55 protein-coding genes and 1 pseudogene (1 of these 56 running past the window's edge) are annotated in these 57,671 nt (G+C 34.3%); 13 read left to right on the top strand and 43 right to left on the bottom strand.

The window, feature by feature from the left end:
- Nucleotides 1-57 precede the first annotated feature (57 nt).
- Nucleotides 58-294 (bottom strand): helix-turn-helix domain-containing protein, encoded by a 237-nt coding sequence (locus tag AC4BC7_RS08000; protein ID WP_490504353.1) that lies wholly within the window; start codon nt 292-294, stop codon nt 58-60.
- Complete coding sequence (locus AC4BC7_RS07995; protein ID WP_490504352.1) at nt 284-712, bottom strand: sigma-70 family RNA polymerase sigma factor; 429 nt, start codon at nt 710-712, stop codon at nt 284-286. Before AC4BC7_RS07995 ends, AC4BC7_RS08000 begins: the two co-directional genes overlap by 11 nt.
- A gap of 465 nt (nt 713-1,177) precedes the next feature.
- Here AC4BC7_RS07995 and AC4BC7_RS07990 point away from each other — a divergent pair, with 465 nt between their 5' ends.
- Nucleotides 1,178-1,516 carry a helix-turn-helix domain-containing protein gene (locus tag AC4BC7_RS07990; protein ID WP_490504350.1) on the top strand — a complete coding sequence of 113 codons (339 nt, stop codon included), beginning with the start codon at nt 1,178-1,180 and terminating at the stop codon, nt 1,514-1,516.
- 154 nt (nt 1,517-1,670) lie between these two features.
- On the opposite strand, the gene AC4BC7_RS07985 is transcribed toward AC4BC7_RS07990, so the two are convergent.
- The 5 genes from AC4BC7_RS07985 to AC4BC7_RS07965 all read right to left on the bottom strand — a co-directional run bounded on the left by AC4BC7_RS07985 (nt 1,671) and on the right by AC4BC7_RS07965 (nt 7,887).
- On the bottom strand, nt 1,671-2,471 hold the full coding sequence (locus AC4BC7_RS07985) for an alpha/beta hydrolase (RefSeq protein ID WP_490504348.1): 801 nt from the start codon (nt 2,469-2,471) through the stop codon (nt 1,671-1,673).
- On the bottom strand, nt 2,472-3,833 hold the full coding sequence (locus tag AC4BC7_RS07980; RefSeq protein ID WP_490504347.1) for a PTS transporter subunit EIIC: 1,362 nt from the start codon (nt 3,831-3,833) through the stop codon (nt 2,472-2,474).
- Nucleotides 3,826-4,926 (bottom strand): GDSL-type esterase/lipase family protein, encoded by a 1,101-nt coding sequence (locus tag AC4BC7_RS07975; protein WP_490504346.1) that lies wholly within the window; start codon nt 4,924-4,926, stop codon nt 3,826-3,828. Before AC4BC7_RS07975 ends, AC4BC7_RS07980 begins: the two co-directional genes overlap by 8 nt.
- A gap of 88 nt (nt 4,927-5,014) precedes the next feature.
- Complete coding sequence (locus AC4BC7_RS07970) at nt 5,015-6,424, bottom strand: PTS transporter subunit EIIC (protein WP_490504345.1); 1,410 nt, start codon at nt 6,422-6,424, stop codon at nt 5,015-5,017.
- A gap of 59 nt (nt 6,425-6,483) precedes the next feature.
- Nucleotides 6,484-7,887 (bottom strand): PTS transporter subunit EIIC, encoded by a 1,404-nt coding sequence (locus tag AC4BC7_RS07965; RefSeq protein WP_490504344.1) that lies wholly within the window; start codon nt 7,885-7,887, stop codon nt 6,484-6,486.
- A gap of 254 nt (nt 7,888-8,141) precedes the next feature.
- Between AC4BC7_RS07965 and AC4BC7_RS07960 the strand changes: the two genes are divergently transcribed.
- Together AC4BC7_RS07960 and AC4BC7_RS07955 are read left to right on the top strand one after the other, a co-directional pair.
- Complete coding sequence (locus tag AC4BC7_RS07960) at nt 8,142-8,906, top strand: GntR family transcriptional regulator (RefSeq protein WP_490504343.1); 765 nt, start codon at nt 8,142-8,144, stop codon at nt 8,904-8,906.
- A complete protein-coding gene (locus AC4BC7_RS07955) occupies nt 8,878-9,693 on the top strand; it encodes a polysaccharide deacetylase family protein (RefSeq protein WP_490504342.1) in 816 nt (271 codons plus the stop codon). The genes AC4BC7_RS07960 and AC4BC7_RS07955 overlap by 29 nt, the downstream gene beginning before the upstream one ends.
- A 178-nt stretch (nt 9,694-9,871) precedes the next feature.
- On the opposite strand, the gene AC4BC7_RS07950 is transcribed toward AC4BC7_RS07955, so the two are convergent.
- From AC4BC7_RS07950 to AC4BC7_RS07835, 24 genes are all read right to left on the bottom strand, one after another.
- Nucleotides 9,872-10,786 (bottom strand): conjugal transfer protein, encoded by a 915-nt coding sequence (locus AC4BC7_RS07950; RefSeq protein ID WP_490504341.1) that lies wholly within the window; start codon nt 10,784-10,786, stop codon nt 9,872-9,874.
- A 16-nt stretch (nt 10,787-10,802) separates the two neighbouring features.
- Nucleotides 10,803-11,831: a bifunctional lytic transglycosylase/C40 family peptidase gene (locus tag AC4BC7_RS07945; protein ID WP_490504340.1), complete on the bottom strand. Its 1,029-nt coding sequence runs from the start codon at nt 11,829-11,831 to the stop codon at nt 10,803-10,805.
- Nucleotides 11,832-11,841: 10 nt separating this feature from the next.
- Nucleotides 11,842-14,016 (bottom strand): CD3337/EF1877 family mobilome membrane protein, encoded by a 2,175-nt coding sequence (locus tag AC4BC7_RS07940; RefSeq protein ID WP_490504339.1) that lies wholly within the window; start codon nt 14,014-14,016, stop codon nt 11,842-11,844.
- An 11-nt stretch (nt 14,017-14,027) separates the two neighbouring features.
- Nucleotides 14,028-16,475 (bottom strand): conjugal transfer ATPase TcpF, encoded by a 2,448-nt coding sequence (tcpF, locus tag AC4BC7_RS07935; RefSeq protein ID WP_490504338.1) that lies wholly within the window; start codon nt 16,473-16,475, stop codon nt 14,028-14,030.
- Complete coding sequence (locus tag AC4BC7_RS07930; protein WP_490504337.1) at nt 16,459-16,851, bottom strand: conjugal transfer protein; 393 nt, start codon at nt 16,849-16,851, stop codon at nt 16,459-16,461. Before AC4BC7_RS07930 ends, tcpF begins: the two co-directional genes overlap by 17 nt.
- A gap of 124 nt (nt 16,852-16,975) precedes the next feature.
- Nucleotides 16,976-19,879, bottom strand: a complete 2,904-nt coding sequence (locus AC4BC7_RS07925; RefSeq protein ID WP_490504336.1) for an SIR2 family protein — start codon at nt 19,877-19,879, stop codon at nt 16,976-16,978.
- 92 nt (nt 19,880-19,971) lie between these two features.
- On the bottom strand, nt 19,972-20,472 hold the full coding sequence (locus AC4BC7_RS07920; protein WP_490504335.1) for an antirestriction protein ArdA: 501 nt from the start codon (nt 20,470-20,472) through the stop codon (nt 19,972-19,974).
- A 16-nt stretch (nt 20,473-20,488) separates the two neighbouring features.
- A complete protein-coding gene (locus AC4BC7_RS07915; protein WP_005881294.1) occupies nt 20,489-20,710 on the bottom strand; it encodes a hypothetical protein in 222 nt (73 codons plus the stop codon).
- A gap of 13 nt (nt 20,711-20,723) precedes the next feature.
- Complete coding sequence (mobT, locus tag AC4BC7_RS07910; protein WP_490504420.1) at nt 20,724-21,914, bottom strand: MobT family relaxase; 1,191 nt, start codon at nt 21,912-21,914, stop codon at nt 20,724-20,726.
- A 422-nt stretch (nt 21,915-22,336) separates the two neighbouring features.
- Entirely contained in the window at nt 22,337-22,687 is a 351-nt protein-coding gene (locus tag AC4BC7_RS07905) for a hypothetical protein (RefSeq protein WP_490504334.1), read from the bottom strand.
- 81 nt (nt 22,688-22,768) lie between these two features.
- Nucleotides 22,769-23,053, bottom strand: a complete 285-nt coding sequence (locus tag AC4BC7_RS07900) for a hypothetical protein (RefSeq protein WP_490504333.1) — start codon at nt 23,051-23,053, stop codon at nt 22,769-22,771.
- Nucleotides 23,043-24,419: an FtsK/SpoIIIE domain-containing protein gene (locus AC4BC7_RS07895; protein ID WP_490504332.1), complete on the bottom strand. Its 1,377-nt coding sequence runs from the start codon at nt 24,417-24,419 to the stop codon at nt 23,043-23,045. The genes AC4BC7_RS07900 and AC4BC7_RS07895 overlap by 11 nt, the downstream gene beginning before the upstream one ends.
- A 3-nt stretch (nt 24,420-24,422) precedes the next feature.
- On the bottom strand, nt 24,423-24,794 hold the full coding sequence (locus tag AC4BC7_RS07890) for a YdcP family protein (RefSeq protein WP_490504331.1): 372 nt from the start codon (nt 24,792-24,794) through the stop codon (nt 24,423-24,425).
- Between the two features lie 12 nt (nt 24,795-24,806).
- Nucleotides 24,807-25,121, bottom strand: a complete 315-nt coding sequence (locus AC4BC7_RS07885) for a YdcP family protein (RefSeq protein WP_325820500.1) — start codon at nt 25,119-25,121, stop codon at nt 24,807-24,809.
- A gap of 159 nt (nt 25,122-25,280) precedes the next feature.
- Nucleotides 25,281-25,691 carry an arsenate reductase (thioredoxin) gene (gene arsC, locus AC4BC7_RS07880; RefSeq protein WP_490504330.1) on the bottom strand — a complete coding sequence of 137 codons (411 nt, stop codon included), beginning with the start codon at nt 25,689-25,691 and terminating at the stop codon, nt 25,281-25,283.
- Nucleotides 25,692-25,698: 7 nt separating this feature from the next.
- Nucleotides 25,699-26,757 (bottom strand): ACR3 family arsenite efflux transporter, encoded by a 1,059-nt coding sequence (gene arsB / locus AC4BC7_RS07875; RefSeq protein ID WP_490504329.1) that lies wholly within the window; start codon nt 26,755-26,757, stop codon nt 25,699-25,701.
- On the bottom strand, nt 26,750-27,094 hold the full coding sequence (locus AC4BC7_RS07870) for an ArsR/SmtB family transcription factor (RefSeq protein ID WP_490504328.1): 345 nt from the start codon (nt 27,092-27,094) through the stop codon (nt 26,750-26,752). Before AC4BC7_RS07870 ends, arsB begins: the two co-directional genes overlap by 8 nt.
- Nucleotides 27,095-27,184: 90 nt before the next feature.
- Complete coding sequence (locus AC4BC7_RS07865; RefSeq protein ID WP_490504327.1) at nt 27,185-27,313, bottom strand: hypothetical protein; 129 nt, start codon at nt 27,311-27,313, stop codon at nt 27,185-27,187.
- Complete coding sequence (locus AC4BC7_RS07860; RefSeq protein ID WP_490504326.1) at nt 27,298-27,606, bottom strand: hypothetical protein; 309 nt, start codon at nt 27,604-27,606, stop codon at nt 27,298-27,300. Before AC4BC7_RS07860 ends, AC4BC7_RS07865 begins: the two co-directional genes overlap by 16 nt.
- The gene (locus AC4BC7_RS07855; protein WP_490504325.1) at nt 27,599-28,678 is read right to left on the bottom strand and encodes a DNA cytosine methyltransferase; all 1,080 of its coding nucleotides are present in this window, start codon (nt 28,676-28,678) and stop codon (nt 27,599-27,601) included. The genes AC4BC7_RS07860 and AC4BC7_RS07855 overlap by 8 nt, the downstream gene beginning before the upstream one ends.
- 99 nt (nt 28,679-28,777) lie before the next feature.
- Nucleotides 28,778-31,090 (bottom strand): YecA family protein, encoded by a 2,313-nt coding sequence (locus tag AC4BC7_RS07850; protein ID WP_490504324.1) that lies wholly within the window; start codon nt 31,088-31,090, stop codon nt 28,778-28,780.
- A gap of 581 nt (nt 31,091-31,671) precedes the next feature.
- Nucleotides 31,672-32,892 carry a hypothetical protein gene (locus AC4BC7_RS07845; protein ID WP_490504323.1) on the bottom strand — a complete coding sequence of 407 codons (1,221 nt, stop codon included), beginning with the start codon at nt 32,890-32,892 and terminating at the stop codon, nt 31,672-31,674.
- Nucleotides 32,893-33,470: 578 nt separating this feature from the next.
- Nucleotides 33,471-34,970, bottom strand: coding sequence for a PTS transporter subunit EIIC (locus AC4BC7_RS07840; protein WP_490504322.1), 1,500 nt, complete (start codon nt 34,968-34,970; stop codon nt 33,471-33,473).
- An 18-nt stretch (nt 34,971-34,988) separates the two neighbouring features.
- A complete protein-coding gene (locus tag AC4BC7_RS07835; RefSeq protein WP_490504321.1) occupies nt 34,989-35,681 on the bottom strand; it encodes an N-acetylmannosamine-6-phosphate 2-epimerase in 693 nt (230 codons plus the stop codon).
- Between the two features lie 150 nt (nt 35,682-35,831).
- Here AC4BC7_RS07835 and AC4BC7_RS07830 point away from each other — a divergent pair, with 150 nt between their 5' ends.
- Nucleotides 35,832-36,647 (top strand): MurR/RpiR family transcriptional regulator, encoded by an 816-nt coding sequence (locus AC4BC7_RS07830; protein ID WP_490504320.1) that lies wholly within the window; start codon nt 35,832-35,834, stop codon nt 36,645-36,647.
- An 88-nt stretch (nt 36,648-36,735) separates the two neighbouring features.
- Here the strand turns inward: AC4BC7_RS07830 and catA are convergent, their stop codons facing one another.
- Nucleotides 36,736-37,383: a type A chloramphenicol O-acetyltransferase gene (gene catA, locus AC4BC7_RS07825; protein WP_490504319.1), complete on the bottom strand. Its 648-nt coding sequence runs from the start codon at nt 37,381-37,383 to the stop codon at nt 36,736-36,738.
- Nucleotides 37,384-37,518: 135 nt separating this feature from the next.
- Nucleotides 37,519-37,776 (bottom strand): CD3324 family protein, encoded by a 258-nt coding sequence (locus tag AC4BC7_RS07820; protein WP_490504317.1) that lies wholly within the window; start codon nt 37,774-37,776, stop codon nt 37,519-37,521.
- Nucleotides 37,777-38,084: 308 nt separating this feature from the next.
- On the opposite strand from AC4BC7_RS07820, the gene AC4BC7_RS07815 reads away from it, so the two are divergent.
- On the top strand, nt 38,085-38,687 hold the full coding sequence (locus AC4BC7_RS07815; protein WP_490504316.1) for a YdhK family protein: 603 nt from the start codon (nt 38,085-38,087) through the stop codon (nt 38,685-38,687).
- An 86-nt stretch (nt 38,688-38,773) separates the two neighbouring features.
- Here the strand turns inward: AC4BC7_RS07815 and allD are convergent, their stop codons facing one another.
- Nucleotides 38,774-39,841: an ureidoglycolate dehydrogenase gene (gene allD, locus AC4BC7_RS07810; protein ID WP_207941378.1), complete on the bottom strand. Its 1,068-nt coding sequence runs from the start codon at nt 39,839-39,841 to the stop codon at nt 38,774-38,776.
- Nucleotides 39,842-40,089: 248 nt separating this feature from the next.
- Between allD and AC4BC7_RS07805 the strand changes: the two are divergent.
- Both AC4BC7_RS07805 and AC4BC7_RS07800 read left to right on the top strand, forming a co-directional pair.
- A pseudogene (locus AC4BC7_RS07805) lies at nt 40,090-41,397 on the top strand (hypothetical protein).
- A 66-nt stretch (nt 41,398-41,463) separates the two neighbouring features.
- The gene (locus AC4BC7_RS07800) at nt 41,464-42,435 is read left to right on the top strand and encodes a Gfo/Idh/MocA family protein (protein ID WP_490504315.1); all 972 of its coding nucleotides are present in this window, start codon (nt 41,464-41,466) and stop codon (nt 42,433-42,435) included.
- Here the strand turns inward: AC4BC7_RS07800 and AC4BC7_RS07795 are convergent.
- A complete protein-coding gene (locus AC4BC7_RS07795) occupies nt 42,432-43,304 on the bottom strand; it encodes a LysR substrate-binding domain-containing protein (RefSeq protein ID WP_490504314.1) in 873 nt (290 codons plus the stop codon). The genes AC4BC7_RS07800 and AC4BC7_RS07795 overlap by 4 nt on opposite strands.
- Before the next feature lie 111 nt (nt 43,305-43,415).
- Here AC4BC7_RS07795 and AC4BC7_RS07790 point away from each other — a divergent pair, with 111 nt between their 5' ends.
- Entirely contained in the window at nt 43,416-44,414 is a 999-nt protein-coding gene (locus tag AC4BC7_RS07790) for a YeiH family protein (RefSeq protein ID WP_207941372.1), read from the top strand.
- 377 nt (nt 44,415-44,791) lie between these two features.
- Here the strand turns inward: AC4BC7_RS07790 and AC4BC7_RS07785 are convergent, their stop codons facing one another.
- Nucleotides 44,792-45,175 carry a MerR family transcriptional regulator gene (locus AC4BC7_RS07785; protein ID WP_207941370.1) on the bottom strand — a complete coding sequence of 128 codons (384 nt, stop codon included), beginning with the start codon at nt 45,173-45,175 and terminating at the stop codon, nt 44,792-44,794.
- Between the two features lie 130 nt (nt 45,176-45,305).
- Between AC4BC7_RS07785 and AC4BC7_RS07780 the strand changes: the two genes are divergently transcribed.
- Nucleotides 45,306-46,061 carry an SDR family NAD(P)-dependent oxidoreductase gene (locus AC4BC7_RS07780; protein ID WP_207941369.1) on the top strand — a complete coding sequence of 252 codons (756 nt, stop codon included), beginning with the start codon at nt 45,306-45,308 and terminating at the stop codon, nt 46,059-46,061.
- Nucleotides 46,062-46,130: 69 nt separating this feature from the next.
- Here AC4BC7_RS07780 and AC4BC7_RS07775 read toward each other — a convergent pair whose 3' ends face one another.
- The 5 genes from AC4BC7_RS07775 to AC4BC7_RS07755 form a co-directional block, all read right to left on the bottom strand.
- A complete protein-coding gene (locus AC4BC7_RS07775) occupies nt 46,131-46,742 on the bottom strand; it encodes a hypothetical protein (RefSeq protein WP_490504313.1) in 612 nt (203 codons plus the stop codon).
- A gap of 103 nt (nt 46,743-46,845) precedes the next feature.
- A complete protein-coding gene (locus AC4BC7_RS07770; protein WP_490504312.1) occupies nt 46,846-47,808 on the bottom strand; it encodes an ATP-dependent 6-phosphofructokinase in 963 nt (320 codons plus the stop codon).
- A 171-nt stretch (nt 47,809-47,979) separates the two neighbouring features.
- Complete coding sequence (locus tag AC4BC7_RS07765) at nt 47,980-48,525, bottom strand: TIGR01440 family protein (RefSeq protein WP_490504311.1); 546 nt, start codon at nt 48,523-48,525, stop codon at nt 47,980-47,982.
- On the bottom strand, nt 48,525-49,028 hold the full coding sequence (locus AC4BC7_RS07760; RefSeq protein ID WP_207941365.1) for an ECF transporter S component: 504 nt from the start codon (nt 49,026-49,028) through the stop codon (nt 48,525-48,527). The genes AC4BC7_RS07765 and AC4BC7_RS07760 overlap by 1 nt, the downstream gene beginning before the upstream one ends.
- Nucleotides 49,028-49,825 (bottom strand): hydroxymethylpyrimidine/phosphomethylpyrimidine kinase, encoded by a 798-nt coding sequence (locus AC4BC7_RS07755; RefSeq protein WP_490504309.1) that lies wholly within the window; start codon nt 49,823-49,825, stop codon nt 49,028-49,030. Before AC4BC7_RS07755 ends, AC4BC7_RS07760 begins: the two co-directional genes overlap by 1 nt.
- 214 nt (nt 49,826-50,039) lie before the next feature.
- Here AC4BC7_RS07755 and AC4BC7_RS07750 point away from each other — a divergent pair, with 214 nt between their 5' ends.
- Nucleotides 50,040-51,062 (top strand): DUF1002 domain-containing protein, encoded by a 1,023-nt coding sequence (locus tag AC4BC7_RS07750; RefSeq protein ID WP_207941362.1) that lies wholly within the window; start codon nt 50,040-50,042, stop codon nt 51,060-51,062.
- A 95-nt stretch (nt 51,063-51,157) separates the two neighbouring features.
- Nucleotides 51,158-51,772 (top strand): histidine phosphatase family protein, encoded by a 615-nt coding sequence (locus AC4BC7_RS07745; protein WP_207941361.1) that lies wholly within the window; start codon nt 51,158-51,160, stop codon nt 51,770-51,772.
- A 69-nt stretch (nt 51,773-51,841) separates the two neighbouring features.
- On the opposite strand, the gene AC4BC7_RS07740 is transcribed toward AC4BC7_RS07745, so the two are convergent.
- The gene (locus tag AC4BC7_RS07740; protein ID WP_207941360.1) at nt 51,842-52,516 is read right to left on the bottom strand and encodes a WxL domain-containing protein; all 675 of its coding nucleotides are present in this window, start codon (nt 52,514-52,516) and stop codon (nt 51,842-51,844) included.
- Nucleotides 52,506-53,516 carry a WxL protein host-binding domain-containing protein gene (locus AC4BC7_RS07735; protein WP_207941359.1) on the bottom strand — a complete coding sequence of 337 codons (1,011 nt, stop codon included), beginning with the start codon at nt 53,514-53,516 and terminating at the stop codon, nt 52,506-52,508. Before AC4BC7_RS07735 ends, AC4BC7_RS07740 begins: the two co-directional genes overlap by 11 nt.
- Before the next feature lie 268 nt (nt 53,517-53,784).
- Here AC4BC7_RS07735 and AC4BC7_RS07730 point away from each other — a divergent pair, with 268 nt between their 5' ends.
- Nucleotides 53,785-56,592 carry a pectate lyase-like adhesive domain-containing protein gene (locus tag AC4BC7_RS07730; protein WP_490504308.1) on the top strand — a complete coding sequence of 936 codons (2,808 nt, stop codon included), beginning with the start codon at nt 53,785-53,787 and terminating at the stop codon, nt 56,590-56,592.
- Nucleotides 56,593-56,701: 109 nt separating this feature from the next.
- Nucleotides 56,702-57,671, top strand: partial view of an AcpB/EbpR/MafR family transcriptional regulator gene (locus AC4BC7_RS07725; protein WP_490504307.1) — the 5' portion only. 494 nt of this gene lie beyond the right edge of the window; the window shows 970 of its 1,464 coding nt (coding positions 1-970); the start codon lies at nt 56,702-56,704; its stop codon lies off the right edge, out of view.

Genomic DNA, 57,671 nt, shown 5'->3' with positions numbered 1-57,671 from the left:
TTAACAAACAAGGGAGTGTGGAAGGTCTCTTTTGACACTCCCTACAAATATTCTTATTTATTCCTGTGCTTCAAAGTTTAAAATCATCATTAACAATCTGCTTTCCAATTGACCACGTAACACCTCATCAACAACCATATGAGTCATTCCATATTCATCTTGCATTAGGCGGAGAGACAATTTAGAAAAATAAGGGCGATAGTGTTCTCTGATTTGATTAATAGCTTCAATATCTCCATCGATAGCCTGTTTAATCAAGCGATAAGGGATACTTGGATAAGAGTTAGTCTTCATTATTCTTTTCCTCCAAATATTCTTTGATTAAAGATAAACTTTTGTTACGTTGACGATTGACTGTTGAACGTTTTAAATTTAAAATGTTCGCAATTTCTAAATCTGTCAAATCTAAAAAATAGTACAGTAAGATGATTTTTCTCTGATTAATTGACAAATGTTTAATCGCAGTAACTAAAAATTCGTTTTCAACTTCAACAGGTATTCCTAAGATTGTAAAAATATAAGAATCAATTGAATAAGAATCTACAGTTGCAAATTGACTAATTACATAATCTCCTGTGTCAGTAAATGTACTTTCTTTATCAGATATTTTTTTTAATTGCTTATAGTAATTTTTCTTTTCATTAATTAAAACCAAGCGACACATATAATCAAATTTTTTCTCCACTGATAATTGAAAGTTTGACTGTGCCATACAATCACCTCCTTTCGCACTAAATACCAATCCGAAAGGGGGAAAATGCTCACTTTTTGAAATAAAATATAAAAAAATGTGAGTTATCAGTATATTTTTCTGATAATTCGCATTTTTAATTCCTATAATAGGATTTGAGAATTCACTTTTAAGAGCATACTTAGCTATAAGTATATAAATTATTTTTTTAATAATAAGAGAAATTTTATTTTTATAAAATTGAAAAAAATCATATTATCTTCTCCTAAGTTGATTATTCGTAAATACAAATAAAAAACGACATTGTAGGGACTGTCGTTTTAATGAACTATAGATTAAAGGCATGTAAAAGGAACCACCAAATGACAGTTTTTTTTTCATCAGGTAGTTAGAAAGTATATTAGGAATTATTAAAGGTATATTAACATTGTATAAGACCTGTTTACTGTTTAATAGGAACAGTATAATGTGAGTGGGTGATATATAATGTATGATGAAAATAAAAAATTTGATTTTCGACCAGTTGGTTCTGCTATAAAAGAAGCTCGTTTAAATAAAGGATTGACTCGAGAACAAGTAGGATCAATCATTAAAATTGCACCACGTTATTTGACAAACATTGAAAATCAAGGACAACAACCTAGCTTACATATCTTATATCAACTTGTGACATTGTTAGATGTATCTCTTGACAGTTTTTTTCTTGAACAAACAGATAATGACATCAAAAGTTCTACCAGAAGACAAATAGAAAAACAATTAGATTATTTAAGTGATAATGAATTAGTAATTGTTCAAAATGTAATTAAAGCAATATTCGAATAAATTGATATTATCCTAGTGCTAAAATCCAAGTAGAAAAAATGTAATAAAATAAACAGAGTTGAATTTACTTTTTTGTTAATTCAACTCTGTTTTTCAATGGACATTGACTATTATTTGTAGACTTTCTAGTATAAAATTTACTTCTACTATTTTTTTAAATTCTTCTATTTATCCAACTGATGCATGTTGGAAACCAACTTGCAACTTCTGGAAGGATATAATCATCTGAGAAAACTTTTGCAGACGATTTTGTCGCCAAAGAGAGCCCATGTCGACCAGATTCAAAAATATGAGACTCAAAAGAAATATTATTTTTTGACAAACTTTCACAGTATTTTAAGGTGTTTAATACTGGAACCGTAGTATCACTAGCTGTATGCCAAATAAAAGTATCTGGTGTTTCTTTGTTTACAAAGTTTGAGGCGTCATAATTTGAAGATTCTTCTAAAGTGAAATTAAAATGAGTTAATGTTTCCGGCCAGCCATAGTCAAAACCAATGACTGGATAGCAAAGAATAGTTCCTTTAGGTTTGTAATTGACTTCTTTTTGCTCAAAATTTTGCCATACAGTAGAGTAAGAGGCTGCGAGATGTCCTCCGGCTGAGCATCCCAATAAAAATATTTTGGTGTTATCTATATTCCATTTCTCTTTATTTTGATTGATGAGTTCAAATGTTTTTGCTACCTGTAAAATAGTAGAATGTAAAAAGTTTCCTTTCGTATAATCCGACATAGTTGTATAGTTCAAAACTACAGCATGAAAACCTTGAGATAAAAATGCCAGCGCGATAGGTTCTGATTCTCTATTGGAAAGAAATTCATAACCACCACCTGGACAAATTATTACGATAGGGAGTGGTGAGTCATTTATTTCCACATTGTTCCTTAAATATACTTCTGCATTAGCGGAGTACGCCAATTTTTTTGATTCAATAGGTAGACTAAAAGTTTGCAATTATATCTCTCCGTTCTTTTTATTTTCATATCCGAAAATTTTAATCAAAATGGCTGTTCCAAATACGGCAATAGCAAAAGCTCCAAGATAGACATACATGTTAAAATCAATACCATCAGGATTGATGGAGCTTAATAATCCAAATACACCGCCAGCAACACCAAATGACACAGCTTTTGTAATTCCAACTAACGCCCCCGCTAATCCCCCTCCTATGCAAGAGAAAATTAATACTTTTCTGAATTTCAACGTAAGACCATACAACGTCGGTTCTGTTACTCCGAAAAGAGCAGATATAGTTGCAGCTGTTGAAATTTCTCGTGTTTTTTGATCTTTCGTAGTAATAAGAACGCCTAAAGCGGCGCCAATTTGACATAAAATTGAAACACCTAACATCGCCATTAGAGGATCGCTTCCGTTGGCCATTAAACTATTGATTACAAAAGGAATTAGCCCCCAATGTAAACCAAAAACAACAAGTAGTTGCCAGAAAGCTCCGATTAATAATCCAGTGATAGTAGGGCTTAGGTTATAAATCCATAGAATCGCTTGGGCGATGGCCGAACCAACATAGGTTACTAAAGGACCTACAGCAAGGAAAGTGATCATTCCAACACTAACTATAGTCAATAAAGGGACAATAATCAGTTGAATAGCTATAGGCAAATGCTTGGATAAGAAACGTTCAACTTTACTGCATAACCATGCAGCTACAATAATAGGAAATACGGAGGAAGCATAATTCATTAAGATAATTGGGATTCCCAAAAATTCTAAATTATTTGTTTCCAACAAACTAACAATTCCTGGATAAACTAATGCTCCACCTATAATTGCAGGAATGTATGGATTGGTATTAAATTTTTTTCCAGCAGAAAAACCTAAAATGATAGGGAAAAAATAAAATAAACTATCTGCTAAAGCATTTAGTAACACATAAGCCCCTGATTCTGCAGAAATAAAGTTAAAAGTGGTCACAATTGAAAGTAATCCTTTAAGGATCCCAGCAGCTCCCAATAAACCAATGATAGGAGTGATTGTGCCAGTTAAAGTTTGGAGTAATTTCATAAATGGATTTAGTGTAACATTATTTTTAGGACTTATTTCTTCCGAAGAATTACCTAGTAATTTTTGGACTTCTTTAAATACAGCTTCTACCCGGGGACCAATTACTACTTGATATTGTCCACCACTCTTAATAACATCAATCACACCATCTAATTGCTTAATCGTCTGTGTTTTAGCAATCGTTTCATCAGCTAAATAGAAACGCAGACGTGTTACACAATGGATTACCTCATTGACATTTTTTCTACCACCAATATTTTCTAGTATTGTGCTTGCTAATTTTTCATTATTCATAGGATAATTCTCCTTTAATTTGTAATTCTGAGGTAATATAATTACCTAATTTTTCGCCACCTTGTTGAGAAAAATGAAGATGATCCCCACAATCAAACTGCGGATCAAGTAATGTAGGATCATTTCTATCTGCCAAAAAATTGGCAATATCAATAGAATATGGTTGGCTTCGTATCCAGTCATTCACTGCTAAACGAATGTTTTCTTTTTCTTGGCTCCAAGCAGGTTTATTCTGATTAGAGGAGTTTGCAAAAGGAGGGAGAGTTAATACTATTAAACAAGCATTATTAGCAGCTGCTTCATTATAAAGTGCTCGATAACCTGCAATCATTTCTTTTGCAGTAGGCAACTCTGAAAGAAAACACCCTGTACCTGGATGAAATAAGTCATTTATTCCAATAAGACTGACAATTATATTGGGTCGATAATTCAATACGTGACTTCTAAAACGATTGATTCCTGCCTCACCAAAACTATCTCGCCATTCAGATTTAGCGGTCCCAGGTAATAGTAGTCGATTGCCAGAGATACCTGCATTAAAACCTGAGATATAATCAGCTGTGTCGTACAAATTTTGCAAAATTTGATCGCTAAAATGTGCTTGATTGGTTAGTGAATCTCCAAAAAAACCAATTGTTTTAGTTTTATGAGTCGTGTCAATAATTACTGAAGTGAAAGCATAAATGAATGTGTATTCATTTTGAATATTCGAATCAATTATTTTATTTGATTGTAAATTGGCAGAAGTAGCTAATAAATTTAGTTCATTTTCAACTTCTATTCTGAAAAATAATTCTGCTTTTAAAGGGATATCAATGGCTAATTTATCTGTCCAAATTTTATGATTTGCTCGAATTATAAAACTTTTTTGCTTATTAAAAGTCAAACTATAAAATGTCTTGAAATCAGCAGATAAACTAAAATGAATCATTTTTACTTTCAAAGGAATAGCATCAAATTGATTGGAAAGTTCTACACGGATACCTTTGCCTGATAAATTTTGTTTAATACTTAACTTCTGGACACGATTGTTGGGCTGAAAGTTCATATTATGATAATTAGAGAGTGTTTGGTTCCAAGTAACTCTTTCCATTGTTTTTCCTCGTTTCTTAGTAAATAGTTTCGTTCGTTTTTTTACAGTCTCACTAACTGGAATTTACAAGTTAGTGAGACTAATCAAGTTAAATTTCGTCTGTTGCTTTCATCTGATCATTATAGCCAATCAACCATGTTAAGATAAATGAAAGGAAAAATGTTCCTAAATGTGTGATTAGATAATTATAGAAATTTCCATCAATTCCTGTATCAGGATTAATAAAGGAAGCAAAACCAATCAATGCCCCAGCAAAACCGTAGTTCACTAGTTGTAAAGCTCCAGCTAGAGCACCACCAATAAAATTAGCCAGAGTAACAAGATAAAAAACACGTTTATACTTTAGTAAGATTCCATAAATAGCTGGTTCACCTACTCCACATAACTGAGAGATGGTCGCTGCAATTCCTAACTGTCTGAGTTTTTCTTTTTTTGTTTTTAGAGAAACAGCTAAGGCTGCCCCAGCAATCCCCATCATTAGAACAGAAGAAAAAGCATTCATCATACTAAATCCATTAACTGTTAAATCATTAACAATGATAGGAATAAGTGGCCAATGCATGCCGAAAACCACTAATATCGGAAACAATGCTGCATAGATTGCTCCACCAATAATCGCATTAAAATCAAAAATTGCTGCAATTCCATTAGCTAAAGCATCACTGAGTAATGTAATTGCAGGTCCAACAAATAACAAAATAACAACACTTAAAATAACTATTTCAATAATTGGCAAGATGATAGATTGAATAACAGTAGGAATAGTTCGCTTCAAAAAAATTTCAAGATACTTTCCTAACCAAGCAGCTACTAAAATAGGAAAAACAGACGAAATATAATTCATAATTGGAAAAGCAATCCCAGCAATGGTCATGGTGGGCATTTCCCCGGAAGCAATTCCTACAATTGTCGGGTGAATCAGAATGCCTCCTATGACTGCAATAACAATAGGATTTGAGCCTAATTTTTGAGCAGAAGTAAAACCTAAGATGACTGGTAGAAAATAAAAGATACCATCAGCTATCGTATTTACCAATATATAGCCTTGAGAATCACCTGATAATACCCCGAAACTGACAGATGCAGCTAATAAACCTTTCAGAATACCTGATCCAGCAAGTATGCCAATAATTGGAATCATCGACCCAGTAATTACACCAATGAGTTCATTAAAACCATTTTTAATTTTTGTAGAGAGTGGTTGATTCTTTAATGTTTGAGAGGTATTTTGATTTTTCAGTTCCGATTTAGTTGGCTCTAGTTCAGACATTAAACTTTCATACATCTCATTTACTTTATTACCAACCACCACCTGATATTGACCTTGTGCTTGAATAACACTCATCACTCCATCCATTTTTTTTATAGCATTTGTGTCTGCTTTGGAAGGATCAATTAAATAGAATCTTAGTCGAGTGACACAATGAATAACTTTGTCAATATTTGATTTTCCGCCAACTTTAGTAATTAATTTTTTTGAAAAAACTTGATTATCCATACATTTTCTCCTTTGTTTAGATTGGAAGCATCATTGATAAAAATAGGATTGCATAAAAGTTACTTTTCATCTTCTAAAAGCATTTTGTCATTGTATCCGAAAATCCAAGTTAGAACAAAACCTATAATAAATGTAATAAGATGCGTAATTAAATAATTGTAGAAATTACTATCAATACCATCTGTCGGATTAATAAATGAAGCGAAGCCAATAGCACCACCTGCAAATCCATAACTAATTAAATTGAATACGCCAGCAAAAGCACCACCAACAAAATTTGCGATAGTTGCTGTATAGAATACACGTTTATATTTTAGTAAGATGCCATATAAGGCTGGTTCACTCACTCCACATAATTGAGAAATCGTGGAAGCGAAGCCTAGTTGTTTGAGTCGAGTATTTTTAGTTTTAAAAGCCACTGCTAGAGAAGCTCCTGCAATACCCATAAATAAAACAGAAGTAAAAGCAATAATAATACTTGCTCCGTTGGTTGCAATATCGTTAACTGCAAATACCACTAAAGGCCAATGCATTCCGAATACAACAAGTATAGGAAATAGGGCACAATAAACTGCTGCTCCAATAACGATATTGAATGCAAACATAGCTGATACACTGAACGCTAGTCCATCACTGATTAGTGTAATAATTGGTCCAACAATTAAGATAACCAAAAAACTTAGTACGAGAATTTCTAAAATGGGTGAAATGATTGAACTGATGACACTTGGAATAACTTTCTTCAAAAGTCTTTCGACATAACGAGCGACCCATGCAGCTACAATAATCGGAAAGACAGAAGAGACATAATTCATAACAGGGAAATTGATTCCTAATAATTCAATATATGCAGACTCTCCAGAAGCAATCCCAACAATTGTCGGATGAATTAATATACCACCAACTACTGTAAGAACAATGGGATTCACTTTCATCTTTTGTGCGGCAGTATAGCCTAATATGACTGGTAAGAAGTAAAAGATGCCGTCCGCAATAGTATTTATTAAAATATAAAGTTGGGAAGTATTAGACATTAGATTAAAACTTACAAGTGCTGCTAATAAACCTTTAGCAATACCTGAACCTGCAAGTATCCCAATAATTGGAATCATAGTTCCAGTAATGACACCAATGACTTCGTTAACTCCATATTTTAATGTATCAAAAACTGTTTTATTCGCTATTTTTTTTTCAGAAGGTTTCTCCTCATCATCTCTTACATTGAGTTGAGTAGTCACTGCTTCATACATTTCAGTGACTTTATTTCCAACAACCACTTGATACTGACCTTGTGCTTGAATAACACTCATCACGCCATTCATTTTTTTTATTTTTTCAGTATCCGCTGTTGCTGGATTGTTTAGATAGAATCTAAGGCGAGTAATGCAGTGAATAACATTATTGATATTCTCCTCACCACCAACATTTTTAATTAATTCTGTGGCAAATTGTTCATAACTCATACTTTTCTCCTCTCTGTTGCATTGATAAATATCTATAAAACGTTTACAGAATATGGGAACAAAATTATTTATGAATAGTTATCAACTACTTTCTATCATATATTAACCGGTTACAAAGAATATAAAGTTGTTTAAACAAATTGTCAAGTATTTGTTTAAACAACTTTTAGATTTTTGGTCTTATAAATTTAATAAATATGTTTAAACTATAATTGAAAGAATGATATACTAATGGATATTAAGGAGATGAAGCGATGGTTAAAGTAAAATTTGAATCGATATATAACGAATTGAGAAAAGAAATTTTAGAAGGAATTTATAACGATACAATGCTTCTTCCAACTGAGATGTCTTTAGTAGAAAGATTTGCTAGTAGTAGAAATACAATTCGACGTGCTATTCAACAGTTAAATGATGAGGGATTTGTCTATAGTGTTAAAGGTAGAGGTGTAGTTATTTTAGAACATGCAAAAGTTGACCAGATGTTTTTTAGAATGGGGAACTTTCAAGGCTTGAAGGCGTTACGTTCAGAAGATAAAGTTCATACCGAAACTATTGTAAATAAATTTGAAGAAATTACAGTAAGTGAAAAACTAGCAAATGAAATTTCTTTTTTATATGGAGAACGTGCATATTATATTGAACGTATTCGTAAAATTAATGGTAAAGCTATGATGTATGATTGTAGCTACTTTAAAAAAAATATTGTCCAAAAGTTAAATCCGATAATTGCACAAGGATCCATTTATGAGTATATCGACAATAATATGGACTTTAGAATAGCAGCATCTAAAACAATTATGAAAGTGGAAACAGCAACTAAGAAAGATTTATCATTACTAGATTTAGGTGGAAACAACTGTGTAGGTGAAATGGAAAATATTGTTTATACAGATATGGGAAAATTATTTGAGCACACTCGAATTAGGTATATTCCTCATGAATATGCACTTGTTACCTTTAGTCAAAGGAGAAAGGAAGTGACGGAGTTTGAAGCGAGTACAACTCCTATTACCTGAGTGGAAAAATAAAATTTTAGCTTTTAGCTATGATGATGGACAAATCTTTGATAGAAAATTAGTAGCAATTTTTAATGAATATGGAATCAAAGGAACTTTTCATTTATCTACAGGCAAAATGACTGATGTAGGAAATGGAAAATATATTGGAAAGAATGAGATAAAAAGCTTATATCAAGGTCATGAAGTAGCTTGCCATACACTAAATCATACGACTTTACCATTACTAGTGAACGATCAAGTGATTCAAGAAATTCTTGAAAATAGAAATGTTTTAGAACGTTTAGTGGAGTATCCAGTTAGAGGGTTTTCTTATCCAATGGGTGTTTTTGATGAACGTGTAAAAAATATTTTATCAACTTGTGGTATTAAATACGCCCGAACAACAGGAGTAACTTCTAGGTTTGATCTGCCTATAGATTATTATGAATGGAAGAGTACTTGCCATCACGATAATGAACTAATAAAAAAAGGACACGAATTTATCAGTAGAAATCGAAGCACAAGTATAAGTTTGTTTTATGTATGGGGACATAGCTATGAATTTGAACAAAATAATAATTGGCATATGATTGAGAAGTTTTGTCAAAGTATTCAGAATCATCCAGATATTTGGTATGCTACAACTATTGAAATTGTTGATTATTTTTCTGCATTCCAACAATTACAAAATTCCGTTGATGGAAATCAAATTTTCAACCCAACTGCTACTGATATTTATTTAATTGATGTTGAAACAAATCAAAAAATATTGGCAAAAAAAGGTGAAATGCTCAATCTCAAATAGATTAAACTCAAATTATAAAATAAGATAGAGTTATTTCATTTGACAAAAGTTGACTCTGACAAAGTTAATCTAATTCTATATTGTAAGAGAATAAATATTTGATTTAAAGTCAGAGTCAATCTTGGAGTTGAAAATAAATGTATTACTACATAATTTATTATCGTTATTTCATTGAAATTTATAGAATTATTGAGATAATTTTCCAATTATCCATTTTTTCCAAAATAAGTTGATACTGTGATATATTCTCACTTTTTGTCTCGTTGTCTAAATATCTTACCGCAACATTTACTTGATATTGATCCTCATTTTTTTGAATGGCAGGATGAATTAATTCAGAAAAAAGATAGTCTTTATTGATTATGGGTAAGGTGTTTTCAATCATGTAATAATTTAATTCACTGCTACTAGCATTTGGATATAACTGAAAGAAGGTCTCTAAGAAGTGGATAATCTCTTGTTGGGTGTCTTCTTCAATACTATTATCGTTAGAAAAAAAATTTGGTTGAAAATCAGACTTAGTGGGTGTGGTCCATATCGTTGGATTGGTGGTAATCACTAAATTCCCACGATCGTCTTGGTGAATAGTTATACGATATGTTGAGTAACTTGCTGTGTTCTCTTTGTCTTCTGTAATTTCTTGTTTTACCGAGTAAATCACTTCAAAATTTTGTTCATCCACTGCTTGAATGCCCCAAATTTGACGATCACTAACTGTAGAACTGGTTGGAATATCTGTACGAATCGTGTCGATATTCAATTCCTGCAATTCAGGTGTTAGGTACCGATTGATTTTTTCGGAACGATGTTCAATAGCTTCCTTTTTATTTTCCCAAGTATAATAATCTTCAACGAAATTAAGAGTAAAACTTTCAATCGCATGGGTATCCAAAAGCATTGGTTCAATTGTTTTTGTCTCGTGAATGGTGTACGTATTGATTGCGGTGAAATTTTTATAAATACCAAAAACAAGACTACAAATCAATAGAATCCATAAGAAAAGGACACTCTTTTTATGAGTGCCCACATGCATCGTTTTTGGTTTCTTCTTTTCTTTTACTTTTTTTGGTTTTCGTTCAATATGAATCTTCATGCCATTTCCTCTTTTCTTATTTTTTTATTCTGCCAGCTCCAATTAAATGTTGCTGCCAATAGTTATCATTTAAATAGGTATAACCAATCGGATCTCCTGCATGGTACATACGCATATTCCCTACATAAATTCCCACATGCGTGACATAATCAGCGGTCTCGTAAGTGGAATGAAAGAAAATCAAATCTCCAGGTTCAGCTTGGTCTAAAGATAAATGTTCCATAGCGTCATATTGCATTTGGGCAGTTCGTGGCAGAGTAATGCCTGCTTTTTGAAAGGACCATTGTGTAATCCCACTACAATCAAACGAAGTATTGGGATTTGAGCCACCAAACACATAGGGATAGCCTTCATATTTCAAGGCTTCATCCATAATAGCTTGTACCGTTTTGTCATCAAATTTTTGAGTATGCGTAGGAGGTGTTTCTAGGTATTGATTGACGAGTAAGACATAAAACATATTGCCGTAGTTATAACGCCAACCGCCATTTTTCGGAATAGAAAGATTGTTTTTATAGGTGACGCGTTGTCCATTGGCTTGCTCCTTTGAGAAGCTTTCTGCTAATTCAAACGAGTATTTTTTCCCATGTTTTGCAACATAATTTAAAAAGCCACCTCCATAATTGTAGGCTTGAATCACACTTTGCTGATCCACACCTAATGATTCCGCGGAACGAACCAATCCGGCAAAATAATGGAGTCCTTGTGCAATGGATTCTTCTGGGTCTGTAATCGTATTGGGTGGGAGCCCTTTTGATTCCGACGACTGCATGACATCTTTCATCGTGCCACCACTTTCGACTTGAATAATCGCTAAGAGGATAGGGATATACTGTTCAATCGTTTCTTTTTTTGCGTATTTTTCAACCAGTTCACGATGCTTTAATACTTCTTGAGAGACAGACAACGACAAACTGCTGCTTTCTAACTCAATAGAAGCAACGGTTTTGGGTTCATCTGCGACAAATAGTGCTACAAACGACAATAACCCAAAGAACGAGAGAAAGAGTGACAGCCCAATGAATATTTTTAGTTTCCATTTCATAGGAATCAACCTACTTTCTATTTGTTGGACGTGTGAAACGGATGTTTTTCCTTTTTTGGTTTGGCTGTGTTTGACGATAAGAGGTTTGATTGCTTTGTCGTTCTTTTGTTTTCATAAAAGGAGGTGTGTTAGAAAGTCGAGGTTCTTTTAATCTAGGTACATGATGTGAAGAATGGGTCATTGGATTCTTTTTTTCTGTAGGAACAGAAGATTGTTTCTTCTCACTTGCTACTGAACGAATCTTGTCTGCCTTCTTTTGAATGAGAGGACGAGAAACACGGGAGTGGGCGCCATGATTTTCTACTCGCGGAGAAACAGGTTTTCTTCTTGCTTCATCCTTTTTCTTTGTAGATATTTGTTGTTGCTGAGAGGAACGAACAACTGAACGTGGCTGATTTTTTTTGTTCGACACGTTTCTTGATTCGTGATTTATAGACCGAGAGAAGACAGGGGGTCTATTTTTCTTAGATACAGGTTCTGTTCGTTCGTCATAAATCCCTTGTTTGAAGTCAGCCACAGTTTGATTAACGGAAGTTGTCATTGTTTGTGGTAATTCTTTGATTTGTTGCTTTTTATTAGAGACATAAGTGGATGCTCGATTTTTACTATCCAAGACTTTACCGATTCGTTGTCCTCTTTGATAACTTCGAGTAGTGGGAACGTGTCTTCGTTGTGTCTTCTGTGAATCAGAAGCGGTAGGAGATGAAGAGAATTCGGAACGCTGTTCACTTACTCGAGAAGAACGCTTCGTTGTCTGCTTTCGACCCGTATTTTTTCCTGCCAAATAACCAACCGTTCCACCCATCATGGTTCGACTAACTGTGCGTTGTAGTCGTCTTGCACCACGATCCAAGTATTGTTTTGGACGACGGAAAACACTACGTCCGACTTGTTGGGAATCACTCGCTTGTAGATGAAAGAAAGTCATAATATCGTCTAATTTTAAATAAATACCTGCAAAGGTCACAATTTGTAAAAAGGCAATCAGAAAGAACGGATAGCTCGTGGTTAAGGCATAAATCATGGTGGATAAACTAAACGTTGCTGTAATAATCAAAGTAATTCCCGCTCGTAACATGATGGTATTAAAGAGTTTCATCAAAGCGGATTTCCCCATACTGGTAAAGGTTGGTAACATCGACAATAAGAAGCTGATTGGTAAAAACATGGCATATAAAATAAACAAGATTTGCGAGAAAATCATGATACCGGTTAAAAGAAAAACAAAAATTGAAATCCCAATGTTAAACAACACTAGGAAGACGACAGTACCTAAGCGACTGACTGTTTTAGGTAACGTTAAATTTTGGTTGTTCTGGTCTTCAATCTCTGTTTTAACGACTTCTTCGCGGTCCTTTCCATTGTTTGTTTCTGGACTGACTTCGAGTAAAGCATTTACCCGACTTTCCCCAATTTCTTCTTTATTGGATTCATCAAATTGAAGCAATAACCAAGGTTGCTCCACTTGCACGGAGAAGAGCGTATCGCGAATTAAATCGACACTTTCTTTTCCTTCACTATCAACGTGAGGCAAGATGATTTTTGAACCTAGGTCTAAACTGGCTTGTGAGATATCTGCTGAAAACTCATTGATTCGTTGGATATAAGATGGGGCATAAGCAATGAACCCTGCCGATAACAAAAAGACGACCACAAAATTTGTGCTTGCTTGAATGGCTTTGGACGTTTCACGTTTAATCAAGCCAACATACGCAACATATATGCCGATAATGAGAATAAAAAGCAGTAAAAATCCAACATAAAATCCCGAAGTAGCGAACCCGTTTTGCGAGACACCTGCCAGTATCTGCATATTCTCACCAATTTGATTCGCTGTATCCGAAATGAAATCAAGAGTATAGGCTTGTTGGACCAAGTAACCTGTCGCATTGGCTAAGTATAAGCTAATGGTCCAAATAAAATTCGACATGGCGTATAACCCATATTGAACTTGATTGCCAATTTCGTTTTTCCAATTCCAAGGTAACCAATCCCACTCCGTATCTACATAGAAATCTAATTGGTAATTACCTAACGGGTATTGGGAGTAAAGGTTTTGTGCATCTACAGTGTCATCCACTAAGCCAACTGCGTGTGCGATGGTACCAAAGAGTAGGAGAAATAAAAAAGTCATTCCTCCAATCAGAAGAATGACTAGCAATATCTTTTTTAATTTTTGTTTCAATCCGATACACCTCACTCTTCTTGATGGACGGGGGGACGAGTATCAAAAGCATGGAACAAATCTTCAAAAACAGGATGGATTTGAATCGTTCCTACACGTCCATATAAATCTTGAATCAGACACTGACCATTTTCTAATTCACGCAGTCGTTTTTGATTGTCTTCGTCTTCTTTATCGACACCAAAAAATTCCAGAGTTTTCTTAATTTCCTGACTATCTGTCGAACGAAACGCAAATTTTAACCCAATATTGTTTTTCAACTTTTCGTCAATCAAATCATCTGCATTTTGTGTGACAAAATAAACGCCTGCATTCATGGAACGACCCGCACGAACCAAGCGATTGGACAAGGTTTTTCCTTGAGCCACTTGAAGGAAGGACCACGCTTCGTCCAAGTCAACAATTTTAAATGTTGATCGGTCTGAATGAATAAAGTCTAAGGCAAAAGTAGAAATGACAATTAACATGGCGACACTTAGTAATTCAAGTGTGGTGTAATCAGAAAAACTTGATTGCGCGTCAGGTAAAACTAAATCAGCTACTTGAATAATGTTCAACTGCTTGTCTAAACTGATGGAATTTTCTGTTGTTCCATCGCTAAAGAGTAAATGAGCGAAATCATAATCCGTAAAGCTTTCAATGTGATCGGCAATCGAATGAGCAAGAGGATTGGGATCTTCTCTTAAAGCATCAATCACTAACCATAAGCCACGAATGTCTTTTTGGGTCACGGTTCGAATGGCTTTACGTAAAAGAGGGAACCGTTCGCCATCCCGACTGGAAATCCCTGTTAAAAAGGTGAGGATATCAATCGCTAAACTTTCCGCGTCTTTTTTTCGTTTCATCAATACATACGGATCAAGCAAGCCTTGATTTTTCTCTTCGCTGGTTAAATTCACGATATTGATTTCATCGGCTATTTCTGGAAGTGTCTCCTTCCAATAGCCACGCTCACCTTTAGGATCGACAATCAACGCTTGAGCACCAAATAAAACAGCATAATAGACCAGCAAGTTATTAGAAAAGGATTTTCCACCACCCAATGAACCAAGAAAAGCAGAAGCAAGGGCATTCGTAACGGATCCTTTGACACCTTGACTGGCAAGACTCGGTTTTAAGTACACATTCTTGCCAGTTTCTAAATTATAGCCAATATAAATACCATCCGTTTCTCCTAACATTTGAGAAGCCCCAAAGCCTAAGCCTGCAAGAAAATCTGAGGTCACATATTGCACGTAATCATTAATATATCGTTTACTGGCAGGAAGGAACTCATAATGCAAGCCCAACATATCCCCGAAAGGACGAACCAACTTGATACTCCAATCATCGTAAAAATCTCGAATCTCATTGCAGCGACGTTTCAATTCTTCATAGGAATGAGCCGCAACTCGAATCACGTAACTCAACTTATACATAGCTTCCTTGGTTTGATCTAAGGTGGCTTCCAATTCATTGACATCTTCTAAAGCTTCCAGCACATTATTTCCTGTCTCGTTATCACTAGTCCAAGCATGATCATCTAAATCTTTTAATTCCTTCTTCTTATTTCGAACAGTAGATAAAGCTTTTTTATTGGCGACAATTTCAATGTTCATACTGGTATCAATTGGAAAGTCGAATTGTTGTTGCTGGTAATAGAAAATTTCATTAGAAGGAAAATCTAATTCCCCAACAATCGAATCAATCGTAAAGTAGGCAACATAGGAAGTGGTGTTTTCATTTTGAATTTTTAAATAGCGCTGGTTCTCCTCAATCAAAGAACATGTCGGTTTCAATAAATCGTATCGCTTCACCAAAGTGTCTTGTTTCAGTTTTTTGAGCGGTAAATGAAAATCATACGCTTCAAATGTAGTCGTTTCTTTCCCATAGATATGTTCAACCAAATAGCCAAAGTCATTTTTATCTAAAGGTTTGATATGAAAGCGACGCTCGATTTTTGCTTGTAGGAGGTCCGCTATTTTAGTATAACGACGGACCTCCTCTTGTGGCATGACCACAAAATCACCCATTAATTTTTGATTCACTTCTCGTAGAAAAGTTGAGAGGGTAGCTTTGGCTGAGGTTCGTAAATTCTTTAACGTGACTTCTTGTTCATTAACAAGTAATTTGAAGCCAATAAAAAAGCGATAGTCCACTTGATTGTCACCAATCATGTTTACTAACGCTTCTGTCTGTTCATCGATTCGTTGAAAAGCTATTTCTTTTAATCGACCAGTAACTGCTTCTTTACTTTTTTCTTGAATCGAACGAATGGATCGCTCGGTACTAATTTGTAAGGCATGGATTTTCCCTTCACGGTTTTGGGCAATCAATTGCCGAAAACTCGTGTGGACTTGCATTTTTTGTTCAGGGGTTAAAAAGGAATAATTATAGGGTAACAGTTCATAATACGCAAAACACTCACCTTCATGATTAAAGACGAGGTTGTTTTCAATATATTTAATCGGATAATTCAAGTAACTCACTCCTTACAATGGTGGCTTTCTGATTCATTTTTTCTTTTTTAAATGTGACTGTTTTTCCTGCATACGTCAGTTTGGAACGGAAAAAATAGGTAATCGTTGTTTGAATAAAGCGATAGGGTTTCTTGCCATCAAAGGTTTTTTGACTCATGAACCACGTGAGACCGACAGGAATACCCAAATATTTAAGCAATGCGCCATCAATAAAAGAAAGCGGGGGGACATCGCCCAAGAACATTACGGTGAACAGGCTACAAACAAACCAAGCCATTTGACTAAAGGTAATAGGGAAGGGAAGTTTAAAGTCATTAATGGCATAGATGACTTTTTCGACGGACCAAATACTGGTGTAGCTTTTTAGTTTTTTCAAAATATCACCTCCTTTAATCAAAAAAAGAGCAACGAATAAAATTATTCATTTGCTCTTAGCAAGTTTTAGACTCCATCTAAGTCTATTATATTGTTGAACATTTATTATTTATAGAGAAACTAGTTTAAGAATACCAAACTTCATCATCTGACAGAATATATCTGTAAAATAATTTTTTTTGACTTTCAGTAGCAGTACCTTTTCTAAGTTCTTTTTGAATATCTTTTTTTATTGCATCTTTTCCATATTTTATCATTGTATCTCTATACTTGTCATTTTGAAATAAGTTTTCCCACATTGGATCATCATAATCTATTTTAGAGTAATCAAATGTTTGCGGATTAAAAATGAATTCTAATTTTGCAGAATATTCTTGGTATGGTTTTAAAAAATCTAAGTTATTAGTGAAATCAAATAGATGAAGTAATAAAAAATTATCAATTGATCGGTCAGGTGAGTTAGTCAATATGTTTATGCCTTGTCTAGTATTCTCAATATTAGTTTTTAGTTCATCTAAGTATCTTTCTGTGGAAGCTTGATCAAATTCCAATACTTTATTCACAAGTAAGATAACTAAAATGTTTTCATCAATTAGCTTTAAATTCTTTCTTAGATAAGGAAGATGCTTGTTTTTTAAATAATTGGACATAATAAAATATTGATTAGCTATGAAATTTACTTTTTCTTTTTCTCTATTAATTTCTTGAAATCGTCGGTTTATGGCTATCTGAACTGTTCTTTCACTAGTTATATATTTCATGTTTTCAAGAGAAAAAGTAAGTTTTATCCATAAATTGGAGTGAAATTCTTTAACTGGTAAAAATTTAATCACCTGAGAGATTAACTGTGCATCTATCTTAATTTTGTTTTCTGCTAGGTGAATTAGCAAGAGTAACAGTTCCCTTGAAATATCATTTGATCCCAGTCTGCTACTAAAAATAGAATCATTGAGTAGCAATTTTAGAGAATTGTTGATACTTTGTAATTGTTTTTTAGATAAGTCACTATTGCGAAGTAGTAATGAAAAAACAGGAAATCGTTGAACTAAAAAAATATTCTCATTTTGTAAAGAAAAAATAATTGATTTACAAAAATTTTCAAATAGTTCTTCAACTTTAGTATTTTCTGAATCCAAAATATTATTGATACCTTGATCACTTATAAATTCATTGATCTTTTTATAGTTGGTATACATTACAAAAATGTATATATCTAAATCTTTCAATGAATAGTTTTTTATAGTTTGAATTCCATCGAATGTTTTTGTTTTTTTTATTGACTTTCTAGCAATTAAACAAGCCTTAATAAAAGATTCAAATGATCTAATAGTGTCATTAAAGAGATCGATTGCGATACCGTTGTTTTTAATAAAATAAAAATGCAAGTATGCCTTGTCTTGTAATGTTGTCAACTCACCATAAAAATCAGTAGATAGAAATGGAGGATTATTATATGTTCTTCTTGTTTTATCTAAAAGATCGTATGAGTTATTAATCATTTTAAAGTCCGACCCATCATTAATAATTGTTAATAGATAACAAAAAGCTTTGTTTTCTAAGCTTGAAAACATACTTATATATCTGTTGATTTCAGTTTTTTTAACTTCTTTTGAGGAATAAAATAAGATATTATTTTTCTTCATAAGAAAGACATTAAACTTATATATAGCAATATCCCATTTGCTAGTTAAATTATTCATAGCGTTCTCGTATTCGTTCTGAATTTTTGAATAATCACTATAAATCAAATAGTAATAATTATATTTTACATTTATATTTTCTGTGTATTTTTTTGCTAATGGCAATAGTTTGTAATACTTAAATGATATTTCATAATCTAGTAGTTTATCAGTCGGATTATCAGTATCTTTATCGATTTGAATCTCTCTACGATCGTTAAAAATATCAATTGAACTAATACCTGCTTTATTCAAATAGCTTGTTATTTTTTTATTCTTAACTAACTCTGCCCATTTTTCAAAAGTATCTTCTTCACAAAAAAGCAAACAACCTGATGAAAAATCTGTTCTTGATAACCCAACTATTTTTAATAAATCATCTAAATAAATGAAATTAACTGGGTCAAATATTCTAAGTCTATCTAGTATGAAATCTTCATAATTCATTAAATCAATATCACTTTCTTCATTATGAATTATTTCTAAACAAGCATATAGACTATTTCCAATTTTATTATCAATACCTAAATTGGCTTGATTAGAATATTTATCTATTAAAGACGTATCCAATTTCAAACTATTAATGATTTTTAAGTTCTTATTTTCCCAATAACGTATTTCATAATCTTTTGGGGTCAACGGGTTAATTATATAATTCTTGTGTCTGTATTTTTTTACATCTTCTTTTGTAGAAAGAAAATCAATCCAACTCATAATTTGTTTAAAGTTATAATCATTTAAAGAATAACCTACAAAAAGAAACACATGGTCAACTAATAGAGATTTAATAAAGGTTTCAATCAAGATATGATTATTTGTATAATTTAGATAATCATCTTCTTTCAAAATAATGGTGGATGTATCAATTATATCACCGTGCATTTTAATAAGGTAATGTTCACCTTGCTTAGTAAGTAAGTCCTTGTCTGAAGAAACAATTTGATATTGTGATAAATTTAATTCATTTGTATCTTCGAATAATTGATCATAGTTAGTCGTGATGATATGATCTGGTAAGATTTCAAGAATTTTTGAATTTAATGATGTTGGTTTTGCAGATGTATTAAGATATTCATCCAATAATCTAAAATAATCATCTTTATTTTTATCAAATAAAAATTGAGGTATTTTTAAATATTCATCTGATGATAAGTATTTAATTTTTTTTATTCTCTCTTCCTCGGACATATCTTCAAAATAATTAATTTTGTCAGCTATTTTTATAATTAATTCTTTCCATGTAGGGAGCCCAGCATTTTTTGATACTCCAGCACCTACAAAAATAACTAATCTATTATTTTGAGCTGCTTCTCTGATTTTTACAAAATCTTCAATACAATTACTATTCATAAATACCTCCTTATAAATTTGATATCTAACTTATTAAAGTATATCAAAATTTATAAGAAAGGTGGTTGATTTACAAAGAAGAGTGTTCATTTTTAATTTACATATTCAAACACACCATTGCTTGTTACTAAAAAATTTCCCTCCAACTCCATATCTCGACCCAATGCTTGATAGTCAATATAATTTTGAAGATTGGAAGGAACTTCTCCAAGTTGCCCGGTTTCTTCCACGTAGTAAGCTGCTACATCTTCCATTGAATCACAATTCGAGTGACAAATAATATCGTCTTTGTGTTCAATCACATCTTCCAGACTTGAAAACCACATCCCTTGAATTTCACGTAATTCCTTATAAATGGGTGACTCTTCAATTTCTTCTAATAGGGTACACAATCGATTGATTTCTGAAATCGGTGTGTATTCGTCAACCTCAAACGGTAACTCATAATCATGAATGGCGTATTCTTCGTATTGCTCATTTAAGCCAATCTTTTCTTTGACTTCTTCCATATCAATGGGTGGTTGAAACCAAGCCCCAACTAATTCACCTTCGTTATATTTTCCTAAGTTGGAAATATAGACTTGCATATCCATTTGTAATCACTCCGTTCTAGGCACCAATAATACGATTGAAGAGGTTCAATAAGACATCTTTTACACCTGCTGCATTAAAGACTAAACCAACCGCAATCAAGGCAATGATTAAGAAGCCAATTAATTTAGAAAACTCTCGTTTAAAGCCTAAATAGACTCCAATCACAACGATTGCTAATAACACTAATGATTCTGCATTCGATAAAAACCAGTTATACAAATTTTGTCCAAAGTTCATAAAACATTCTCCTTTATTCGATAATAACTTCCTCTACAGGAAGGGTTTGTTGCTGTAAAATTTTTTTGTGACGATCGGATAATTCTGCATGACGAATCATATCTTGAATGACAGAAGTTTGATTCAGCTTGTCAATCTTCATCGCAAGCTTTAGTGTTGGAACCACTTGATGTGCCAACCAATTCAAGGTACGATCAAAAGAGTAGAGGGCAGGTTCAGAAGTGAGGCGTAATTTTCGTTGGTTTTCGCCTAAGAAAAACGCCCAGTCGGCATTGATTTTCCATTGACTGCGACGTTTGTTGGGTTCCTTATCGACAAAACGAATGTAGCGATTAATAATAGAGAAGGTCGTATGGCCAACATTGCCATTATTTAACAAATCAATCACTGCATGTAACGCACGTTCATTCTTTAAGCGGATCTCAAAACGATTTTTGACTGGATTCTCTTCTAAAGGTATCCCCAATTTAACGTATTGTTCATAGTCTTTTTGATAGATACAAAAATAGACTTCTGATTTCAACGAACCAATGTATAAAGTATCGCCCATATCCGCTTTTTCATATTGTCGCACCAATTCACCAGACCGATAGTTTTTGAAGCTACGAAAGACAGAAATACATTCTTCCTTTTGGCATTTACGTGTGAGTTCGGGAATATTGAGTAAACCGACTTTGTCATTAATCGCTAAATCTAAGCGTTTATAAACCCCATCCACTGCAAAGACATCCAAAAAGAAATCATACCAAGTACGACGTTGTGCTAAGAGAAAATGTTCAAATTGACGACAACCTTTGCCTTTCATTTCAACAAGTACACCTTTTTCAATATCATGAGAGACCATCACCGCAATGTCGCCAAAAATATATTGTTCTTCATACGAATAAAAGGCATAGTCTTCATGCAACATATACTTCATTTTTAATTTAAGGATATTCTTGATCACACCTTCTGGATTTGTTGTTGGAAAACGAATCCGTACATAGTCGAATAATAATTCTAGTGGTAATTCTGGATTGAAGCGTTCCAGCATATCCTCTAGTTCTGAAAGTAAGTCACTGGAAGGGAGCACTTTCTCCGTTTCAATTTCACTTAAATACTGACGAGAAATCCCAACAGAAGTAGCTAATTTATTTTGCGAAACCCCATAGGATTTTCGTCGTTCCTTTAATTCTAAAATGGTTGTTTTGAGGTTTGTCACAATTAATCCTCCTGACTTTATTTGGGTAAACCAAAAGATGTCAACTAATCGAAAAAAATTGACATCTTCTATTCTGCAATAAAGGTTGATAGAACAGTTTTTTTAAGCCTTTATTGTCTATTTAGTTTGTATTTCTACCCCCCTGTTAGATACGGGGGGTTAAGCACTCGGTGGGCGTGGCAAGCCACACCCACCAGGCTAGAAAAAGCCCTGACTTTTGCGTTGCCGTCAGGACTTTTTCTGCCTGTGATTGTTCTTTTGTTGCCCTGTTTTTTCCTTGTTTTTTGTTGAGATACGTAGGTGTATACTCTTATACATTCGACTTCGCTCATGTTTCCCCTCTAAAGGGTATCAATGATCAGTCACAGGTTTGTTTCTTCGATCATTCACACCCTTTCTACGGGATGAATGGAACATCTTTGTTCTTACTGACTCCGCGAACGATTGATAACATACAAAAGAAGGATACCAATGGGTGCAATCAACACACTAAAGAAATAGGTCAACAAAATTTTGAATCCTCCCCAAATCAATGCGAAAAGTCCACTTGTAATCCATACATTATCGTCCATCAAAAGGGAAACAGCTGAATCATACACAAAGATGGCAAATGGATACAGGATGAAATTCAGCCCTAAAAAGACGTAAAAGGATGTTGGGATAGTACCGGAACTTAAAAAATAGAAAAAAGCAGTGACAATCCCACTATAGACATACTGACGGATCAAATAAGACGGATGCAAACTGGTAAAAACGGTACGGACAAAATAAAGCATGCCATTTCCTCCAATCTTGTTGTTAAACTTACTATATCGCAGTTTTCTAAAAAATTCCGCTGCAGTCCTTTCATATCCACGCTATTGTCTATAACCGTCAATACCTTCTGAAATTAAGTCATTATAAAGGGATTCAATTTGTAAACGATGAAGGGAAGAGGTGCATTGCTCCATACTTGATTGCAATGTAGTAAGAATCACATTAAAGGGCACACCATCGGTAATCCCTCCTTCTTCGAGTGGTACCAATCCCATAATGCCATTTTTACTGACATCAAAAGCTAATTGACGAAACCGACTACTAATTTCTTCCTCATCACTTCTGCTAATTTCATAAAGACGGTAAATACATGTATCAAAATCCATCTTCTGAATCCTCCGTTTCTTTTGTTGCTTTTGAATTAAATAAGTAACCAATTGTTTCTAAAAAATCATGTCCTTTTGGTACCAATGGTGTGTAAAATTCACTAATAACATTGTTACCAACATCTACATATCCGCGACCTTTGATTTGTTTTAAGAAAAAATCTTTGTCCACGTCACCAAACATCATCGAATACCCAAGCTCACTCATACGACCAAGTGCTACTCGAAAATTAAATTGATCGCGAATTCCATCTTGAAGATACTTTGCGTCGGGACGCTGACAGGCTAAAATGATAAAAAAACCTGCTTGACGACCTAACATGACAATTTGTTTCAGTTTATTCATGACAGCCATATTTTCTTTGGTGGTTAACATTTCCATATACGCCACATATTCATCAAAGATGAGAAAGTTTGGTTCTAATCCCAAATAAGCGTAATTTTCGCCTGTTTTATAGTTAGGCATTTTCTTCATAGCGGTACTGCGAGCCATCATTCGATGATAAAAATCATCAATACATTTGGAAATTTCTCCCTTCTTGTAATAGACATTTTCTATAACAGTACGTAAATCAGCTAAATCGGCATTCTTGGGATCGAGAATGAAGAGTTTGGCGTTCGTCTTCAAAAGAGATTCAATCATTGTTAAAATGAAATACGTTTTCCCACCACCGGTTCCACCAGCGATTAACATGTGGGGAAGGGAATCGAATGCCCAGGACAAATTTTTCATCAATTTCATGGAACCATGTTTTACTGATACGTCTTCAATCGAAATACGATTCGCAATCGTATCATAAAGCAATGTATACTCAATGAAAGAATCTTTGAGTTCCTTATCAATCAATTCGCAATATAGGCCAGATTCCAATTTCTTCTCTAATTTCAATAATTGTTCTTGGTATTTTCCTAAGGTAATCTCTACAAGAATATGGAGAATCCCTTGATTCATTCGATAATAGACTTTAGGGAAATAACTGATTTTTTCTTTCTTTTTAGAAGGAGAATCTTCAAAGAGTTGAAATTCTTCCACTTGCTTGGTTTCATACCAACCGTTTTCTACAATCATTCGAGCCAGTTTTTGACGATGGGTTAAACTTTTATAAAAGTCATAGGCATAGCGATAGAAAAGAAATGAGGCAACACCTACGACCATCAAAGAAGCCAACAAACTCAACCAACCATAGGGACGAAGGAAGTGGTGCTTGAATTCTTCTAGTTGCCATGTCGTTTGTTTGAAAAAACGTAGGTGAAAGGGTAGGCAGCTAAGTAACCAACAGGCAGTGATTGCACTAAAGAAAAACTGAAAGACCAAGTGTCGATCACTCGGTCTGATACGTTTTCCTTTTCTTTGTAAGTATTTCATCCGTTAGCCTTGTTTATTCTTTGGATCAATCTTTGGTGCAGGTGTCGGTTTATTTTTCAACACTAAATCATCGGCTTTTATATACCAGTCGACATCCGCCCCACGAAATGTTGCATTTGCGACTGTATCAGCAATCGGGTTCACTAGCGCCACTTCTGCATTGTACTCAAATTCTTTTAATGACACAGAAGCAGGAATACTGACTTGGATCATTCGTCCTTGTTCTTTGGATTTTAAATCATAGGTTCGTTCCTTGACTTCCGTTGATACAGTGCCATCTTCGTTGGTTAAAAAGACTTCCCGACGCAACGCTGAAAAACGTAAACGACCAAAAGTTTGTTCTTTATCAATGACAATTCCTTGTGCTAATCTCATTTCTTTTCCTCCTTAGGCTTTGACCATATCGTCAGCGTGCAATACATAATTCGTAAATCCTCGTTCACCAATTTTATACCCCTCTGCGACAATGCGTGGATTGACTAATTGAACAAGCTGATCGGCTTCAAAGAATTTTTCACCGGCAGTATGAGGTAAAATGACCTCAATATCATCCGCACGTTGCACATCTGAATATAAGTTGTAACTGCGAGAAACAGTAGACATTCGACCATTGATTCGTCGTTGTTCCACGGCTCCTTCACCGGCAAATTCTAAATTCCCAAACGTTTCTTTCATGATAGGGACGACATATTTTAATTCCATTGTATTTCCTCTTTTCATTAAATTTTTTGTTGTCGAAAGTGAATGCAAATCATGGGTGATTCCTAAATAAGTGGGGGAGAACGTGGAATATTGTTCATATCATTCATTCCTTTCCACAAAAAAAGCAATCAAGATTTTTCTTGATTGCTTTCAATAGGCTTATTCTATTTCTAAATGCTGTATTTTTTCCTTGATTACATCTCTAACTTCTCTGAATTTATTCATAATTTCTTCTTCACTACCCGTTGCTTTTGCAGGGTCTTCTAATCCCCAATGAAGATGTGTGGCTGTTTTAGGAATTACTGGACAATTGTCTTTGGCGTCACCACAAAGGGTAATAATTAAATCCGCTTCATTAAAATACTTTTGGTCGATTAAATCCGACGTTTGAACCGTTATATCAATGCCATCTTCTTCCATGATTTTAACAGCTCTAGGATTTAAACCATGTGTTTCAATACCCGCACTGCGAACTTCAAAGCCTTTATCAGTTAAATATTTTTTGCCATAGCCTTCTGCAATTTGGCTACGACATGAATTTCCCGTACACAAAAAATAAACTTTTTTCATCATTTCCTCAATTCTTCGCTGGTTCAAACCAACCGCGAGTTTTATTTACTAATTTTACAAGAAGTAACATCACTGGTACTTCTGTTAAAACACCTACTGTACACACAAGAACAACAGGTGAATTGACCCCAAATAAGGTAATTGCCACAGCAACAGAAAGTTCAAAGAAATCTGAGGCACCTATTAAAGCTGCAGGTGCTGCTACATTATGTGGTTGTTTAGTCAGTTTACAAGCAAAATAAGCAGAATTTGCTGTAATGATATTTTGCAAAACGAGTGGGACGGCAATCATTAAGACATGCCAAGGATTACTGATAATAATACTTCCCTGATAGGTAAAAATAATAATCAGCGTTAGTAGTAAACCAATCGTTGTAATCGGATCAAATTTAGGTAAAAATTTTGTTTCAAAGTAATTTAATCCTTTATATTTAATCACTAAATAGCGAGTGAATGCACCACCCATCAAAGGGACTAAAACAAACAATGCAACTGAAGCAAAGAGAATTCCCCAAGGAACAAAAACATTGTTGATTCCTAGTAAGAGCGAAACAATTGGAACAAATAAAACGATAATTAGCAAATCATTAATTGATACTTGAACCAGCGTGTGCGCAGGGTCACCTTTCGTCAGATTACTCCAAACAAACACCATAGCCGTACAAGGTGCTGTTCCTAATAAAACTGCCCCAGCTACATAATCTCTTGCTAAATCCGTAGGAATAAAATTGCGAAAAACAACATAAAAGAAGAAGGTTGCGAGTCCAAACATTAAAAACGGCTTAATTAGCCATGCGGTAATACTTGAAATAGCTAGTCCTTGATAATTCTTTCGAACATCTAAAATAGATTTGAAATCAATTTTCATCATCATGGGAAAAATCATAATCCATGTCAATACAGCAATCGGAATATTCACATTCGCAATTTGAATTTTTTCTAATTCTTGAGAAAAGGAGGGGGAAAATTGTCCAATTAGTATTCCTAACACCATGCAAAGTAAGACCCAGACCGTCAAATACTTCTCAAAAAAATTAATACCTGTATTTTCTGTTTCTTTAGCCATTTGCATTCACCACCGTTTCTCCTTTAGAAGAGCATTGGCTTGTTTCATGACAAATACAACTAGATTCACTTGAGAAAAGTTGTTGCATAGAGCCGTTAAACTCTTCTACAAAGGTTTCTGTCAGCTCATAATAATGCCAGAGCCCCTTTTTTGTAACGCAAACAATACCTGCTTTTTCTAATACTTTCATGTGGTGTGATAACGTAGGTTGGGTAAAATCAAAATGTTCTAAAATGTCACAAGCACACATGGTTCCACACGATAAAATATCCACTATCTTTAAACGTTTAGAATCAGCTAAAGCTTTTAGTATTAAAGCTATTTTTTCATAATTCATGATTGACACTCCTTATATCGACAGTTATCTATGTATTAATATAGATGGTTGTCGATATAAAGTCAATTACTTAATAAAATTCTTTTTTTATTAAATTATAAGATAGGTACCATCTGATAATTCAAACGCTTCTTCTGAAATTTCTGAATTGGTGGGTTTTTCTTCTAAATGGGTGAGTCGGTTTAAACGATTTAATCCATCTTCTAAGGAGTCAACCACGTCTTTTCAACCAATTCCTCTAAATAAGGGAATAACGGATAGTGACTGTTTTCTTCTAATAAAAGGGCCAAACGGTTTAAATCTGAAATATCGGTATCGTATTCCAATCGGAAAGGGGCTTCCCAATCTTCAATTTCAATCAACTGTTCGGCCAGTATTTGTCTTCCTTTAGGTTCTCGTCCATCAATGTGTTGAAGAAATTGGAAATTATGAATGGAAGCATTTAATTGATTTATGGCATTGGTACATAGGATTTGTTGAGCAGCGTGTAAACTTTCTGTATCTCTAATCATGAGTAACCTTCTTTCCATAAACTTTTGAGACATTTGAGAGGATGTATTCTGCACAGGGTAGAACAATTGAATTTCCTAAAGCTTTGTATCGAGCAAAATCACTGATGAGTTGCTTCTCCACACCATATTTTGTCCAATGTTCAGGCAAGCCCATGATTCGTTCACATTCAAGTGGTGTGAGCTTTCGGATAAATCCTTCTTTTTCTAATCCTTCTTGCCAATAAGCAAAGACATCTACGGTACCAGCTAATAGGGTGGGAAAAGGGTCAGTTGTTTTTCCAAAGCTGGAAATGAATCCTGAGTGGTTTTGTGTTTTTGCATAGGTTCGCATCCGGCGCTCTTGGAAGGGATAGAGGTGTATTTTCCGCCTTGTTTTAGCAACAGACTTTCGATTCGTTTGGGTGGCCGACAATTTGTTCGAGTGGCTAGATTCAAAATTCGGTTGCATTCCTTTGGTGTCAAATAGTATTTCTCTGGCACGGAAGTCTCTAAAATCTGCGACGAGAAAGATTCTTCGACGACGTTGGGGCACGCCCCAATATTGACTGTCAAAGACTCGCCAACAGAGATCAACTGTTCGGCTTCGCACCATTCCAGCGTGTGCCCATTGACGAGAGGGAGGAATTGGAACTTCGGTTTGAACGAAGGCTTCCAGGACGGCCTTAAAATCCATCCGGTCATTTGAAGAAAAAGCTCCCATGACGTTTTCCCAAATAGCGAGAGTTGGATAGTTTCCATTTGTAGCATGCCTCATTTCTTCAATAATTCGAATAGCTTCATAAAATAAATTGGATTTCTTGCCAGCTAAACCTTCACGATTTCCGATGGTTGAAAGATTTTGGCAAGGGGATCCAAAAGTGACAATATCAACGGGTGGAATTTTTCCACCGTGTAATTTGGTTAAGTCCCCTAAATGGATCATATTAGGAAAATGTCGTTTAGTGATGCGGATTGGTGCTTTTTCGATTTCACTCGCCCAAAGTGGTGTGATGGAATTTTTTTGAGCAGCTAAAGGGAAGACACCGATACCGTCAAAGAGGCTACCTAGAGTTAAATTTGTTATTGTAATCAACTCCTTGTAAATAAAAAAGACACCTCAGTTATCTGAAGTGTCTACATTTAATATTTTTGCTTATAAAAAATTATTTTATTAAAAACTAAATTATACTATTTATTTCCCACAACATTTTTTATACTTCAATCCACTTCCACATGGACAGGGAGAATTTCTCCCAATTTTTTTCTTTTTTGAATCACCAATCATTTTTTGAAATCTTGTTCCAAATGTAATCTCTCCATATGTCTTAAGTTCTGATAATTTTTCAAGAGGTATGTCTTGTTTATTTTTTTCTTCAAACCAAAAATCAATTATTTTCATTTCTGAATCTACATATAAATGAATTAAAATTAAGTTTGAAAAATTACCATAAGCTAGCATGCCATTACAATACTTTAACATCATATCTCGTGGGTATTTTTCAATATCTGGTTGGTCTATGAACAGAACATAACGACAATCTTTACCTGCGGATATTGCAGGAACCATACGTTTTAGTTCAAGTTGTCTTCTTTGAAGAGATACAATACTTTTTGAAAAAAAATCAGCACCTTCAGTTGAAAAATCTAACAGGAAATTAGAAAAAATAAGTTTTTTTCTTAGATCATTTTTTCCCAATAAACAAAGTAATTGCCTTCTTGTATCATCAAAATCCCTTTCGGGTCTAAGTTTTTCTTCAGTTGACCATAAAGACATAAAATAATTATCTAGTTGTTCTCTATATCCAAAACCTTGAAAAATCATATTTTTTTTACCATTACTAAAAGTTTTAGGATACATATTGTGTTCAATATACATACCTAAATGGTCTAATTCATCAGTTAAACGCATTTGTTCGATTTGAGTAGCATTTGTTCTATTTTCAAGAAAGTTAAGAAATATGAATGGAGACTGAAAGTAATCCTTATACGTTCTTAAATCCTCAATAGAAATTACAATAGTTCCAGCTGCTATATTTACTTTATTTAACTTTTCTGCTCTTGCAGCAAATTCATTAAAGTCATCTATAGTTACACACATAGTATAGATGTAATCATAATCATTCATTTGGAAAGTTTTTTTCACGTGCTTCTGTTTATCATATATTGATGATTCGTTACTACGTTTAAGATAGTCGACTGTTCTCTGACATTGTTGATCCGCTTTTTCAACTAAGGATTGGTATGATTTGAGATGTGATTGATAGTTTATAATAGCTGGAATGGGTGAGAAGGATCCAGCCTTTACTTCCACAATAATTAGACTATTTTCATATTCTACTATAATGTCATTTTCGTTCATTTGCTTTAGTGATATTTTTCTGGGATAGTAGTTATCTTTGAAAATTGTACAATTAGGTAGTAATTTCTGAAAAATATTTGAAATAGCTGTTTCAGATGAATTCTTCTGAATTTGTTCCCAAAGATTTATATTTTGGGTATTAGTATCAAATAATAGTTTCTGTAGAATGCGATAAATGTTGTCAAATAGATTATAATAAGCAAAACAATAATATTTACCTTCTATCTCAATAAATGGTTTTTTTTGTATAGGTAAGGATATTATTGGCCAATAATTAAATCCAGGTTGAGAAAAATCAGCAAATTCATCTATTGATAAAGATAATTTCTTTATGAAATTTACAGGCCAATTAGTTATTCCCTCAATATCATTCGAAGCATTTCCAAATAGAGTTTCAAATAAAACTGTTCCTTCGCTAATGAATTTTTGTTGAGGGTTCTCAAAATCAAAATCAGGATTTAACATCATACTTCTTAATTGGGAAACAGCTTTACCTCTGTCTTGGGTTAAACTACGCTCGATAGATAATAGACCATCAATCAACTCATTGGCTGAAATGTCATAGTTATCTTGAAGTAATTTGTCTAGAGGTTGTAACAACGTATCGAAATGTTCTCTGAATTGAAATTGATACCTTTTTCCTCTAACTTGAGAAAATAACTGAGCTTCCACAATATAAAGTATATCGTCCTTTTCAATTTTCAGCTTGTATTCCGCATATGCAGCCCAGTAGAAGTACCATTCCTCAATTGCTTCATAAAGCGCTATTGTCTCAGATTGAATTTGATAAAAGTAAGGCTCTTGCTTTTTCTTATCATATTCAAGTTTACTAAATTGAATCGCATCTGATACTAGTAAGCTCTGTACATATTCTATAGCTCTGTTTTGTAAAATTTGTTCTTTAGAATACTCGATTTCTGAGCCCATAAGAGCACTACTAAAATAATCAGTAGTAGTAAGGAAGTTCATTAAGTCAAGAGGATTCGTTTTATGAATTAATTCAATTATACGTGCTATTCTTGTTGTAATGTCATGCGTTTTTTCATGATAAGAATTTGAAAGTTTTATGATTTGAGTTTTTCTCATAGGTTCTGAAATATTATTTGAAAAAGTAATATGATTATAATTTATTTTTTGTTTAGACATTAAAAACACTTTCCTTTCAAAACATAATTTTGAGTATCCTGTGATAAGTATTTTTTTTGATAGGATAGATATTATTTATTTAAATCTATATAAAGGAACAAATGTTCGCTTTATATTAACATAGATTTCAATTTTAGAAAAGTGCTTTCTAACTTAAGAACATACAAGCTATGATTTAATTAAAAATCGAATAAAAATATATAAATGTTACAGCTTAGGTACGCTAATTCTAATTACTTATATAGTAGCAATTAGAAGAAATACTTCAGAGATTACATTGTTGCATGAACTCATTTCACAGTATCATTATGAATTAATAAAATTTTTAAATGAATACGTTTAATAAAAGTAATATTTGCAATTCATTTTCCGAATATTCTATTGAATTTAGTGTAACAAAAAAGACGTTTCTACAAATTTTACATAGAAACGTCTCAAAATGCTGTATTCAAAAAAGAATATCATGTTCAAATTCGATAAAACTTAAATCGAATAATTTTTCCTTGCTAACACTAGCTAATCGTTCACAAAAATTTTGAGTATTTTAGAGTAAATAATAAATCAGTTGGTTCATGAGATCTTTAATTAAAATATTTTCTATTCATTTCAAATGCTCGCGCTTGAATTAGTAAATATAATTCTTCTTTTGTCAAATTCAAGCAGTATTGAGGAAGTTCTTCATCCTCAATTAAAATCGAGAGGGAAAAGCCTTTAGCTAATTTTGCTGACTCATAACTAATATCATCTAAATCTCCAATTTCATATTCACAAAAATTCAAAATTTTTGAGTATTCGTACATATAATCAGATTGAAATAAAAAATCAGGAAGAATTAATTCGATATCTTTAGAAGGAGTGTCATCCATAGTATTAAGCGAACATTGGTATGCAGGAATCACTTTCAATTCTAATTCTTTTAAATAATTTGAAATTCTACTTTTATCTTTCTGTTCAAACTTTTCCAAATCAATCTGCAACATCTTTATATACCAATCTATATGTTGACTATAATAGTCTTTTAAATAAATGGTTTCTTTTGAAAAAGTTCGGAGAGCTTTTATTTTCTCTAATGTTGATAAATTATTAGACAATGAAATCTGGTTGTTCTCAATGGTATATTTTTTTGTTATAATGTAAAAGTTTTCTAATAAAGAAGTTAATTCAATTAATGACATATACCTTGTATGAGCATATTGTAATATTTTTTCTACTGTTATTTTTAGCTGCCCACCATATCTTCGTTCTATTTCTCTATTATTAGAATACAAAGAAATAGAAAAATTTTCGCCATCTAGACTTGTAGACCAACTGCTAAAAAACCTAGCTCGTATATATTCCCCGTCCACTTCTAAGCTAATTTCATTACCATTAACAGCATGCATTCCAAAAAAGGCACGAATATGTTTAAAATAAACCTCATCTGAAACTTTTTTTCCAAAAATGTCTCCTTCAAAAACAGATGAATCTTTTTTTAAAGGAGATGATTTAATTTCATCAGCTAGAGAAAAGGTATTCCAAATATTATTAATGGCTTCAGTTAATATATCAACGGTTAGAATAAAATGAGCAAATTCTAAAGCACCTTTATTATGATGTTTTCTGCTAAAATTTGGTTTAGATTGCAATCCTGACAACGAAACATCAATCCAATCCATACATGAGCAAATTTTACTCCATAAGTTCTTTTTTTCTTTTTGATTGAGTTGTGTATAGTCTGCAAAGTGTTTCATGACAAAATAATTGTTAGAATTTATTGTACGTCTGAGATTCTCAGCAATTTTTTTATCAAAAGTATACTTCATAATTAATCCCCTTAAAAAAAGATTTAAATTTACTTAAATCAATTCTATCATACAAATAGGCAGCGGTAAGAATTAATAGTATATAGATTTACTGGTAGTAGAATTATAAATACGAGGAGTGCTAAATTATTATCAAAAGGTGTAATTCTTGCCAACACTTTTTCCGAATTTTTCCGTAATTTTTCTTTTTTTAACTTTTATTATCTTTTCCCTTTTTAAATTATTAATTCCTCTTAGTACCTATAAAGGTTATTCTATCAAGGGTTTAAAAGGTACAAACTAACTTTAATTAACGATAAATAATACTACTGGTCAATTGCATTAAACAACTCTTAATCTGCGGGTCTAGGGTTCGAGCCCCTATGCCCCCATGGGTGCCAAACCCACGAAGTCGGAGAATTGTTGGTGCGAAAGCATTTCGAAAACGATTCTCGCGGCTTCTTTTTTTATGTTATCAATGTTATTTTGCAAATAGTTGGTTCTAATATTTAAAAGCCCGAGTGATACTCATTGCATAAAGCAAGCTATCACTCGGGCTTTTTACTCACGAATCATTTTAATAGTTGTTAGCAGTTGCTTTATTCATCTTCTCCTAAAATTTGATTGATTTCTTGAGAAAGTAAATCAGCTTTGCCTCCAAAAACAGCTTGAATGCCACCTTTTACTTCAAAAACGGCGGTTGCGCCTAATTTTTGAATGGCTGCTTTATCTACGATTGTGCCATCAGTTACTGCGACTCTTAAACGCGTAGCACAAGCTTCCACTGATTCAATATTTTCATTATTTCCCAATGCAGAAATAATCATCAATGCTTCTTGATGTAAACTTGTTGTTTGATCGATGGCAATTTCTGTGTCTTCTGAGGAAGTATCCATGCCAGGAATCGCTACTTTAAATTTAGTGATACAGAAACGGAAAACTACATAATAAATGACTGCCCACACAATGCCTAGGGGAATCACTAACATCCAGTTTGTTTTGTCATTTCCTTGTAAGACACCAAATAGCATAAAGTCAATTAAACCACCAGAAAATGAATTTCCAATGCGAATATTTAACAAGTCAGCAGCTAAGAAAGACAAGCCATCTAGAAAAGCATGAATAACATAAAGCCACGGAGCTACAAATAAAAACATGTATTCAATCGGTTCAGTAATTCCTGTTAACGTGGAAGTGAGTGCGCCACTGAAATACAATCCAGCATTTTTCTTACGATTTGCTTTTGGAATTGAATGGTACATCGCTAAACAAGCTGCAGGCAAACCAAACATCATCGTTGCGAAACGTCCTGCGAAGAAGCGCGTGCCATAAGTAAATAAACCTGTATGATTAGAATCTGCCAATTGTGCAAAGAAAATATTTTGTGCACCTGAAATGACATTACCTGCGACTGTTTCAGTACCGCCTAGTGACGTATACCAAAATAGGGGATAGATGGTATGATGCAAACCAACAGCGCCGGTTAATCGTAATAAAAAGCCATATAAAAATGTACCTAAGCTTCCCATTTGAGCAATATTTTCACCAAGAATACCTAATCCATTTTGAATAGGTGGCCAAATAATGTAGAAGAATGCGCCTAAAATAATTGCGGCAAAAGAAGAAATAATAGGAATAAAACGTGAACCACCAAAGAATCCTAAAAATTGAGGCAATTCAATTTTACGATATTTATTATGCAAAAACGCAACGGTGCTACCAATGACAATGGAACCAACTACACCAGTATCAATGACCGCGTCGGCTTCTGAAAATAATTGCAAAAAACCACTGATTGTTGCTGTATAAACAAGATAAGCAACACCACCAGCTAAGCCAGCAGTCCCTTTATCACCTTTGGCTAAACCAACAGACACACCAATAGCAAAAATAAGCGCTAAATTCGCAAATACTGCATTCCCTGCATAACTCATAATACTTAAAATTGTTTGTAACCACTGTTGATTCAAAAATGGGTAGGCAATAAGAGCGCTCTCATTTGTTAATGCACCACCTAATCCTAATAGCAATCCGGCAACCGGTAAGATTGCGATGGGTAACATCATTGCTCTACCTATTTGGGAAAATTTTTTAAACATGTTGTTTTCCTCCTTAATCTATTCGTTAAACGCAGCAATAAATCGACTAGCGATTTCTTTTGGTCGTGTAATTGCGCCACCGACAACAATTCCAGTAACACCTAATTTTTTGATTTTTGCTACTTGTTCAGGCGTTTGAATATTTCCTTCTGCAATTACCGGAATGCCTTGTGCAAGCAAGGATTGAATTAAAGGGATATTTGGCTTTTCTGCATCGAGACTATCGTCTGTATAACCACTCAATGTTGTACCAACGAAATCAATTCCAGCTTCAAAGGCATTTAGTCCTTCTTTAAGAGTAGCAATATCTGCCATAAACAATTGGTTTGGATATTTTTCTTTTATTTCTCTGATAAATTGATTGATTGTTTTGCCGTCATGACGTTCACGTAACGTGCAATCTAACGCAATTATTTCAACACCGATGGCAACTAGCTCGTCAACTTCTTTTATAGTGGCAGTAATGAATGGCTTTTGTGGGGGATAGTCTTTTTTTACGATACCAATAATAGGTAAATCAACCATCTCCTTGATTTCTTTAATATCACGTACAGAATTTGCACGTATACCAACAGCACCTGCTTGTTGGGCAGCTAAAGCAAATAACGGCATAATGCCCCCTTTTTTGGTATACATTGGCTCGCCAGGAAGTGCCTGACAAGAAACAATGACGCCACTTTTCATTTGATGAATGAGCGTTTCTTTTTCCATTCTCCTTTTTGCCTCCATTTTTAATTATATTTTGGAGTTTAACTCCGATAACGAATTCTATCATGCGCTTTCATTTTTGTAAATAGGCATGATTTATTTTTTTTGTTACGATATAATAAGAATTATCAAGATAGAAGAGGACGTCAAACGATGACATTTATTCAATTAATCCAAGAACATTATCCTAACTTAACAAAATCAGAAAAAAAAGTAGCGGATTATTTATTAACAATTAAAGAAAAAATAATTTATTCGACAATGGGTGATATTAAAGAAATGGCAAACGTAGGCGATGCTACCATTGTTCGTTTCTGCCAAAAATTAGGTTTTTCTGGATTTGCAGATTTAAAAATCGAGGTAGCTAAAGAGGATTTTAGTCGTAGCCACACAACGGAAGAACATACTTTTTATGATACTATTTTAGAAAATTTGTTTGATGCACTGAATTCGACGCGCCAATTAATCAATGAAAAAGCATTAACTCATGCAATTGCTGAAATTACAAATGCTAACCATCTGTATGTTTTTGGTGTGGGGTCTAGTGGAAATACTAGTATGAATTTGGAGAATATGTTTTTGCGAGTGGGCGTTCATTGTAAAGCAGTCGTTGATCCACATTTTCAATCTCAATCCGCTTCATTATTAGGCAAAAATGATGTCGTTATTGGATTTTCATTGAGTGGGCGCACCAAAGATACATACGATTCTCTGCAAATTGCTAAAGAAAATGGTGCAACGATTATTGCAGTGACAAATTATCTTTCTTCACCGATTGCTAAGTTAAGTGATATTGTGTTGCAAACTTCAATTGAAGAATTTTTAGATGGAGGGTCTCTTGCAGGAATTATTTCGCAATTATATATTTGTAATGTGCTAGTACAAGGCTATGAAATCTACAACAAAATAGATACCATCCCGTTAAGAGAAAAAGCCTTGCGTTCGATTTTAGGAAAAGCTATTGAATAGTTTATTTAGACTGTAGATATCATCCATGATTTGGATAAAATCTACAGTCTTTTTGTAGAGCTTGACTAGCTATCCCTAACAGACTAAGTTAAAGCCAGTCGCTATAATTTTTTGTGAATTGCTGTAAATCGGTAATGAAATTACCAAGATGGTACCCATCACAAACGGCATGATTGACTTGAATGGCTAATGGCATAAGAATTTTTTCGTTTTCCTGAATGAATTTTCCAATGGTAAAGATGGGGAGTAGATAACTACCTTCATCATATATATTTAGACTAAATGAGGTGAATTCTGTCCACGGAAGGATAGATATATTCAATGAATTTGTAGGAAAAGGTTGCTTTGGGAAAAGTGTCTTTGAATCAGAGTAGGTAGCAATATCTTGGACACAAGCAGCATAAAAGTCTGTAAAACTAGTTGTGTACGTCGTCCAAATACTAGAAAATGTTTGATTTTCCTTGTTGAAAATAGTGTAACTAGGGATAAGTTCTTTCCAATAACCTAATTCAGCTTTCGCATTTTTGGTCATTCGGAATTCTTCATGTTGATTGACCATAGTTGTCAACATATAAATTAATGCTGGATAAATTTTTTGATTATTATTCTTTAGTCCATTTTTTAGTTCTGTAATATCGATAGTAGTTGTTAAGCTATAGGTACACGGTTGATTCATGTAGTGCAAATAATATTCTTTGCGGTGCCAATTTTCTATATCAATTTTTGTAAAAGTCATCTTATTCCCTCCGTTTCCTGTAAGTATTATTGTAGATTACTTTTTTTTATTAACAAGAGATGAAACAATTCTGTTTTGTTTTTTATACAATTAAAAGCTGCCATAGTTCATCTATGACAACTTTCAATGGAGGACTTAATAAACAATTTTTTTAATTGCGTGAGTAGAAAGATGATATTTTTTTGCAAGACTATTTATTGAACAGCCATCATGAAATTCTTGAATAATACAAGTATTTCGTTGCTTCAGTTCTTCTTTATAGCCTGAAAGTTCTCCCCATGCTTTTTGATTTTCTTTATGAATTGGAATATAAAGATACCCACCTTGAAAATATTTTTGTAATTCTTTGACTAAATATTCAGGTAGAATGACCTTCGCATTTTTATAGTTCATACCTATTCACTCCTTGTGTTTTTTTACAAGTTGCAAAGTTAGTATGAGGCGACTTTACTCCATGCAATTGTCGCTACTATACTAACGTTGCATGGAGGATATTGTTTGATTTTGCTTCTGTTTTCAAGAGACCACCGCCTTATTAAATACGCTTATATTCCCAATTAAATCATTTTTGAAGAAGTACTACAAATAAGAAGATACTTTTAATCAATAGCTAGTTAAATAGAGTTGTTTTCTTTTGAGTTTACATATGTAAATAATATTGTTAAAATAAAATAAGAAATTACTAAAGAAAGGTGAGGACGATGAAGAACAGAAAAATTTTAACAGTAATAGGTTTAAGTTCATTAGTTATTTTAGGAGCATGTTCGTCAGGAACAACACAAGATTCAAGCCACGAAAATCATTCCACAAATACGACAGTATCAGAAGCAAGTACTTCGACGAGTGTAGAAACCTCTATTGCAAGTAGTGAAATGATGCATCACCATGATTCTGGTGAAATTCCACCGGGGATGAAAGAGGCTGAAAATCCTAAATATCCAGTAGGAACACACGTGACTTTGACTGCAACTCACATGCCAGGAATGGAAAATGCTCAAGCGACAATTGTAGGTGCCTATGACACAACCATCTATGAAGTGAGCTATCAGCCAACAAATGGTGGAGCAGAAGTGAAGAACCATAAGTGGGTTGTGCAAGAAGAGCTTGAAGACTCTGAAGAAGCTGCATCAGCAGGAGATACCGTTGTCTTAGAAGCCGAGCATATGGAAGGTATGAAAGGTGCAAATGCGACTGTTGACGAAGCAATTCAAGGTACTGTGTATGTAGTAGATTATGAACCAGCGGACGGTGGCGAAATGATGATGAATCATATGTGGGTCACAGACGACGAAATAACTGAATAGAATTAAGCTCTTGTGTAAAAAAAGCAGAAAAAGAGACGTCCAGCTATTCACTTTTCTAGTGAATGGGACGTCTCTTTTTTAGTTATTTAATTTGCAAAGGCACTTAATCCTTCGTAACTATCATTATGAATAACATCTGATTTCAAATAATTAATAATTGATTCAGGAATTTCAACGCCTTCTCTGCGATTTTTTTCGTAGCGTTGATTTGAGCCTTGTCCAGGATAACGGACACTTGAATAGCCTTTCGCTGGTTTTGTCGCATTTAATTCTTCCATTGTTTGGGTAATATGTTCTTTAAACATATCTGCACTACCAAAACGAGCAGGATCTAGAATAATATATAACTGCCCTAAATTACGACCAGCTGTTAAATCGTCATACATTGAGCTTACATGTTTTCCAAATGGTAGATTCATTAAGACACCTGAAAAAACATCCACCATCATCATGAGTCCGTAACCTTTTGGACCAGCAATTGGCATCAAGCCTCGCACTTTGTTTGGGTCTGTCGTCGCTTGCCCTTCTTCATCAACTGCCCAATCGGCTGGAATTTCTTTGCCTTTTGAACGTGCATCTAAAATTTTGCCCCATGCTTGAACCGTAGTAGCCATATCAAAAATGAGTGGCGTGTCGGTATTACTTGGTGCGCCAAAACCAATTGGATTTGTTCCATAATAGGGCTCTGCACCACCAAAAGGCACAGCCATTGGATCAGATTGAGTCATCGACATTCCTAGTAAACCTGCTTCTGCGATTTTACGTAGATAATAAGAAAGCGTCCCAGTGTGACCACATTTAGAGACCCCTACTACCGCGACCCCTTTCTCCTTGGCCATGGCAATTGCTGGTTCTAATGCTAAGTTGGCAATGTATTGTCCTTGCGCATTATCTCCATGGAAAACACCGGAACAATCGCCAGTTTTTTCAAAATAAACTTCTGGTTCTAAGGTAATCCCACCTTTATTAATTCGCTCTGAATAATACTCTACTCGAACTGCTCCATGTGAATGGACGCCACATAAATCAGCGTAAACTAGATGATTCGCTGTTTCTACTGCTTGTATTTCAGGCAGACCTGCTGCTTGAAGTTTATTCTGGATTAATTTATGCAATTCTTCCGGTGTTACTTTAATTAGTTTTTCTGTTGCCATGGTAGTTCCTCCCTTTTATTGATTAAAGTTGTCATACGTCTATAACCAAGTATTCTTTATGAAGTAATTATAACATAATACTGACATGACGGTGAAGTAAGCGGATACTTTTTGTTGTATGTATAACGTTTTGTTACGCTAAATATTTTTTAGCTTAGATTTGCAATCGCTTTATTTAGGGAATAAAATTAAACAAAAGGAAGCTCTTATTTCATGAGGAGGTTATATATAGCGATTAATAGTAAGTAATGGATTGTCAAATCAAAAGAGGTGAAATCATGGATATTTTAAACGTAATTCAAGAGGCGCAACTACCGTTATTGTTTAAAGGAGCTATTGGTTTAGAAAAAGAAGGTTTGCGAATAACCCATGCCGGAGAGTTAGCTCAAACCGATCATCCGATTATCGTCAATGCACAGTATCATAAAGCCATTACTACAGATTATTCAGAAAGCCAGACCGAATTAATCACACCACCGATGAGTGACATGCGAGAGTTGCACAATCATTTAAACGAATTAAATCAACTATTAGCGCAAAGTTTACCACCGAATGAATATATCTGGCCGTATAGTATGCCGCCCATTTTGCCCGATGAATCAGACATTCGAATTTCGCTAAAATCAACACCAGAAGACTTTGCCTATCGTAGTCAAATTGCTGAAAAATATGGTAAGAAACGTCAATTGATGTGTGGTATCCATGTCAATTATTCCTTAAATGAAGAATTAATCAATCAATTATTTATGGTGCAAACAGAATTTAAAACGAAACAAGATTTTCGTAATGCGCTCTATCTAAAAATCTCTCGTAATTACTTAGCTTGGCAGTGGCTGTTAGTCTATTTGTTAGGAGCAACACCGATAGCCAATCCCGACTTATACGAAGCCGCTTTTTTTAGCGATAAACAATTGCCTCAAGATTCCATGAGAAGTATTCGGAGTAGTGATATTGGGTTTCAAAATAAAGATCCACTCAGTATAAGTTATGAAAGTATTGAATAGTATATTAAAGACATTCAGCATTCTGTCACAGCTGGGCTTATTTTGCATACGCGTGAATTTTATAATAAAGTAAGGCTTCGAAGTCATAAGGTACAATTAGAAGACTTATACACAACCGGGATTGAGTATTTAGAATTTCGCTCATTTGACTTGAATCCGTTGCATCCGTTAGGTCTAACCTATCATCATTTGTTATTGATTCATTTATTTATTGTGACGATGTTCGTAGTACAACCATTTGAACAGTCAGCTATCGAAATTGGGGATGATAAAACAATTGCAACGGTTAAGGAACATCCTTTTGAGTCTTCATCCTATGAATTAGAAGGAATGGAAATTTTATTAGAAATGAAAAAAATCGCGCAACAATCGACGGATGCTGATTATTTAGTTGCAGTTAATCAAGCCATTGAAGCACTTTTGGAACCTCAAAAAACAATTAGTGGGCGTATCCATATGCAAGTGAAGACCAGCGATGAGTTGATGGATTTTGGCGTTAATTTAAGTCAAAAATTCAAAAAATCAGCACTAAAAAAGAGCAGTTACTACTAAAAAAATGAAAGGTCCACCTATACTTTATCGTAGAGGCGGATTTTTGTTCGTAGGAGTGAAAGAAAAATGAATATTGGAATCATTGGTACAGGTGCTATTGCAGCAATTGTTACGACAGCATTAGCAAAGTTAGAGACGATCCATGTTAGAGGTGTTTATTCAAGAACGATAGAAAAAGCGGAGCAATTCGCAGAAAAGTATAACCTTCCTTTCTATACAAATTCATTAGATGACTTGTGTCAACAATCAGAAATCGATGTCATTTATGTTGCAACACCGCATAGTTCTCATAAAGAACATGTTTTAATTGCGTTAATACATGACAAACATGTACTTTGTGAGAAACCGTTTACGATTAACGAAAAAGACGCACAGGAATTATTTGATTTCGCTAGAGAGAAGAAATTATTTTTAGGAGAAGCTTTTTGGACACGATTTAATCCAGTTTTTCAATCGTTAAAAGACATTCAAGATCAACAATTAATTGGTGAATTTAAATCTGTTATTGCAAATATTGGTGGGTATGGTTTAAACAATGATCGGCTTATTGATAAAAATTTAGCTGGAGGAGCGTTATTAGATATTGGTGTATATAACTTAAATTTGATGTTTGAAATTTTTGGGCATGAGTTTACCGAGATGACTACCGTTTGGAATCAAGGCGCTACAGGAGTTGACTATCAACATACACTTTGCTTTGCCTTTGCTAATCAAGCAACTGCGACCTTACATGCGACGATTCAAGCCCAAACAATGAACGGCGCCCTCATTAGTGGAAGTGAAGGTTATTTGACGATTGACCATGTTTCTGAATGCAATCAAATTGATATTTACACGCATCAACACGAAAAGATTCAGACAATCACCAAACATCCAGAAATGATAGGTTATGAATACGAATTTTTACAGTTGGCTGCGTGTTTAAAACAAGGAAAAACAACTTTTGATGAAGTTCCTCCAAGTTTTACCCAACAGCTCTTGCATGTTACTGATTGTATTCGTCAAGCATGGCAACTAAATTATCCAGAAGAAGCTTAAAGAGAACTTGCTAAATCTTTGTAAAAATCTGAAAAGACACTGTTTTTTCGCCAAACAAAATAAAAATCATGAGAATGTTGTAAATCGGCAATTGGAATTTTTATTAAGCTTCCGTTAGCGAGCTCTTCTTTCACAGCGATTTCGTATAAGGCGGTAACGCCAAGATTGTGCGCAACGAGCTTCTTGATGGTAGCGATATTGCCAATTTCAATTAACTTAGAAAAATCATTCAATAATAAGTTTTGCCGTTCTAAATTTTTTTCGAAAATGTCTCGTGTACCAGAACCTGTCTCACGAATAATTAAAGGTTCTTGTAATAAATCTTCTAAAATTTCTGGCTGTTTGGAAAATGAATAGTTTTGACCAGCGACACAGACGAAATTTTCTCGAGCGTAAGGGACAAAGCTGTATTCATTTTTAGGAAAATAGCCTTCAATCAAAACAAAATCTAACACTCCTGCATCTAATTGATGGAGGAGTTGTTCGGTATTATTTACCAACATTGTGATTTGCATATCAGGATGCTGAATCAAAAAATTGCCAAGTTTATTTGGTAAAATGAACTCGCCAATTGTCAATGTGGCTCCTAGTTTCAGATGATATTGTCCAGTTTTTTCTTGTGTTAATTTTTCTCTTAAAAAAGCTTCATCGTGTTTCATTGTTGAAACAGTCTCCAAAAACAATTTGCCTTCATTTGTTAGCAATAACTTCTTACCTTCGTAATGAAAAAATTTGGTTTGGTAGTTGATTTCCAAGTATTTGATATGTTGGGAAACAGCAGGTTGTGTAATACATAATTCTTTTGCAGCTTTTGTAAAATTCAGGTGTTTACAAACAACTAAAAAAGTTTCAATTCGAAAATCTAACATGCTTTCACTCCTTACAATAATTTTTTGTTATTATTATATAATAATTTATAATTTTTCGTTATAAATAGAATGTGATAGGATAATTTCAAAGAAAACGAAAGGAAGTAAAACATGATATTTGTTAAAAAGAACTATCAGGGAATCCTATTAGCATTTGTGATAGGATTAATAGCAACTTTTTTAGGAAAAAGTTTTCCTTTAATTGGCGGACCTGTCTTTGGGATTTTATTAGGAATGGTGTTGGCACTTTTTCCACGAAATAAGTCATTTAGTGCAGGAATCACTTTCACCTCAAAAAAAGTACTACAATATGCCATTATTTTATTAGGCTTTGGAATGAATTTATTTCAAATTGTCGAAGTGGGAAGTCAATCTTTAATGATTATTCTGTCCACTATTACGACAGCATTGGTGATTTCTTATATTGTGAGTAAGACATTAAATATTCCGGCAGATGTTTCAACGTTAGTAGGGGTAGGTTCGTCGATTTGCGGCGGATCAGCAATTGCTGCAACAGCACCGGTTATTGATGCAAAAGATGAAGATATTGCTACCTCTATCTCGGTGATATTTTTGTTCAATATTATAGCTGCTTTAATTTTTCCAACTTTGGGACGCTTGCTAGGATTGAGCGATACGGGATTTGGTATGTGGGCAGGAACCGCCATTAATGATACTTCTTCAGTTGTAGCAGCCGGACAATCATGGGCGAATAATCATGGCAATGATATGGCATTGCAGTATGCAACGATTGTGAAATTGACGCGTACTTTAGCCATTATTCCTATTACATTAGGATTAGCAATTTATCGTTCCAAAAAAAGTGATGCGACAACGGTAAAAGTAAGAGAAACTTTTCCTTGGTTTATTTTATATTTCTTGTGTGCCGCAATCTTTAGTACCTTTATCCATTTGAATGCTTCTATAGTGGATAGTTTAACAAACTTAGGAAAATTTTTCATAACGATGGCCATGTCAGCGATTGGTTTAAATACTAACGTGATGAAATTAGTCAAATCAGGTGGCAAACCAATTATTTTAGGTTTTTGTTGTTGGGTGAGTATTATGTTCGTAAGCTTGTGCATGCAGAAAGTTTTAGGTATTTGGTAAGTAAAAAGAGCAGAGTGAAATTATTAGATATAGAGGTCTGTTGAACAAATCATCAATTCTGGTAGGTGACTTTGAAGATGAGAAGATGTCTTTAATTAATTTTAAGTGTGGTCATATCTACTATAATCTATAGCTATTTTATTTGTATATAATAATCGATGAAAAGTAGACTTATAGAGTAAGTGGATCTTCATTATCATATTAAAAAAATGCAGATTGTTGATAAGGTCAGTTTATGACTCTGTTGACAATCTTTTTACTGTTTTAATTTGAATTGTAATAAAAAAACAAACTACTTTTCTATTTATGTAGGAGAAAGTAGTTTGTTTACATTAATAGTACTTAGAGTATACTCTAAGTAGAACTACAGAATTTCATTATTTTGGCGTTGCAATAAAAGCCTTCTCACCTTCTTCGGTATTGTAAAACGCAATTTTCAAGTCTATGATGTTAAGATTTTTTTTAAGATCATCTAACTGCTTTAAAGTATTCTGACGATGAACTTTCATAATTTTTTTTCGCTGTTTTGAGGTTTCAGGACCTTGCATACATAAGTCAATATACTGCTTGATTTCCTTGATAGGCATACCTGTGTTTTTCAAGCAACAGATTAATTTGACAAGATCGAGACTTGTTTCAGAAAATTGCCTATTTCCATTTTTACTCCTTGAAATAAACGGTAAAAGTCCTTCCTTATCGTAATATCTAATTGTATGTGGTGATAGGTTACAGATGTCTGCTACTTCATTAATGGAATACATCAAAAGCCTCCTTAAAATTTGGCATATAAAACTAATAAATAGTTTGACTTAGATATAACTCTAAGTGATAACATCATTATAGACTTTAAGTAGTCGAAACTCAATAAACGAAAGAATAGGTGTGGTTAGGATGAAGAATAGAATTGCTCTGGTGACAGGTGGGAGTCGAGGTCTTGGGAGAAGCTCTGCACTTGAATTATCTCAAAAAGGTATAGCTGTAATTATTACCTATAATAATCAAAGAGAAAAAGCAGAGGAAGTTGTACAAGAAATAGAAAAGAAAGGTGGTGATGCTATTGCATTACAATTAGACGTAAGCAAAGTATCAGCACATGAGAAATTTATTTCTATACTTGCGGATACATTAGAGAAAAAATGGAAACGCAACTCATTTGATTTTCTAATTAATAATGCAGGATTTGCTTATCGTACATCCTTTGTCGAGGTTACAGAGGAACAGTTTGACAGTATGATGAATGTACATTTCAAAGGAGTCTTCTTTTTCACGCAAAAAATTTTACCTTATATTGCTGATAACGGAAGAATTATTAATTTTTCTTCTGGTCTGGCACGTTTCACAACAGAAGGATGGATAGCCTATGCATCAATGAAAGGGGCGGTTGAAGTTATGACTCGGTACATGGCGAAAGAACTTGGTCCAAAAGGTATTCGTGTTAACACAGTAGCTCCTGGAATAATTGATACAGACTTTCATCATGGTTCATTCGATGCTATTGAAATCAAAGAAAAAATTGGAACACAGATGGCATTAGGAAGAATTGGGGAACCAAATGATATTGGTGGTGTTGTAGCAGCCATGTGTACGGATGAAACTGGATGGATCACTGGTCAAAGAATTGAAGCCTCTGGCGGAATGTTTCTGTAACTAAAAATAAGCTTGTGCATGCAAAAAGTTTTAGGTATTTGGTAAGTAAAAAGAGGTTAGATCAATGATCTAGCCTCTTTTATAGGTTTCTTGAAAGAATTTTTCTGCTGTTGGAACATTTTTTGTTTCTAGGAAAGAAATATTTTTTTCTTGAATGATTTGTTCTAATTCTTTGGTAAAGACTTCTGGTTTTTCAAAATATGATAACCGCAGAGTTAAATAAGGATGTCCACCGTAGCTTTGCACAAAGGATGAATAGGCAAGTACATCTGGCGTTAATTCTTGTGTAATTAGGAGATAAACGGTATCACTTGATTGAATAGGTGAATGTTCATTTGGCACATGTTCTGGTGCTGCACGTAAAATCGCTGAGACTTGCTCCCAAGGAATGATGATTTCACCGTGTCGAATTTTCTGATGATCCAGTTCAATAAAGGGTTGAATTGATTGCAATGTTTCAACTTTTTTACGCATGCTATCAGGAATGATTTTCAAAAAAACGACCAATCCCCCCAATGCCATAATAGCAAGGAGCAAGGCGAAAAGTTGATAGTCTAAAAAGAATAAGACCACGCCTATTATTAATAAGACGGATTCCGAAAAAATCCCAATCAGTTGGATGCGTTTAATATCAGTGTCCATTGTTTGGTCAAGCTGATGTTTGGCATGAAATGTTGACATAAATTTCTCCTCCTTTCTTCTACTGTAACAAAAAAGGAAAGGAGCGTCACGATTTCTGATTGAAAAAAAACCGTAGAATCTGCTTTTCTACGGTTTTCATTATTTAATATGAGATGGATGCATTAAGTGGGGACAAGGATAAATCAATGAAATTTTTCTCGATATCTAGCGCATCTTTTAAGGAAATAGGGATTAATTTGTTATGTTGAATACATAGGCAAGTACCGAATTGTTCTTCTAAGAATAAATTAACGGCATTCGCACCAGCTTTACTTGCTAACACACGATCGTAAGTAGAAGGTGAACCACCGCGAGGAACATGACCCAGTTCAACTTCACGAATATGCAAGACACCTTCGTCTTTTAATTTCGCTGTTAATTCAGATGCAGACATCACACCTTCTGCTAAAACAATTAAGCAGTGTTTCTTTTTACGTTCAACACTTTGCTTGATTTTATTTGCGACATGAGCAATATCAAGTGTTTGTTCAGGAATGAGAATTGATTCTGCTCCACCAGCAACTCCTGACCATAACGCCAAGTCGCCGGAGCGTAAGCCTTTCACTTCAATAACAAAGGTACGGACATGTGAATTCGCTGTGTCACGAATTTTGTCTAAGGCGCTGACAACGGTATTGACAGCTGTATCAAATCCAATTGTAAATTCTGTTCCGGGAATATCATTAGCGATTGTGGCAGGAATCCCAATCGTTGGAAATCCTAAATTAGCAAGTGCAAGAGCACCATTCTGAGAACCGCAACCACCAATCACAATTAAGCCATCTATTTGTGCTTCTTTTAAGTTTTCAATTGCTTTTAATTGGACTTCTTCATCAGCAAATTCAGGATAACGTGACGAATAAAGAAGTGTTCCGCCCATTGCAATGGATGAATTCACTCTTTCAGAATCTAAAGATGTAAAATTTTTGCATACCAAACCTAAAAATCCATAATTCACACCAACAATTTCAATATCGTGATGTGCTGATTTGTTTAAAATTGCTCGAATGGTTGCGTTCATTCCTGGTGCATCGCCACCACTTGTTAAAATAGCAAGCCTTTTCATTTTTCCACCCCATTAAATTTAATTCATACCTTTTATTATAGAATACGGGATAGCACGTTACAAAGCAATCAAATTTTGAAAAAATTATACAGGAAAACCATTTATATCAACAAAGAAAACGATTACTTTCGTTCGTTAAAAAAGAGGCTAGAAAAATTCTAACCTCTTTTTTTATTCTGAATAACTTGCTCTCGGTCCACCAATATATTTTGGTCGAGAACGTAGAGCGGTCACATGAGCAGCGCCTAATTCTTTTTTTGTTGGTCTAACTGGAACTTGGACATGTTTAATGTGCATTCCAATCGAGGTATCGCCAATATCAATACCTGCTTGAGCAACAATTGATTCCACTTCTACAGGCGCATCGAAAAATTTAAAAGCAGCCACTGAACAAGCACCGCCAGCATGAAGACTTGGCAAGACTGCCACGATTTCTAATTCTTTTTTTTCAGCAAGTGTACGTTCAACAACCAAGGCACGATTTAAATGCTCACAACCTTGAACAGCTAAATAAATGCTTTTTGGATCTAAAATTTGTTTTAATGTTGAAATAATCCATTCGCCAACTTCTTTACTAGGGTTTTTACCAATCACCCCACCAGTAATTTCACTTGTGCTACAACCTAAAACAAAAATGTCACCGGCTTTTAAATCTGCTTGCGCCAATACTTCTTCTGTGAGTTGAGTTAAATCTCGAACTAAGGTTTCTTTTTCCATTATTTAGGGCCTTCTTTCATTAAGGGGAAATTAATTTTTCGCAACGCTGCAATCAGCATTAAAGTAAGTCCACCACCAAAAATATTTTGAACGATATTGCCAATAATTGATGCTAAACCTGCAGGCCAAGTGTAAAGTAGAGCTGTTGCTAGAGCATAACCGATAACCATAAAGAGACTTGCAAGGACTAAGCCAGTGATATTTTTGTATTTCCAAGGTTTTTGAAAAAAGTATCCAGCAATGCCACCTTGAATCCCGTGAATCAGAACTGAAAAAATAATCCATTGGGGGTAACCAGATAATAAATCAATCATTCCACCACTGAGTGCACCTACCCAAAAACCACCGAGGGGACCAAACAGAAAGGCCGCAGTGTAGATGCCAACTTCACATAAGGTAACAAACCCATTTGTTGCAGGAACGGGGAAGATAAAAAGTAAAGATAATGCGACGGTCAAAGCCGTAATCATTGCAAGTTGTACGAGATTTTTTTGTAAATTCATTAAGTTAAACTCCTTTCAATTTTTCCGTGCCAAACATTGCCGGCATCGTGAATGGGAAGCCCATTTTCAATCGCTTCGTAGACAAATCGTTTGCTTTTTTCAATGCTTTCAATCAACGGAGTGCCTTGAGCGAGGTGTGCACAAATAGCGGCTGAAAAACAACAACCTGCACCATGAATTGTTGATTGATAAGAAATAGGGCCTTTAAAGTAGTGAGGATTGATTCCATCCGTATAATAATCAATGGCACTATCGGTTAAAATGTGTGGACCACCTTTTAATACAACGGCTGTTTTCGTCTGTTCGGATAATTGCTGACTAGTTGTTTCCATATCTGCGAGTGAAACGATGTCAGCGCTCGCTACTAATCGTTGCATTTCTTTTAAATTGGGGGTGATTAAATCTACCAATTGAGCGAGTTCTCGAATTTTTTGGAGATAGTCTTGTTGTAATTGTTGCTCGGTTTCCTTAAAGGCTAAGACGGGGTCTAAAATAATTGGAAATTGACCTCGATTTCTTTGGCAAAAGTCAATGACTAAGTCAACAATTTCAATACTAGCTAATAAACCAATCTTTACGCCATCCAATTGAAACGATTGTTCGATGGTTTGTAACTGTTCGTGAATAAGCGAAGCAGGAAGTGGTCGAATGACAAAGTCGTCATTTTCTGCTACTGCAATACAAGTCAGAACGGAAAGTCCAAATGTTTGTAAATTTTCAAAGGTTTTTAAATCAGTTTGAATCCCACCGCCGCCCCATGTATCAGAACCACCGATTGTTAGGGTTATTTTTGTCATTTCCTCACATCCTTTTGCTTATTATAAAAGTTAGCACAAAAAAAGAAAACAACCAATTGGCTAGTTTTTAACCCATCCAATTTACTAATGTTTATTTAAAGTTCATCAATTTTTTGTTAAGTTTTGTAGAAAACGTCCAGTTGTTTTTGAATTACGCTCATTTTATCGCTACAATATTTAGCAAGTAGATTTATTTTTAAAGGAGAATAACTTAATGAAACTCAAAAAAATCATTACAAATACAGTTTTATGTACCACAGTTTTACAAGTAGGATTAATGGCAACGAGTGTAGGTGTCTTGGCTGATACCACTGAACAAACACAAAAGGTTAAAGATGAAGGTTGGGATGTTCCAAGTGTGGCGTTGGGTAATGGCTTAACTGAGCAAGAAAAAACGCAAACGCTTGAAAAACTCAACGTAAAAGAAAACGAAGCGTATAATACATTTGTCGTTAATGGCGATGACTTAGTCAACTATGTAACAGATATTGATTCATTTACGTCTGATTCAAAAGCGTATTCGAGTGCTTACATGGTACGTACGAAAGATGGTTCAGGTGTAAATGTTACGATTGAAACCCCTGAAAATATTACTTCTCGGACAGAAGCAAACTATCGAAATGCAGCAATTACAAGTGGTGTATATGATGCAGATATTCGAATTGCGTCAGTTCGTGTGATGGATGGTAGTGGTGCCTTAGCTGGGATTTATAAAATTTATGATGAAGTAGATCCTGCGGCAGATGAACAAGAAGCACAAGAACGCGCACAAAATCGAGAAGTTGCGCAAGAAGAAAGTGCAGTTGTTTCTGAAATTACTAAGGAAAACGAAGAAAATGCTGATTTTTCAGATGATAATTTGGCAGTTGCTTTAGCCGAAATCAAATTAGAATTGCAAAAAATTAAAGATGAATTAGCAAAAATGAATGAAGAGCAGGGGCGAGAAAAAGTCCAACAAATCGTTATTGAGCAGTTAAATATTCAAGGTTTAGGGGATGTATTATCTTCTGAGCAAGTGACTTCACTATCTAACACAATGTATAACTTCTCGCAAGCGCCGGTTATTAACAACGAACAAATTACGGAACAATTGACGACTTTAAAAGACGATTTAATGACAAACGGGAAAGACTTTATCAATAATGCGGCAGAAAAATTAAATAGTGAAGAAACAAAAGGCTTCTTTGCGAATATTTGGTCAACGATTAAATCATTCTTTGAAGGCTGGTTTAACTAATAATGAATAGGAGTTATCTACAAAAGGCTTCGTTAAGGTTTTGTAGGTTGCTCTTTTTTTTATTTTTGTCTTATAATGATTGCTAGGAGGTAGACATGACGAAACTATATTTTGTACGCCATGGTTTAACTGCAAATAACGCGTTACATGCGTTTAATGGCAGTTACTCAAATCATGGGTTATTACCAGAAGGACAGCAACAGGCGAGTGAGCTAGGACGATTTTTGCAAGAGGTTCATTTTGAGAAGACGTATGTTAGTCCGCAAAAACGTGCGATAGAAACTGCACAATATATTTTAAAAGAAAATCAATTTTCAGTGAATCGTTTAATTGAGGAGGAAAAATTAAAAGAAATTAATTTTGGATATTGGGACGGCGTATCCATTGATTCAAAAGAAGGACATCCTCAGCTACGTAATTTACGCCACCATCCAGAGCAATATGATCCGAGTGAATTTCAAGGAGAATCTTATCCCAGCTTAATTCAACGAGGAACTTCTTTTATTCAACAATTAGATTATACGACGGATGCGAATTATTTAATTGTTAGTCATGGCGTAACATTGACAACACTGTTGCAAACGTTAAAAGGCAAAACAATTGCGCAAGTTCGAGAAGATGGTCTATTGGATAACACTAGTTTAAGTATCTTAGAAACAAACAATGGAAAATCTTTCCAAGAAAAATGTTGGAATTATATTGCGTATTAAGAAGCTTTTTAGAGGCTTCTTTTTTTATAAAAAAGCTCGACTTTCTTAAAAAGAGAGCCGAGCTTTTGCTTATTCTGTAGCTGTTGGACCAGAAGTTAGCGTCCAGGTAATAGTGGCATTGTATGTTTTTGCTTTCGCAGTTCCTCCGTAAACGGTTAAGACTGATGCACTTTTATCAAAATTATCTAACCATGTTCCTAAACCAGCATCTTTATCTGCCTTAAAAACTGTTTTTGGTGAACTACTTAAAGTAATATCTGTTGCAACAGGAGCTGTACTAGTATTTTGACTATTCGTTACGACTGATTTATTTGCTAGTTTTAAGTTTGCACCAGCTAATACATCTTCATCGCTTGTTTTAATAGTTGAAATGGTTGCTTGCACTTCCCAACCAGCACCGGTTCCGCGTTTATCAGTTACTTGAATACGTGGTTGTTCAGCTTTTGCAGTATAAGTTTGAGTCGTACTAGAGATTTTATTGCTACCAAAATCAAAATTTGATACATAATCTAAACTTAATGGGCCAGCAGAACCAGTACCAGGATTATCTGGATCACCTGGATCAGTTGGATCAGTTGGGGTCGGATTGTCTGGATTAGTTGGATCGATTGGTTTTGTGGGTGTACTATCATCACCAGTAAAACTTACTGTCGCAGCAGAGGTTTCTGCTTTAACAAATTGTGGTGCTGCAGTTAATAATGCAATACTCAATAGAGTACCTGTTAAAAGTAATTTATTTTTCATTGTTTTGTTTCTCCTTTTTTCTTCTGATATAAATGATAATTAGTAAAAGTAATAGAACAAATACGACAATTGCTGCAAAGATCAACCAATAGATTGGTGTTTTCTTTGGTGCAACATTCTCTTTTTCAACTAACTGATAGTCTTTCCCGGCTACTTCAAAATCCTGCTCCCATTCCCAATGATAATCGCCAGCTTTAGCTTTTCCTGAAAAATGGTAGGTTCCGGGCGCTAATGTTCCTTTTGATAAAGGAATAATGAGATGAAACATCGAATTAGGTGCAACTTTTCCATACTTTGATTGATACGTTTCAATTGTTTTACCATCTTTTGAAATGGTGGCGTCAATCGCTAAATTGTCAATCATAGTTGCAATTGGGTTGCTAAGTTCAGCTTTAACAATGGGGTGATTGTTTTCTGTATCGAGCTTAATTTTTCCAAGTGTTAATTCTGGAGTGAGTTTTTCATCCGATGTTTGCAATTTCACTGCTATCGAGTAAGCGAAATGATTGTAAAAATTAATTGTTTGCTTTTCTTGTTGCTGATTTTCAATTTGTTCATAGACATGAATTCCTCCTAAAATATAGCCAGCAAATTTTTCTTTAGGATAAGTCAAGTCGAAAGTGACATTTTTTTTTTCATTAGGTGCTAGTTCAATTGTGCGTTGTTGTTGCTCTTTGGTGATGATTTGTGAAAATTTCGGATTTGCTATTAATTCATTTTCTGTGCGGCTATAAGCAATCGTGATGCCATCACTAGTTGTGGCATCATTTGCCTCAACGACTATTTTCTTCGTTTGATTGCTGGTATTTTCGATTTCGATCGCTATCGTTTGCTTCTTTCCTGGTGTTATTTGTAAATCAAAATAAGTGTTATCTTTTGTTCGCTGGTTATCAGGTAAATTAGCAGTAATGCGATAATCCATTTGTGCTTCTTCGCTAAATACAGGTAACGCCTGACCGAAAAGAAAACATAAAATAAAGAATACTAGTATTTTTTTCACTCATTTCCTCCTTTCGCTAGCTAAGTGAGTGAGGCCTCTTGTTGTAAAGATAACGAGAAAAATTTTTTTCGTCAATATACGGATTATTCAATAGTCATTAGATAATTTGTTATTTTTATTGCTGTTATAAGCTTTCTTTTCGTTTTTTTGAATTGTTTTTATTTTAATTATCAAAAAGTGAAAAAAAGATATAAATTCGTTCAGAAAAATTTCAGTAAAATGAAGGATAGATGAAATTAAATGATTGAATGAAAAGGAATGAGAAGAGATGAAAAAACGAGCGTTTGTGCTATTACTTTTATTAAGTTATCCAGGAATTATTTCGACATATGCAGATACTAGCGAAGAAACTCTTGATTCGACCATTCAAAGCACAGAAGAAATTGCATCTGCTGTAGAAACGACAGACATGACGACAGATGAATCTACTGAAGTATCTTCTCAAACAGAAACAAGTACAAGTGAAGATAGCGCTGAAATAACGGAAGAGACTGTAGTAGAAACGAATGAATCGAATGTAGAAACTGAGATTTCTAGTGAAGAGGAACCTGTAGAAACCACTCAATCAGAAACAATCTCTTCTGAAACAGAAACATTGCCTAAAACAAGGAAAGCACGAAGCGTGGCTAGCCAATCAGTAAAAAATTGGACCGAATTTAAAGCTGCAGTACTAGACCCTACAGTGACAAATGTTTCCGTTACTGCTGATATTTTAAATACAGAAAATGATGTCCAAGGGGCACAAGAAATTAATGTTTCGATTGCTTTAAAAAATCTTACGATCGATGGCAATGGACATACTATTGATTTTCGAGGAACAAGTTTTCAAAATTTACAAGCGATTCCATCTGGAACAACTATTAATATTGTCTTAAAAAATATGACCATTTATGGGCAAAATTATTGGGGACCATTTCGATATGGCGGTCCTACAAAGCAAAGCGGTGGTGCTGCTTATGGTGAAGGGACACTTACTTATGAAAATATCACCTATGAAGGAGCTCAGCTAACATGCTCACCAACGTATAATATCGTTTTTTCAGGGAAAATTCGCAATGCATCCGTCAATCAATATGTTTCGCCATTTTCTAATAAAACTTATAATACTCAAGTCAATCAAGTGAATATTGAAGCGAGTAACATGACGCTACTAGATAATGCTGATTATGAAGGGACCACGCAAAATGCTGGAGTACTTCAACTGTATTATGGTGGGATGTTAAAAGTTGGTAACCATGCGAAATTATCAGTTACTTCTAATGGAACAGGTGGAGAAAGTGGTCTATATACAGTTTATTTACAGGGATCTTTAGAGACAGGAGAAAATGCTGAAATTACTATTAATACGCGTGAATTTGGAAACCAAACAGCATTGTATGTTACAAATGCAGGCAGTAAGGTGAATGTAACAAATGGAACTAAATTGGCGATTCATGTGAATGATAAAAATCGAAGTTCCGACCGAAGTATCGTACAACTGGCTTCAAATACAACATTTACGGTTTCTTCAGACGCTATCTTTTCAATTGATGGAACTGCACGTAGGACAGGCTTATGGGCAACTTATTACAATAGTGTGATTGGGGCTCAAGCATATAGCACGTTTAAAATCGATGAACGTGGAACCTTTACTGTAAATTTATCAGGAGATTCTGACAAGATCGCTGTTGTGTATGTTGCAGGGAATGGTACATTTGGTTTTAATAACGCTAAATTAGTTGACTTAAATACACAAAATACGACAGGCGCGATGACATTAATTTCAATGAATCCAGGTGTTTTTACTTCTTCTATTCAAAAAGTCGAAGCGTGGAATAAAGGAAATAGTACAGATGTTCCAGATAAAATATGGAATCCAGTATTTGATATGAGAGTTCCCTATACAGCTGGAAATGTGCAATCATCAGTGACAGCCTCTAGCTTGTCGCAAGCAGTTAGTCAAGATTTAATCACAAACTATCGTACACAGAATTTTCAACGTGTTCGCTTTAGTTACATTCCAGATGTGACAATTCAATTGGATGAACTTCAAGGCAATCCGAATGATCCTACAAGCAAAGTCCTTCAAGGAACAACAAATCCACATGCAATGATTGTTTTTGAAGGAGAAAACTTACCTGAGCCGACACTGGCTTCACCAAATGAAACAAGTACACAAAAATATCACGTCCAAGCAGATGAAAAAGGTCAATATACGTATACTTTATCAAAAAGTTTAACACCAGGAAAGACGATTAAAGCGAAGGCATATTTGAGTGGAAAAGAAGCGGAAACTTCTCAAAAAGTACCTTCATTACCTACTTTCACAACGACTGCCGCAATAACCAAAGCTGACAAAGAAGTTACGCAGCTTCTATGGGAAGACTCAGGTGTCTTGGTGTATACCATTGAAAATACTGGAACGACTGCATTTTATCCATCGCAATTTACACCTGATATTCCAGATACCTGGACAATTGATTCTTCAAAAACTCAGGTAAATATAAATGGCGAACAAGTAGATAATTCGAAACTTACATCAACAGTGCTGCGCCCAAACGATCGCTTAACAATGTCAATTCCGGTAACTTTTAATAAAGTAGGAACATTTGATTATACAGGAACATTGAAAGGGACAAGTGATGCCAATCGAAAATATGCGTTACCAGATATAACAACCACTCAACAATCATTTGAAGTGAAAAAACCGACGCTTGCTTTATCTTCAGTACCGAACCTCGACTTTGGCAGCAACCCTATTCAATCAAAAGAAATGACATTAACCACAAATAACAAGCAAATAATTGAAGGGGTGGATGAATACGTGAATAAACAAAATTGGGAACTTGTTGCAAATGTTTCACCGCTAACGGATGCTGATAGTAAAGCATTACCATCTTCGTTATTTTTTGGTAATGCTAAATTAACATTTGGAAATGATCATGTTATTTATACGAATGACACACTTCATCAAGGAGCTTTTAAATTACAATATGAATCGCAAAAAGGATTTAAACTAAAAGTAGAACCTTCTAATTTGAAAAGCCAGTCTTCTTACACTGGAACGATTACTTGGACGTTAGTAGATGGTTTGTAGATTGTTATTAAATGTTAAGAAATTATTTTGTGATTGAGCTATAAATTGTTTTTTATTAAATGAGATGATAAAGTTTCTACTTTAATTCACGAAGAATGAAGGGAGAATCATGAAGAAGTTTTTAGATAGCAACTCAAGAAGAAAAGTGGACATTTTGATTATGTTGAACAAAGAACATGGTGTGACATTTGATGATTTAAGTCAGCGTTTAAATGCTTCACGTCCAACGATTATGCGAGATTTGGAAGAGATTAAAGAAAAATTTGATGAATGGCAGGTAACCGAAGCCACTGTTATAACAAGAAAAACAACCGCATATTTAGTGGCAAAAGCGAAATTTTCATTGCATCAAATTTTATTACATTATTTAAATGAAAGTTTGCAGTATCAGGCGATGATTGAAATTTTTCATTCAGAATCCATTCATTTGCGTCAATTTTCGGAGGCGCATTTTGTCTCTTACAACACACTTTATAAAAAATTATATGGTTTAAATGAAGTTTTAGCGCAATTTGATTTGCGCTTTGTGACAAACAAGAAAGCATCCATTTCGGGAAATGAGCAACAATTACGTTTTTTTTATTCTGAATTTTTTTGGTACGCCTATAGTGGAACAATCTGGCCTTTTTTAACAGTGTCGCAAAGAGTAGTAAATTTTTTAATTAAACCAATTGAATATATTCGCGGAAGAAAATTAAGTTTGGTTGAAAAAGAGAAGCTATCGTATGATTTAGCAATTATTCTGACACGTATCAAACAAGGTCATTTGGTTTCACCAACAATTTTAAAACATGAAATCTTACAAGATAGTTGGCATTTTAAGTATTTACTCAATTTTTTGCATCCTGCGTGTTCCTTATTTTTTCGTAATCTAACGCGTGAACAAATGAAAGCAGAAATTGCGTACGCGTATATTTTTGTGTTTGCGCAAGAATATCATCTAACGGATAATAAAAATATTAGTGACATGCTTTTTTATTGTCAGACTCATGAATTAAAAACAGCAGAAGTAACCAATCAATGGTTTCGCCTGTTTTATCAAGAATTTCCTGTAAAAATTTCAGCAAAAAATTATGGAT

The sequence above is a fragment of the Enterococcus sp. AMC1623 genome (genome assembly GCF_058216495.1).
Note: the sequence above shows the minus strand (reverse complement) of the source record. Positions and strands in the feature narration are given on the sequence as shown.

What these genes read in the sequence shown, in the direction of transcription:
- AC4BC7_RS07750 (WP_207941362.1), top strand. Translation starts at nt 50,040, where the DNA reads ATGAAACTCAAAAAAATCATTACAAATACAGTTTTATGTACCACAGTT.
- AC4BC7_RS07965 (WP_490504344.1), bottom strand. Translation starts at nt 7,887, where the DNA reads ATGAGTTATGAACAATTTGCCACAGAATTAATTAAAAATGTTGGTGGT.
- AC4BC7_RS07970 (WP_490504345.1), bottom strand. Translation starts at nt 6,424, where the DNA reads ATGGATAATCAAGTTTTTTCAAAAAAATTAATTACTAAAGTTGGCGGA.
- AC4BC7_RS07860 (WP_490504326.1), bottom strand. Translation starts at nt 27,606, where the DNA reads ATGATTAGAGATACAGAAAGTTTACACGCTGCTCAACAAATCCTATGT.
- AC4BC7_RS07785 (WP_207941370.1), bottom strand. Translation starts at nt 45,175, where the DNA reads ATGTATTCCATTAATGAAGTAGCAGACATCTGTAACCTATCACCACAT.
- AC4BC7_RS07755 (WP_490504309.1), bottom strand. Translation starts at nt 49,825, where the DNA reads ATGACAAAAATAACCCTAACAATCGGTGGTTCTGATACATGGGGCGGC.
- AC4BC7_RS07905 (WP_490504334.1), bottom strand. Translation starts at nt 22,687, where the DNA reads ATGCTTTATTTTGTCCGTACCGTTTTTACCAGTTTGCATCCGTCTTAT.
- AC4BC7_RS07795 (WP_490504314.1), bottom strand. Translation starts at nt 43,304, where the DNA reads ATGTTAGATTTTCGAATTGAAACTTTTTTAGTTGTTTGTAAACACCTG.
- AC4BC7_RS07835 (WP_490504321.1), bottom strand. Translation starts at nt 35,681, where the DNA reads ATGGAAAAAGAAACGCTCATTCATCAAATGAAAAGTGGCGTCATTGTT.
- AC4BC7_RS07990 (WP_490504350.1), top strand. Translation starts at nt 1,178, where the DNA reads ATGTATGATGAAAATAAAAAATTTGATTTTCGACCAGTTGGTTCTGCT.
- AC4BC7_RS07740 (WP_207941360.1), bottom strand. Translation starts at nt 52,516, where the DNA reads ATGAAAAATAAATTACTTTTAACAGGTACTCTATTGAGTATTGCATTA.
- allD (WP_207941378.1), bottom strand. Translation starts at nt 39,841, where the DNA reads ATGGCAACAGAAAAACTAATTAAAGTAACACCGGAAGAATTGCATAAA.
- arsC (WP_490504330.1), bottom strand. Translation starts at nt 25,691, where the DNA reads ATGAAAAAAGTTTATTTTTTGTGTACGGGAAATTCATGTCGTAGCCAA.
- AC4BC7_RS07850 (WP_490504324.1), bottom strand. Translation starts at nt 31,090, where the DNA reads ATGTCTAAACAAAAAATAAATTATAATCATATTACTTTTTCAAATAAT.
- AC4BC7_RS07925 (WP_490504336.1), bottom strand. Translation starts at nt 19,879, where the DNA reads ATGAATAGTAATTGTATTGAAGATTTTGTAAAAATCAGAGAAGCAGCT.
- catA (WP_490504319.1), bottom strand. Translation starts at nt 37,383, where the DNA reads ATGACTTTTACAAAAATTGATATAGAAAATTGGCACCGCAAAGAATAT.
- AC4BC7_RS07790 (WP_207941372.1), top strand. Translation starts at nt 43,416, where the DNA reads ATGATATTTGTTAAAAAGAACTATCAGGGAATCCTATTAGCATTTGTG.
- AC4BC7_RS07845 (WP_490504323.1), bottom strand. Translation starts at nt 32,892, where the DNA reads ATGAAGTATACTTTTGATAAAAAAATTGCTGAGAATCTCAGACGTACA.
- AC4BC7_RS07730 (WP_490504308.1), top strand. Translation starts at nt 53,785, where the DNA reads ATGAAAAAACGAGCGTTTGTGCTATTACTTTTATTAAGTTATCCAGGA.
- AC4BC7_RS07745 (WP_207941361.1), top strand. Translation starts at nt 51,158, where the DNA reads ATGACGAAACTATATTTTGTACGCCATGGTTTAACTGCAAATAACGCG.
- AC4BC7_RS07760 (WP_207941365.1), bottom strand. Translation starts at nt 49,028, where the DNA reads ATGAATTTACAAAAAAATCTCGTACAACTTGCAATGATTACGGCTTTG.
- AC4BC7_RS07885 (WP_325820500.1), bottom strand. Translation starts at nt 25,121, where the DNA reads ATGGAATTAAAATATGTCGTCCCTATCATGAAAGAAACGTTTGGGAAT.
- AC4BC7_RS07895 (WP_490504332.1), bottom strand. Translation starts at nt 24,419, where the DNA reads ATGAAATACTTACAAAGAAAAGGAAAACGTATCAGACCGAGTGATCGA.
- AC4BC7_RS07800 (WP_490504315.1), top strand. Translation starts at nt 41,464, where the DNA reads ATGAATATTGGAATCATTGGTACAGGTGCTATTGCAGCAATTGTTACG.
- AC4BC7_RS07920 (WP_490504335.1), bottom strand. Translation starts at nt 20,472, where the DNA reads ATGGATATGCAAGTCTATATTTCCAACTTAGGAAAATATAACGAAGGT.
- AC4BC7_RS07765 (WP_490504311.1), bottom strand. Translation starts at nt 48,525, where the DNA reads ATGGAAAAAGAAACCTTAGTTCGAGATTTAACTCAACTCACAGAAGAA.
- AC4BC7_RS07915 (WP_005881294.1), bottom strand. Translation starts at nt 20,710, where the DNA reads ATGAACTTTGGACAAAATTTGTATAACTGGTTTTTATCGAATGCAGAA.
- AC4BC7_RS07815 (WP_490504316.1), top strand. Translation starts at nt 38,085, where the DNA reads ATGAAGAACAGAAAAATTTTAACAGTAATAGGTTTAAGTTCATTAGTT.
- AC4BC7_RS07780 (WP_207941369.1), top strand. Translation starts at nt 45,306, where the DNA reads ATGAAGAATAGAATTGCTCTGGTGACAGGTGGGAGTCGAGGTCTTGGG.
- AC4BC7_RS07900 (WP_490504333.1), bottom strand. Translation starts at nt 23,053, where the DNA reads ATGGATTTTGATACATGTATTTACCGTCTTTATGAAATTAGCAGAAGT.
- AC4BC7_RS07820 (WP_490504317.1), bottom strand. Translation starts at nt 37,776, where the DNA reads ATGAACTATAAAAATGCGAAGGTCATTCTACCTGAATATTTAGTCAAA.
- AC4BC7_RS07950 (WP_490504341.1), bottom strand. Translation starts at nt 10,786, where the DNA reads ATGAAGATTCATATTGAACGAAAACCAAAAAAAGTAAAAGAAAAGAAG.
- AC4BC7_RS07960 (WP_490504343.1), top strand. Translation starts at nt 8,142, where the DNA reads ATGGTTAAAGTAAAATTTGAATCGATATATAACGAATTGAGAAAAGAA.
- AC4BC7_RS07830 (WP_490504320.1), top strand. Translation starts at nt 35,832, where the DNA reads ATGACATTTATTCAATTAATCCAAGAACATTATCCTAACTTAACAAAA.
- AC4BC7_RS07975 (WP_490504346.1), bottom strand. Translation starts at nt 4,926, where the DNA reads ATGGAAAGAGTTACTTGGAACCAAACACTCTCTAATTATCATAATATG.
- AC4BC7_RS07840 (WP_490504322.1), bottom strand. Translation starts at nt 34,970, where the DNA reads ATGTTTAAAAAATTTTCCCAAATAGGTAGAGCAATGATGTTACCCATC.
- AC4BC7_RS07870 (WP_490504328.1), bottom strand. Translation starts at nt 27,094, where the DNA reads ATGAATTATGAAAAAATAGCTTTAATACTAAAAGCTTTAGCTGATTCT.
- AC4BC7_RS07995 (WP_490504352.1), bottom strand. Translation starts at nt 712, where the DNA reads ATGGCACAGTCAAACTTTCAATTATCAGTGGAGAAAAAATTTGATTAT.
- AC4BC7_RS07980 (WP_490504347.1), bottom strand. Translation starts at nt 3,833, where the DNA reads ATGAATAATGAAAAATTAGCAAGCACAATACTAGAAAATATTGGTGGT.
- AC4BC7_RS08000 (WP_490504353.1), bottom strand. Translation starts at nt 294, where the DNA reads ATGAAGACTAACTCTTATCCAAGTATCCCTTATCGCTTGATTAAACAG.
- AC4BC7_RS07945 (WP_490504340.1), bottom strand. Translation starts at nt 11,831, where the DNA reads ATGAAATGGAAACTAAAAATATTCATTGGGCTGTCACTCTTTCTCTCG.
- arsB (WP_490504329.1), bottom strand. Translation starts at nt 26,757, where the DNA reads ATGGCTAAAGAAACAGAAAATACAGGTATTAATTTTTTTGAGAAGTAT.
- AC4BC7_RS07890 (WP_490504331.1), bottom strand. Translation starts at nt 24,794, where the DNA reads ATGAGATTAGCACAAGGAATTGTCATTGATAAAGAACAAACTTTTGGT.
- AC4BC7_RS07770 (WP_490504312.1), bottom strand. Translation starts at nt 47,808, where the DNA reads ATGAAAAGGCTTGCTATTTTAACAAGTGGTGGCGATGCACCAGGAATG.
- AC4BC7_RS07775 (WP_490504313.1), bottom strand. Translation starts at nt 46,742, where the DNA reads ATGTCAACATTTCATGCCAAACATCAGCTTGACCAAACAATGGACACT.